At 43.7% G+C, this 52,460-nt stretch carries 36 protein-coding genes; 6 read left to right on the forward strand and 30 right to left on the reverse strand.

Translation table 11 applies throughout. The annotated features are described in order from the left end of the window. Positions 1 to 16: 16 nt before the first annotated feature. Positions 17 to 1,351, reverse strand: a complete 1,335-nt coding sequence (locus ACKI5J_RS06925) for a glycoside hydrolase family 105 protein (RefSeq protein ID WP_407427882.1) — start codon at positions 1,349 to 1,351, stop codon at positions 17 to 19. Positions 1,352 to 1,425: 74 nt separating this feature from the next. Beyond that, positions 1,426 to 5,748: a PAS domain S-box protein gene (locus ACKI5J_RS06930; protein WP_407427884.1), complete on the reverse strand. Its 4,323-nt coding sequence runs from the start codon at positions 5,746 to 5,748 to the stop codon at positions 1,426 to 1,428. 336 nt (positions 5,749 to 6,084) lie between these two features. Between ACKI5J_RS06930 and ACKI5J_RS06935 the strand changes: the two genes are divergently transcribed. Then, entirely contained in the window at positions 6,085 to 7,278 is a 1,194-nt protein-coding gene (locus ACKI5J_RS06935) for an ATP-binding protein (protein ID WP_407427886.1), read from the forward strand. Positions 7,279 to 7,725: 447 nt separating this feature from the next. Here ACKI5J_RS06935 and ACKI5J_RS06940 read toward each other — a convergent pair whose 3' ends face one another. The 7 genes from ACKI5J_RS06940 to ACKI5J_RS06970 are packed head-to-tail and all read right to left on the reverse strand — an operon-like array spanning position 7,726 to position 16,718. Further along, complete coding sequence (locus ACKI5J_RS06940; protein WP_407427888.1) at positions 7,726 to 8,868, reverse strand: bile acid:sodium symporter family protein; 1,143 nt, start codon at positions 8,866 to 8,868, stop codon at positions 7,726 to 7,728. A gap of 60 nt (positions 8,869 to 8,928) precedes the next feature. Beyond that, positions 8,929 to 10,209 carry a mandelate racemase/muconate lactonizing enzyme family protein gene (locus ACKI5J_RS06945; protein ID WP_407427890.1) on the reverse strand — a complete coding sequence of 427 codons (1,281 nt, stop codon included), beginning with the start codon at positions 10,207 to 10,209 and terminating at the stop codon, positions 8,929 to 8,931. 39 nt (positions 10,210 to 10,248) lie between these two features. Then, the gene (locus ACKI5J_RS06950; RefSeq protein ID WP_407427892.1) at positions 10,249 to 11,196 is read right to left on the reverse strand and encodes an RraA family protein; all 948 of its coding nucleotides are present in this window, start codon (positions 11,194 to 11,196) and stop codon (positions 10,249 to 10,251) included. A gap of 17 nt (positions 11,197 to 11,213) precedes the next feature. After that, complete coding sequence (locus ACKI5J_RS06955) at positions 11,214 to 12,536, reverse strand: gluconate:H+ symporter (protein ID WP_407427894.1); 1,323 nt, start codon at positions 12,534 to 12,536, stop codon at positions 11,214 to 11,216. Between the two features lie 15 nt (positions 12,537 to 12,551). Next, entirely contained in the window at positions 12,552 to 14,267 is a 1,716-nt protein-coding gene (locus ACKI5J_RS06960) for an IlvD/Edd family dehydratase (protein WP_407427896.1), read from the reverse strand. 10 nt (positions 14,268 to 14,277) lie between these two features. Beyond that, the gene (locus tag ACKI5J_RS06965; RefSeq protein WP_407427898.1) at positions 14,278 to 15,873 is read right to left on the reverse strand and encodes an aldehyde dehydrogenase (NADP(+)); all 1,596 of its coding nucleotides are present in this window, start codon (positions 15,871 to 15,873) and stop codon (positions 14,278 to 14,280) included. Positions 15,874 to 15,878: 5 nt separating this feature from the next. Beyond that, positions 15,879 to 16,718, reverse strand: coding sequence for a fumarylacetoacetate hydrolase family protein (locus tag ACKI5J_RS06970; RefSeq protein ID WP_407427900.1), 840 nt, complete (start codon positions 16,716 to 16,718; stop codon positions 15,879 to 15,881). A 165-nt stretch (positions 16,719 to 16,883) separates the two neighbouring features. On the opposite strand from ACKI5J_RS06970, the gene ACKI5J_RS06975 reads away from it, so the two are divergent. The 4 genes from ACKI5J_RS06975 to ACKI5J_RS06990 all read left to right on the forward strand — a co-directional run bounded on the left by ACKI5J_RS06975 (position 16,884) and on the right by ACKI5J_RS06990 (position 24,124). Next, positions 16,884 to 17,765: a helix-turn-helix domain-containing protein gene (locus tag ACKI5J_RS06975; protein ID WP_407427902.1), complete on the forward strand. Its 882-nt coding sequence runs from the start codon at positions 16,884 to 16,886 to the stop codon at positions 17,763 to 17,765. Position 17,766: 1 nt separating this feature from the next. Next, complete coding sequence (locus ACKI5J_RS06980) at positions 17,767 to 19,293, forward strand: gluconokinase (protein WP_407427904.1); 1,527 nt, start codon at positions 17,767 to 17,769, stop codon at positions 19,291 to 19,293. 123 nt (positions 19,294 to 19,416) lie between these two features. Beyond that, positions 19,417 to 22,563, forward strand: a complete 3,147-nt coding sequence (locus ACKI5J_RS06985; RefSeq protein WP_407427906.1) for a SusC/RagA family TonB-linked outer membrane protein — start codon at positions 19,417 to 19,419, stop codon at positions 22,561 to 22,563. Positions 22,564 to 22,573: 10 nt separating this feature from the next. Then, a complete protein-coding gene (locus ACKI5J_RS06990; protein WP_407427908.1) occupies positions 22,574 to 24,124 on the forward strand; it encodes a SusD/RagB family nutrient-binding outer membrane lipoprotein in 1,551 nt (516 codons plus the stop codon). Positions 24,125 to 24,209: 85 nt separating this feature from the next. Here ACKI5J_RS06990 and ACKI5J_RS06995 read toward each other — a convergent pair whose 3' ends face one another. The 9 genes from ACKI5J_RS06995 to ACKI5J_RS07035 form a co-directional block, all read right to left on the reverse strand. After that, on the reverse strand, positions 24,210 to 24,761 hold the full coding sequence (locus ACKI5J_RS06995) for a dihydrofolate reductase family protein (protein ID WP_407427910.1): 552 nt from the start codon (positions 24,759 to 24,761) through the stop codon (positions 24,210 to 24,212). A 19-nt stretch (positions 24,762 to 24,780) separates the two neighbouring features. Then, positions 24,781 to 25,233 carry a DUF2059 domain-containing protein gene (locus ACKI5J_RS07000; RefSeq protein WP_407427912.1) on the reverse strand — a complete coding sequence of 151 codons (453 nt, stop codon included), beginning with the start codon at positions 25,231 to 25,233 and terminating at the stop codon, positions 24,781 to 24,783. A 524-nt stretch (positions 25,234 to 25,757) separates the two neighbouring features. After that, a complete protein-coding gene (locus ACKI5J_RS07005) occupies positions 25,758 to 26,870 on the reverse strand; it encodes an SGNH/GDSL hydrolase family protein (protein ID WP_407427914.1) in 1,113 nt (370 codons plus the stop codon). Between the two features lie 195 nt (positions 26,871 to 27,065). Next, positions 27,066 to 28,517: a family 43 glycosylhydrolase gene (locus ACKI5J_RS07010; RefSeq protein WP_407427916.1), complete on the reverse strand. Its 1,452-nt coding sequence runs from the start codon at positions 28,515 to 28,517 to the stop codon at positions 27,066 to 27,068. A gap of 44 nt (positions 28,518 to 28,561) precedes the next feature. After that, complete coding sequence (locus ACKI5J_RS07015; RefSeq protein ID WP_407427918.1) at positions 28,562 to 29,296, reverse strand: hypothetical protein; 735 nt, start codon at positions 29,294 to 29,296, stop codon at positions 28,562 to 28,564. A 517-nt stretch (positions 29,297 to 29,813) separates the two neighbouring features. Next, positions 29,814 to 30,308 (reverse strand): hypothetical protein, encoded by a 495-nt coding sequence (locus ACKI5J_RS07020; protein ID WP_407427920.1) that lies wholly within the window; start codon positions 30,306 to 30,308, stop codon positions 29,814 to 29,816. Positions 30,309 to 30,569: 261 nt separating this feature from the next. Further along, a complete protein-coding gene (locus ACKI5J_RS07025) occupies positions 30,570 to 31,643 on the reverse strand; it encodes a mechanosensitive ion channel family protein (protein WP_407427922.1) in 1,074 nt (357 codons plus the stop codon). Between the two features lie 157 nt (positions 31,644 to 31,800). Continuing rightward, complete coding sequence (locus ACKI5J_RS07030; protein WP_407427924.1) at positions 31,801 to 32,823, reverse strand: LLM class flavin-dependent oxidoreductase; 1,023 nt, start codon at positions 32,821 to 32,823, stop codon at positions 31,801 to 31,803. A gap of 80 nt (positions 32,824 to 32,903) precedes the next feature. Then, positions 32,904 to 33,530: a TlpA family protein disulfide reductase gene (locus ACKI5J_RS07035; RefSeq protein WP_407427926.1), complete on the reverse strand. Its 627-nt coding sequence runs from the start codon at positions 33,528 to 33,530 to the stop codon at positions 32,904 to 32,906. A 426-nt stretch (positions 33,531 to 33,956) separates the two neighbouring features. On the opposite strand from ACKI5J_RS07035, the gene arr reads away from it, so the two are divergent. After that, positions 33,957 to 34,385, forward strand: coding sequence for an NAD(+)--rifampin ADP-ribosyltransferase (arr, locus tag ACKI5J_RS07040; RefSeq protein WP_407427928.1), 429 nt, complete (start codon positions 33,957 to 33,959; stop codon positions 34,383 to 34,385). A gap of 296 nt (positions 34,386 to 34,681) precedes the next feature. Here the strand turns inward: arr and ACKI5J_RS07045 are convergent, their stop codons facing one another. From ACKI5J_RS07045 to rbsK, 12 genes are all read right to left on the reverse strand, one after another. After that, positions 34,682 to 36,193, reverse strand: a complete 1,512-nt coding sequence (locus ACKI5J_RS07045; protein WP_407427930.1) for an ADP-ribosylglycohydrolase family protein — start codon at positions 36,191 to 36,193, stop codon at positions 34,682 to 34,684. A 134-nt stretch (positions 36,194 to 36,327) separates the two neighbouring features. After that, on the reverse strand, positions 36,328 to 37,503 hold the full coding sequence (locus ACKI5J_RS07050) for an AGE family epimerase/isomerase (protein ID WP_407427931.1): 1,176 nt from the start codon (positions 37,501 to 37,503) through the stop codon (positions 36,328 to 36,330). Between the two features lie 103 nt (positions 37,504 to 37,606). Further along, the gene (locus ACKI5J_RS07055; RefSeq protein WP_407427933.1) at positions 37,607 to 38,290 is read right to left on the reverse strand and encodes a GDSL-type esterase/lipase family protein; all 684 of its coding nucleotides are present in this window, start codon (positions 38,288 to 38,290) and stop codon (positions 37,607 to 37,609) included. Position 38,291: 1 nt separating this feature from the next. Continuing rightward, entirely contained in the window at positions 38,292 to 38,993 is a 702-nt protein-coding gene (locus ACKI5J_RS07060) for a GDSL-type esterase/lipase family protein (RefSeq protein ID WP_407427935.1), read from the reverse strand. 100 nt (positions 38,994 to 39,093) lie between these two features. Further along, entirely contained in the window at positions 39,094 to 40,257 is a 1,164-nt protein-coding gene (locus tag ACKI5J_RS07065; RefSeq protein ID WP_407427937.1) for a copper amine oxidase, read from the reverse strand. A gap of 149 nt (positions 40,258 to 40,406) precedes the next feature. Beyond that, positions 40,407 to 41,807, reverse strand: a complete 1,401-nt coding sequence (locus ACKI5J_RS07070; RefSeq protein ID WP_407427939.1) for a family 10 glycosylhydrolase — start codon at positions 41,805 to 41,807, stop codon at positions 40,407 to 40,409. Positions 41,808 to 41,877: 70 nt separating this feature from the next. Continuing rightward, complete coding sequence (locus ACKI5J_RS07075) at positions 41,878 to 43,554, reverse strand: DUF5018 domain-containing protein (RefSeq protein ID WP_407427941.1); 1,677 nt, start codon at positions 43,552 to 43,554, stop codon at positions 41,878 to 41,880. 15 nt (positions 43,555 to 43,569) lie between these two features. Continuing rightward, on the reverse strand, positions 43,570 to 45,276 hold the full coding sequence (locus ACKI5J_RS07080) for a RagB/SusD family nutrient uptake outer membrane protein (RefSeq protein WP_407427943.1): 1,707 nt from the start codon (positions 45,274 to 45,276) through the stop codon (positions 43,570 to 43,572). A 10-nt stretch (positions 45,277 to 45,286) separates the two neighbouring features. Further along, positions 45,287 to 48,508, reverse strand: coding sequence for a SusC/RagA family TonB-linked outer membrane protein (locus ACKI5J_RS07085; RefSeq protein ID WP_407427945.1), 3,222 nt, complete (start codon positions 48,506 to 48,508; stop codon positions 45,287 to 45,289). 44 nt (positions 48,509 to 48,552) lie between these two features. Next, on the reverse strand, positions 48,553 to 50,094 hold the full coding sequence (locus ACKI5J_RS07090; RefSeq protein WP_407427947.1) for an ADP-ribosylglycohydrolase family protein: 1,542 nt from the start codon (positions 50,092 to 50,094) through the stop codon (positions 48,553 to 48,555). Between the two features lie 61 nt (positions 50,095 to 50,155). Further along, positions 50,156 to 51,160, reverse strand: coding sequence for a GRP family sugar transporter (locus tag ACKI5J_RS07095; protein WP_407427949.1), 1,005 nt, complete (start codon positions 51,158 to 51,160; stop codon positions 50,156 to 50,158). A gap of 32 nt (positions 51,161 to 51,192) precedes the next feature. Further along, on the reverse strand, positions 51,193 to 52,119 hold the full coding sequence (gene rbsK, locus ACKI5J_RS07100) for a ribokinase (RefSeq protein WP_407427953.1): 927 nt from the start codon (positions 52,117 to 52,119) through the stop codon (positions 51,193 to 51,195). Positions 52,120 to 52,460 lie beyond the last annotated feature (341 nt).

Raw genomic sequence — 52,460 nt, forward strand, 5'->3', positions numbered from 1 at the left:
AACTAGCGTGTATCTATCACTTCTTTCTCTCGTACTCTAAACTAGCTAAGATAAACGGCCCTATAGCTTTGCCTTCGTTTTGAGTCACGGTAACATCTTTGCCACAGAGGTAATAGTTAGCCGTGCCTGTCCTGGAGATATCCTTCAATGGACCAAGACCAGCCGAAGCGCAGGATTGCAGGATATTAATCTCGCCGTTTTCACCCTCACGTATAAAGTTTTTAACCAGTCCGCTATAAGCCTTCTCCGCTACAGGAAGAAAATCACCTCCATCTAAGACGCCAAGGCGGATTCCTTTCAAATATGCGTATGTAAACATAGCGGAGGCAGATGACTCCAGGTAATTCGCATGATCACACTTGTTATAAATTCCCCCAGCTACTTCATCGCCCTTGCCGTCAGCCTTCTTTGAATCATCGTACTGCAGCAACTGGTACCAGGAGCCACTCTTATCCTGATACCTGGCGAGCCCGGCAGCCACCTGATTAACGATTTGAGCAAGATTTTTATAGTCCGCATGATCATGAGGCATTACCTCAAGCACATCTACGAGCGCTGCGAAATACCAGCCCATTCCTCTTCCCCAAAACTCCGGAGAGCAGCCTTTGTAGGGACCAGTCTTATTTGCCCAGAAAGAGTTTTCATCAGTTGGATCGGCACTCCATGCGTGGTAATTAAGCTGTTTGTCCTTATCATAAGTAAACTGATGGATTGTTTTAAACTGATGTGCGATGTCATCCCATGATTGAAGATTAGCGGCCTCACCTTCCTCTTTGCCATAAGCATCCTGCCATCCAGCGTAGAGAGCAGGACCCATATACAGGCCGTCTAACCACATTTGGTTCGGGTAGATTCCTTTATGGAAAAATCCACCGGCACCCGGCATAGCCGTTCCGATACGGCTGTGTTGAAACTTCAGCTTATTCCTCAAAAAGGTCGCGCAGTCTTTATATCGTTTGGCATCTGCCACATTTCCCTTTTTCTGTTCCTCTTTAGCCAGGGTAAAAAGGATCTTTCCCGCGGCCAGATCATCTATATTACTTTCCTTTACATGAACAGTATCCAGTCCTTTCAGGCAATAATCCGCATATGCCTTAACGATATTATAATATTCCTGTTTCTCAGGGTATTGCTCCCAAGCTTTCAGGATACTATACGCCACTAAACCAGGTACATAATCCCAATGTGCTTTGGCTAGCTGTTGCTCGTTCCGGTTTGTATTAAAAGTTTTCATCGCCCGGTTCTCAACCATTTTTTGAGAATACGCTGACTTGCTTTTAACACCTTTTAAAGCTCCTGAACAAGATGATAAGATACAGGCCAGGAAAAGAATATATAAATACTGTCTCATATCCGGGCAAATTACTGATTTTTTGGTTAATCACTCACCGCAATAAAACCAGCAACAGAAAAGTTATATTCCGTTCACTTCTTCATTATCAGCTTCAGAATGATATCAATTTCTCCCGCGATGGAATCTGTGAGGTCCTTTATTCGTTGGGGGTCAGGTTCAGTTAACTTCTCCAACTCGCTTGCAAATACCGACAGACGGGGCATTCCGGCAGATGCAGCCGTTCCATACAGCTTGTGTCCTGCACTATTCAAATCTGAAAGACTGCTCTGGCCAGCAGCCTGACCGATCACTTTCAAAGACGATAGTAATTCACTTTTGACCAGACCGAGCGCCTCCTCAACCAAAGATTCATCTTCACTAACATAGCCTTTCAATACGTTGATATCAAAATGCTGCGATGCTGTATCATCGGCCACGGCCAGCTTCGGGGAAGAATTAGGACTCCCCAGTTCCAGCCATTTGTGCAGGGCCACAGCGATATCCGTTTCGATGACAGGCTTCACCAAAAAATCATCCATTCCAGCAGCCAGACATTTTTCCCGTTCACCCTTTACATTACCAGCTGTAAGCGCGATAATCGGAATTCTGAAGCTGTGGTTCAGCTTGCGAATCGCCTTAGTAGCTTCGTAGCCATTCATCTTAGGCATTTGCACATCCATAAGAATCAGATCCGGCTGTGTCGACATACAAATATGAACCGCTTCCTTACCATTAGATGCCTCCAATAACCTGAAGTTGGGTGCTAACTTCTTGATTATGGTACGGGCCAGCAGCATGTTAACCGCGTTATCTTCAGCGATCAGAACCGTCAGATTGGTATCAGTAATTTCTATGACCGGCGAATGCGCGGAGACTAAACTGCCACCTTTCTGATGTAGTCTCGAAAGGGCATGATAGATCTCCTGCATCTTAATCGGTTTTACCACCCGTTGACTTACTTGTAGCTCTTCGCATGCCTTAATGATTGTTCCATCATCTGAAGAGCTGTGCAGCAAGATTATCGGCAGCTCATGAGCCGAGGCCGAAAAGCTCCCACGTATCTTTTCTATCGTTTCCAGTCCGTCCATGTATGGCATTTGGTAATCCATCAGCACGGCATCGTAAACCTGACCATCAGCCAGGAGTTGTAATGCCTCAAAGCCATTTTTAGCTTCGGCTGTTCTTATACCTTTCAACCTCAACGTTTGCGCCAGAATAATCCTGTTATTCTCGTTATCATCTACAACCAGAACATTCTTGATATTGTCCAGATTATCCCAAACGATCGCTTCACCTTGTTCTGAATCGAAGCTGATTTCAAAGTAGAAGCAACTTCCCACGCCCGGAGTACTGTCCAACTGAAGCGTACTACCCATCATGCCCAGTAACCTGTTGGTTATCGTGAGACCCAGCCCTGTTCCTCCATACTTCTTTGTAGTCGATCCATCTTCCTGTGAAAAGGCTTCAAAAATTTTATCCTGCTTTTCAGGCTTGATACCAATGCCGGTGTCCCTTACAGAAAACCTGAAGGTGGTATGATTCTCATGCAGCACCAGCGGTTCAATCTTGAGTTCAATTTCTCCACGTTCAGTAAATTTTGATGCGTTACCAAGAAGATTGACGAGCACCTGCTTCAATCGAACCGGGTCGGCATTAATAAACCGGGGAAGATCAGGCGAAATATTCAGCAGCATTTCGAGGCCTTTAGCCTGAACCTGATAACTAATAATATCAGTAGCCTCGCCGCACAATTCATACAGATCGCATTTCTCGATTTCCAGCTCAAGCTTTCCGGCTTCTATCTTGGAAAAGTCGAGAATATCATTGATGATACTGAGTAGAGCATTTGCCGATTGATTAACAATAGTGAGATATTGTAGCTGGGTTTCATTCAACTTTGTCTTCAACACCAGGTCAGTAAATCCGATAACACCATTAAGCGGAGTACGGATCTCATGGCTCATGTTAGCGAGGAATTCTGATTTTGCCACGCTTGCCTGCTCCGCATGGCGTTTTGCAAGTTCCAGCTCATTACGCTGCAATATGATGGATGTAATATTTTGCGTGAACATCATCATACCGCCAACCTGACCATCGTATTGGTACCAGGGACGCATTTCCCAGGTAATATATTGCGATTGCGAATCTCCGGCAAGCTGATAAACGTCTTCTTCCTTCCTTTCGACAGCACCATGGAGAACTCTCTGATGCCTCTGCCGTCGAAGATTATCTATATTCTGAAAAACATCATAATGAGACGTGCCTATTACGTTTTTGCCGTTCATTTGGTAGTCTTCTAACCAGCGATTACTTACAGCGATGTAGCGCATGTCCTTGTCTAGCATGGCAACTGCCGCCGGGGCATGTTCAACAAACGCTGTAAGTCTGGCTTTTTCGGTTATCAGGGCACGTTCGATCAAACGCCGTTCTGTTATGTCCGTTCCGACACATAAGAAACCATCAATTCTTTCATTAATATCCCTGATGGGCGTAACCACCAGCATTACCGTTCTAGCGTGGCCGTCTTTGCAGTAATACGTCCATTCACCCTTCTCAAGACCTTCTGCTTCTGCCCTCCCTACAATCGCCCGAAAACCATCTACAGGATAGCCGAGTTCTTCACTTAGTTCTTCACCGCGCTTCCTTACTTCCCGCTCCGAATGAATAAGCATAGGCTCCTCACCCAGCATCTCCTCTGCAGCATAGCCCAGCATTTTTTCGGCCCCCTTGTTGAAAACTGTAATTCTTCCGTTTACGTCTAAAGCTATTATACTGATTTCAGATGCAGATTGCAAAACATCATTGAGCAGCTTTCGCGATTTGGATAGTTCAAGCTCCGCTCTTTTTGTGTTATCTATATCCTGAAAGGTGCCAAAGATACGTCTACACACCCCTTCTTCCATCTCTGAATATCCCAGGGAGCGAACCCATACTTCAGTCCCTTTTGCATTTACAATCTGTAACTCCAGATCCCAGGGCTCTCCATGAGCTATCGCTTCGTTCACTGCATACAGTATCTTATCTCTGCTTTCACCTTCCTTATAAAAGTCGATGGCTGATTCCAGAACGGGCTCATAGGAGGAATCTACGCTGTGAATTTCTCTTGTTATAGCCGTCCAGGATATCGTTCTATTGGTCACATCCATTTCCCAACCCCCAACGCGGGCCACCCTGTTGGTGCGTTCTAAAATCTCCTTGGTATTCCTCAGATCTTGTTCAAGCAAATGTCTTTCCGTAATATCGACAGCATTGCCGATGACATAGGCCTGGCCCTCCGAATCCCTCTCAAGTATGTTATTATACATCCAGATCCGATAGTCTCCGTTCTTTCGAAACGTGACCATTTGTCCCTGATCCTGCCCCTCAATTACAATCTTTGACAAATATTGCTGCAGGTTACCATGGCGGGAAGCCGGAATAATATCAAATAGGCTCATCGTTAAAATTTCCTCGCGAGTATATCCCAGAATTGTTGCGCCAGCGCCGTTAACAGACAGAAAATAACCGTTCAGATCATGAGTACACATAAAACCTTGTGAATTTTCAAAAAAGACGCGGGCTCGTTCCTCACTGAGAATCAACATACGCTCCTTGTCCCTTTCTTTAGAAACGTCGCGGGCAATAGCAAAAAGGTTGCCAGTCAACGGCTCTGGTGTTGCCACCCATTGCAACATCTTATAGTCTCCTGATTTGTCCCTGAAACGATGAGTAAAATTTATCGTGTTCAGACCTGCTGCTAAACCGTCGATCTGTTCCTTTGTAATACCGAGATCGTCGGGGTGGACAAGATCAAAAAAGGATGTACTGAGAAGCGTTTCCTTGTCCCATCCGAGCACTTTTTCAAAGGCTGGATTTACCTTTTTGAAAAAGCCATCTACCCCTGCGACACATATCAAGTCATTGGATAGCCTAAACAAGCTTTCGAAATTTTCCAGTTCGGCCTTCTGCCTGCGTTCAATAATCAGTGTCATTACCTCTTTTGCAAGCAACTGCAACGCACGCTTTTGCTTCGCGGTCAATGTGCGGGGCTCGCTATCGATGACACATAACGTCCCTAACGCATGCCCCTGGGGATCGATAAGCGGCTGACCTGCATAGAAACGGATATGAGCATCACCTGTTACAAAAGGGTTATTTTTGAACCGGATATCACTGGAGGCATCTCTCACTTCGAGGAGATCGCTGCCGATAATCGCATGATTACAAAAAGCAATATTTCTGTCCGTTTCGCTTATAGAAAGGCCGACTTTTGATTTGAACCATTGGCGATCGTGATCAATCAATGAAATCAAAGAAATGGGCACATCACAAATAATCGACGCCAATTCCGTAACCCTATCAAATTCCTCCTCGCTTATCGAATCAAGTATTTCATAACGACGAAGGGCGTCAACCCGGTCCTTTTCCTCCTTCATGTCTTGTACTTTTTTCAACTGGTAAATCGATGTTTACACGAATATCATAAATTTAGGTTTACCATTCAGCATCTCACGATACACTTCATCAGCAAGTTTATCAACCATTAGGAGTAAATGCAATGAGGTAAACATACGCAATTTACGACGCGTTCATTTCAAACTTCGGTCTATTGAATATGTTCAAGCGCACGGAATAGCTGGCCATTCAAAACGTATCTTGCAAATCAGCAAGACAGATACGCGGCATTTATTATATTTTAGTTTAAAAGACCTTTTTGCTAAATTGCATTGAATTAAACACGTGAATAGTGCGTGTTTATCCTATCCCTACCTATGGATTCATCATTACCCAACACGCCGAATAACCAATTAGTGGATATCGAATTCATTAGTAGGATTAAAGCAGTCCCCCATATCTTAGATGTTATTTGCCGAACCACAGGAATGGGATTTGCAGCAGTAGCCAGCGTAACGGAAGATCGTTGGGTAGCGTGCAGTGTGCACGATGAAATTAACTTTGGATTACAGCCAGGAGACGAATTGCAGGTAGAAACAACCATCTGCCATGAAATACGTCAGCATCAGCAACCGGTTGTAATTGACAATGTGGCGCAAGATAAAGTCTATAGCTGCCATTCAACACCTGCGACATATGGGCTTCAAAGTTATATTTCATATCCGATTTTTCGGCTGGACGGTAGTTTTTTTGGCACCTTATGCGCCATAGATCCCCATCCGGCACCGTTAAACACACCCACCGTCAGGCGAATGTTTGAACTCTACTCAGAACTGATAGGATATCATCTTGACGCCGCCTACGAACTTGAGAAGAATAAAGTCCTCCTACAGGAGGAGCGGCAGATAGCGGAATTACGAGAACAATTTATTGCTATTTTGGGGCACGACTTGCGTAACCCTGTCAATGCCATCGCCAATAGCGCTCAGATCTTAAAAAAAGCGGAACTTGACGAACAGATGCAACAATTCGTTAGCATCATTCAAAATTCCTCTTACCGTATTAAGGAGCTAATTAGCAACATGCTGGATTTTGCCAGGGCACGATTGGGAGAAGGCATCAGCCTCCACATTCACGAAGAGCATAATCTTGTTGAAACGTTGCAGCAAGTTATTGCCGAGCAAAGCGTTATTTTTCCTGGCCGACATATAGAAACGAACTTCGGTCAGCTTGGCGCCGTACACTGCGACGCCACACGTATTGCCCAACTATTTTCCAACCTATTGGGCAACGCTCTGACACATGGCTCTTCAGACTCCGTAATCTGGATCGACGCCTATTGCCGACACGATGTCTTTCACCTCTCCGTTACAAATGCAGGTGAACCCATTCCTGATACCGCGATAGGAAATTTGTTCACACCTTTTTCAAGAGGACAATCAAGAACGGGACAGCAAGGATTGGGTTTAGGACTTTACATTGCACATGAAATAGCGCAAGCCCACCGGGGTACGCTAAAGGCTACCTCCACTCCTGAACAAACTTCCTTCGCCTTGGAGATCCCTCTGTAAAACATTAAACGCTTTCAGATGATCTACGTACCACCGCACCATGCTCTGGCCATAGTTGGATATATCTCGCATCGCAGTCATACCAGATAAGCATCAGATGCGTATTCTCTACGTAATTTATCGAAGCAGGTACGACGTTGGTACGTCTTTGGTACCCGGTTGGTAGGTTGCTAACCCGAACATGGACCGAATATATCTCGTCCGGTGACGCCCGATAGACCCAACCCGCACCGGAAGCGGTGTACCTGGTGCATACCGTTCATTTCCAACAGGTGAATTAAACGCTACCGGCAAACTTCTTATCAGACAATCTGAATGTACCCTGATGCTGTTTAACTCCAGGTCTATGAGCTGGTCGTACTAACCTGGAATACCGCTCCGAACAGGATTAGTAAAAGACGCTGATTCCCGAAAAAACGGGGAAGTCAACCGATTGGTTAACCGATATCAATTCTTTAAAATTTGTTCTCTTTCAGGCTTTTCTGCAGCTGAGCTATCAGCAGCTATTGGCTTCCGGTGCCAATACGATGCAAGCAGTGATCCCGTAATATTCATGAATGATGAAAAGATCACCGGAGCCAAACCTACGGTAGCGATCTTTCCCATCCCCTTTGCCAGCCCAGAAGCCAGACCGCCATTCTGCATGCCGACTTCTATTGCGATGGTTCTGCAATCTCGCTCACTCATTCTAAACAATCTCCCAGACCAGTAACCGAGCAAATATCCACATACGTTATGTATGAGCACGAGTAAAACGAGTATAAGGCCCACATTTAGTAAGCTATCCCGCCCGGCTGCTGTGATGATCACGATGATACCAATAATGCCAAACATAGACAGGAATGGCATACCAGCATCGAACCATTTCATCTTGCCACTGAAAAGATGATTGAATAGCAATCCTGCACCGATGGGCATGATCACCATTTTTAGAATATCCCACATCATGTGCAAAACGTTTATCTCCACAAACTGACCCGCTAATAACTTCATTAACAGAGGAGTTACCACTGGTGCCAGCATGGTTGATATAGCAGTAATAGTGATCGATAAGGCCAGGTTTGCTTTTGCCAGATAAGATATTACATTCGATGCCATCCCGTTCGGCGAACAACCGATCAGGATGATTCCAGCTGCTATCTCGGGGCTGAAATCAAAGAAATTCATCCCCACATTCGCTAAACTGAATCCTAATAAAGGCATAATAATGAAATGGCTGATCACACCCAAAAAAACACCCTTGGGGGCTTTAACTACTCCTACGAAGTCATTAAAACTCATGGACGTACCCATTCCGAACATGATGAGCTGTATAAGCGGAATGATGAGCGCAGCAAATTTGAATCCGTTCCATTCGACAAAGAGATGTGGATAAAACAGAGCTGATACTGCTGCGGCAAAGATCATAACCGTGTATGAGTAACCCTTAAGAGAATCATAGCCCCTGAAACCGATGGCAAGGGCTAAAAAGGCTAGTATGAGGAATATCCCTGATGCAGCAACTTCGCCCGAGACTGCGATGCCTATTGAGGTAAGGAGAGACAGGAACGCCAACACAAGTATTGACTTATAGATAGTTCGTTTTTTCATCACTTAGGTTTATAGCAAAAGCCGGAGACAGAGCCGGCCTTTGCATGAGTTGGTCGTTAACTATTCAAAGTACGGAATGCCGGGAGTGGCGTATTTTTTAAGCCCCTCTTCGTTAATATCCACCCCTATACCCGGCTTTTCGGATATGGTTAGAAATCCCTTTTCCACCCATGGCTTATCGTAAATAACGATTTCTTTCCACTTCGGATCCACATCAAAATAGGTCTGCCACTCCATGATTTGGAAGTTGGGAACGGATACACAACAATGTGCGCATGCCATGGCACCAAGAAAAGAGGCCACCATGTGTGGCGAAAAAGGCACATAATAGAGGTTTGCAAGATTGGCTATTCGCTGACCTTCACCTAGGCCGCCCGTTTTCTGAAGATCGGGCATGACGATATCCACAGCGCCGTCGGATAGGAGTCTTGTGAATCCGTACGCCAGGTAGACATTTTCTCCTGTACAGATCGGGGTACTTGTTTCTTGTGTAATGTGTTTATAAGCATCAACGTTGTCCGCTGGGACGGGCTCTTCCAGCCACATGAGGTTTAGCGGCTCCATCAACTTGGCTACCCGATGGCCCGTTGTAGCATCATAACGACCATGCAGATCCACGCAGATATCTATTTTATTACCAACTGCCTTACGTGCAGCAGCTATGGAATTATACATACGGTCAAGCTCTGCCGGACTGGCTGTCCAATTGAAGCGGTCGTATTTATTAGGATCGTTTCCGGCATCTATATCAAATTTAATAGCCGTGTATCCTTTTGCAACTGAACCTGCGGCTGCTTTTGCGTAATCCTCTGGCGTAGGCAGGTTACGGGTATACAATGCGGTATCGCAGTAAACCCTGCATTTGTCGCGGAACTTGCCACCCATGAGCTGGTAAACGGGCAGTCCAAGCGCTTTACCTGTCAAGTCCCATAGTGCGGTCTCAATGGCAGAGAGGACAGCTATATATACGCCCGACTGAGCTCCGCCAAAGAAAGCGCCCTTTCTTAGCTGCTCGACTAGCCGATTAGGGTTAAGTGGACTTTGGTTGGTAATTTGCATACCAAGCCTTTTTACAAGATGATAAGTCCCTCCCACCGCATCAACACCTTCGCCATAGCCGATTATTCCCTGATTTGAAGTAATCTTCACGAAAAGACTTCCGGCTGAGTATGCGCAAGTGACCGCGGTGATCTTAAGATCTGACGGTGCCGAGGCCTTGGATGTACGGTCGTTCGCGTCAATCAGGCCTTGCCCCCAGCTAAGCGCAGGTGCACTCAACAATCCCGCTCCGGCCAAAGCAGTTTTAGATAGAAAGGAACGCCGGTTCTGTTTTAATGACATATTAGATCGGTTTATAGTATAATGATTCGTGTTATTAGTCTACCAGGTTCTGGACTTAAGTAATTCCTGGATTTGTTCTTTTGGTACGGGAAGTTTGTCGATGTGCGTGTTAAGCCATTGGGAGAAGTCACGCTCGATATCGTCTGACCAACGCGCGTCAATCTGCCCGGCGCTATACTTCCCCTCCCTTAGGCGTTCATGCCCGAAAAGGTCGCGTAGCCGAACCACTTCTGACGTTTTTACGACTTCTTCGACCAGGTGTGCCGGAATAAAAGCGACGGCTCCGTCCCGTCCGAGTACGACATCACCGGCCATTGCCGTTGCGTTTCGAATTCTGGTGGGGCGATTAATGCCGATCAACATCGTATTCAAAGCGTTGGGATTAGGGTTATGGTAAGAGGGGTGATAACTGCTAAAGAACGAGGTAAAACTGCCGAGCTCTCTCAGTCCTGAGATATCACGTAATGCTCCATCGTATACGATTCCGTTCCCTGTTTTTGCGTAAATTGCATTGGCGACATTGTCTCCGATGGTGGGTCCGTCAATGTGGGCACCAAATTGATCGGCAACATATACGTCGCCTTTAACAAGCAAATCAACTGGCCAGCTATTCTGGCCGCGCTTGCCCTCTTTCTTTCCCCGGTCATCAATGGCCTTCCAAATATCCGGACGCCCCGGCATGAAAGTAGCCGTGACGGCCCTTCCTACCAATACACTGTCGCGGTTAATAGTTTCCCATCCTTCTGCATACTGATATGCATACCCTTTGTTCTTCATCACGGCCCAGGCTTCTTCATGAGTAACCAGCTTCAAACGTTTCAGGAGGTCATCTGCCACCTTCGGGCGTCCATCGGCAAACCGCTCGCCCTTCCAAAGGGGGGTGAGGAAAAGCATTTCTTCTTTTGAGATCTGTTGCGAATAACTGCGTAAAGGCACAGCGGCAATTAGAGCCAGCACCAGAAAAAGCGTCGATTTCATTTTATTCATTTAGTTAGTGTTTAGACTTAGGATCCTTTGATGAGATTCTGAAGAATTAGTACTCCTATCAAACCGATAACAGATACCATACTTTCCATGACAGTCCATGATAGAAAGGTTTCCCTCAATGTCAGGTTAAAATATTCTTTGAACATCCAGAATGCTGTGTCATTCACATGAGACCCGAATAAGCTACCAGCACCCACGGTTAACACAAACAGCTCTGGAGGAATGCCCGTTTGCGCTACAAGGGGGAATATTACGCCAGCTGCTGTCAATCCTGCGATGGTAGCCGAGCCAAGGCTTAGCCTCAAACCAGCGGTGATCAGCCATGCCAGCACCAGCGGAGGTAGCGGGCACTTCAACATCCAGTTAGTGATCTCCGCGCTAAGGCTGCTGTCGACGACAATCTGCTTCAACATGCCGGCACTGCCGATGATCAGCAGGATCATGGAGATATCTTTAACAGACTCCGCATAGCTGTTCATCAGTGTCTTCAGATGGATCCCTGCAGACAAACCCAGGCTGATACTGCAAACTATCAATGACAACAGCATAGCAATGGCAGGTTGAGAGAGGAAGTCCGCCGTGTCTTTGAGCCCCGGGCGTCCGCTGCTCAGCAACCCCAATACCGACGCAAAGGCAATAAAAAGAACAGGCGATAGCGAGCAGCAAACGGCGTTTACGATTCCGGGCATGGGACCTTCGCGCGGAGCAGGCACCACGATTACCGAACCCTCCCGATCCTTTCTTTTTCTAAAAGCAGACGCAAAAAGAGGACCCGCAATAACAATAGCGGGTATAGCTACGATAACACCGTAAATAAATGTTCTTACAAGGTCAGCATGAAACTGTATGGCAAGTACCATAGCAGCAGGATGAGGCGGCAAAAAACCATGCATCACCGAAAGTGCTGTAAGCATTGGCAACCCAATATAAACCTTGGACAGTTTATAATGGTAAGCAACGGAAAAAATGATAGGCACCAGTAATACGAACCCGACGTTATAGTACAACGGAATGCCTACGACAAAACCGGTAAATGCCATTGCCCATGTAATGTATTTCTCACCAAACAGGTTGCGTATGGTCCCTGCAATGCGATTGGCGGCTCCGCTCTCACCGATTAAACGGCCGAGCATGGCGCCGAGTACAATGATAACCAGAATAGAGCCAAGCGTGTCGCCTACGCCCTTATTTACTGATGCCACTACATCTTTGACCGGCATGCCCAATAGCAAACCGCAAAGAAGGGAAACGACAAGGAAAGCTAAGAAGGCATTCCACTTGAATCTTGCGATAAGAAGAATAAGAAGTGTAATGCAGGAAACGAGAATAATCATGCTCATAGGCGGGGACGTATATTAATGTGAATCTCGCAACACTTCATCCCCCGATTGACCTGTGAGGAAGTCGAGATCCGCTCCCTTGTCTGCTTGCTGAACATGCCTTACATACATTCCTACATATCCGCGGTCCGTCACGTAAGAAGGTTTGAGCCAACTTTTTCTTCTCAGCGACAAGTCCTCGTCAGAAACATGGACATTTATGGATCGATTTTTAGTATCGAGCGTGATCATGTCTCCGTTCTGTACCAGTGCGAGATTTCCGCCAATGGCGGATTCAGGTGACACATGTAAAATAACCGTTCCAAATGCGGTACCGCTCATCCTTCCATCGGAAATTCTCACCATATCAGTTATCCCCTTCTCCAGAAGTTTTTTAGGGAGTACCATATTACCCACCTCGGGCATGCCCGGGTATCCAACAGGCCCCACATGCTTTAATACCATGACGCAGGTTCCGTCAATGTCTAGGTCAGGATCATCTACACGGTTATGATAATCCTCGATATTCTCAAAGACCACGGCCCTGCCGGTATGCTGCATCAGTGCCGGGGTTGCGGCAGAGGGCTTCATCACGGCACCATTCAATGCGAGATTTCCTTTCAATACCACAATCCCGGCCTCAGGGATCAGCGGATCCTCATAGGTGGTAATGACCTCACGATTATGACAACGGCACTTTCCAACAATGTTTTCGCGGTGCGATTTACCGTTCACGGTAAGGGTATCGAGGTTCATCTTATCGTTTAGCTCATTCATGATCACCGGAATGCCACCCGCATAGAAGAAATCTTCCATCAAGAACTTCCCGGAGGGCATCAGGTTCAGAAGCAGAGGAATACTGCTTCCCAGATTATCATAATCTTCTAAATGAATATCTACACCAATACGGCCGGCAATAGCTGTCAGATGAATGATAAAATTAGACGATCCACCGATTGCTGCATTTACCTTAATGGCATTCTCAAACGCTTGCCGAGTAAGGATCTTCGACATACGAAGATCTTCTTTCACCATTTCGACGATCCGCCTTCCCGACATCCGGGCCAGAACCTTTCTCCTCGAATCAACCGCCGGAATGGCCGCTCCTCCCGGAAGGCACATACCGAGCGACTCGACCATACAGGCCATTGTAGAAGCCGTTCCCATAGTCATGCAATGGCCAGCGCTTCTGGACATGCAGCTTTCGGCAGCCAGGTATTCGTCTTGAGTTATTTTGCCTAATTTTAGGTCATCTGTTAGCTTCCATACTGCTGTACCTGACCCAATTTGTTCGCCATTATAGTGGCCGTTCAACATCGGTCCTCCGGGAACGACGATGGTAGGCAAGTCCACACTCGCAGCGCCCATCATGGTAGAAGGAGTTGTTTTGTCACATCCGGTTAAGAGCACTACCCCATCCATCGGGTTTCCTCTTATAGATTCCTCGGCATCCATGCTCGCGAGGTTGCGGAAGAGCATGGCCGTCGGTTTTAGCAATGTTTCACCTAAAGACATGATCGGAAATTCAACAGGGAAGCCTCCCGCCTCGAGTACACCCTTCTTTACCGCTTCTGCGATGTCGCGCAGGTGAGCGTTACAGGGAGTAAGCTCAGACCAAGTATTGCAAATTCCGATTACAGGCCTACCGTCAAACATATCATCCGGGATACCTTGATTCTTCATCCAGCTTCGGTAAAGAAATCCCATTTTACCTGTTTTGCCGAACCATTCTGAGCTTCTGTAAGCACACATATCTTGTGAGTTAGATTATTTCGTTAGTATGTACTCCGTTGACCAGACGCCAAATCGCGAGCGGATTCTCATCTTTCAATTCATCCGGAAGCAGAAAGTCCGCGAAAGACTGGTAACATACGGGTCGGGTAAACCTGAAAATAGCCGCTGTTCCTACTGATGTTGTGCGGGAGTCGCTGGTAGCAGGATATGGTCCACCATGAACCATCGCGTGGCTTACCTCTACTCCGGTAGGAAAACCGTTGATCAGAATTCTGCCAACTTTCTGCTCCAGGATGTCAAAAAGTTCTTTGTAGTTGGCAAGATCTTCATCTGTAGCATGAACGGTAGCCGTTAGATGCCCTGAAAGCTTGTTAGCGAATTGCAAGAGCTCCGCTTTAGAAGGTGTGTTTACTACAATTCCCGAGGGACCAAATAACTCTTCTTCCAGCGACGGGTCCTGGCTGAATGCCGTATGATCTGCTGAAAATAACGTGGGCACGGGTTGTTTTTCATTTGCTATGCTACTCGCTAACACTGCCAGAGCCGGATGAGCGGAACGCTCAACCACACCTTTCGAGAAAGCTGTGCCTATCGCTTCTGTAAGGAGCGAATGTGTGGTTGCGTTGCTGATGCCATCTTTTAAGGCAGACCGGAAAATATCGCTTTCGGGCGAACCATCTTCCTGGTAGACAAGAAGTCCGGGATTCGTACAGAATTGTCCCGCTCCCATAGTTAGCGATTGCACATAACCAGCAGCAATCTTATCGGTGTGCTGCTTTAATGCTCCAGGTAGTACAAAAACCGGATTGGAGCTGCCCATTTCAGCATATACAGGAATAGGTTTAGGTCTGTTAAAGGCGGCTTCTGCTATAGATTTGCCGGCTTTAAAGGAACCAGTGAATCCCACAGCCTGGATAGCAGGATGAGTGACCAGTGCAGTACCGGTTGATGGTCCGTCGCCATGCAGCATGGAAAACACACCTTCGGGAAGACCACAATCCGCTGCTGCTCTCAGGATAGCCTTACCAACCAGTTCGCTTGTTATGGGATGGGCGGGATGGGCTTTAAAGATTACCGGACAACCCGATGCGAGAGCCGAAACAGTATCTCCTCCTGCTACAGAGAATGCAAAAGGGAAGTTACTGGCGCCGAATACTGCAACAGGGCCTAGCGGTATTAACATGGACCGAAGATCTGGTTTAGGAAGCGGGCTTCTGTCGGGGATCGCGGTATCAATACGCGCATCGACCCATGACCCTTCTGCAATAAGTTCAGCAAAGAGCTTTAACTGATTGACGGTACGTGCCACTTCACCTTCAAGACGTGGCTGAGGCAAGCCCGTTTCTTTTATGCAGACCTCGACAAGTTCTGCCTTACTATTGGCCAGTTCATCAGCAATCTTAAGCAGAAAGGCTGACTTATCCAGACCAGAAGTCTTACGGTAAATAGGAAAAGCGATTTCTGCCAGGTTTGCTGCCTGGCCTACTTCTGCAGCAGTGGCTTTATAAAACCGGATCGATGACACGGCTCCGGAAGCAGGGTCAACAGAATGGAAATATTCGCTTCCTTCTGCCTGTTCCTGATAACCGATTAATTGCTTTCCTTCAATATGGCTGATATTCATATGTTTTATTGTGTAACTGTATTATTCAACGTTCCGATTCCTTCGATGCTGATACTGATGCGGTCGCCTACGGCAAGCGTAAAGTCGTCTGAGGGGACTATTCCCGTTCCTGTCATTAAAAACGCACCATTCGGAAAGGACATCTCTCTAAAAAGATAAGAAGAAAGTTCCTTTAAGGTCCGTTTCATCTTGCTCAGTAAGACGGAATCTGAAAAAAGCTCCAAATCGTCTCTCTTTATGGAGAGACTGATCTTTGTATCCGGAGAAATAGGATTTTCGGGTACATACAGACATGGCCCTATCGCCGCTGCTCCATTATAGCACTTCGCCTGTGGCAGATACAACGGATTTTCACCCTCAATATCCCGGGAAGACATATCATTCCCGATGGTATATCCTTCAATGGAGCCTTCAGAGCACATAAACAAGGTGAGTTCGGGTTCAGGAACATTCCAGGCTGAATCTTTGCGGATACGTACTGTACCACCATCTCCTGTCACCCTGTAGGGTGCAGATTTAAAAAACAATTCCGGACGTTCTGCATCATACACCCTTGAGTAAAAATCACCGCCTGCAGAATCCTTTGCTTCTTCTATCCTGGCTTCCCGGCTACGGAGGTAGGTTACACCCGAAGCCCAAACCTCCTGGCCATTCAGAGGCGCCAGCGTAGCTTCAGGAATTTGCAGGTCGGCTTGCTGCTCAGGAGGACATCCCTTTATTTCTTCTAATAACTGGGAGTATAACGATGGCCTGTTGATAAAACTATCCCAATCCCGCCGGGGGAAAGAATAGGACTTATCCATGAAATTGATAACAATAGCTTCTGGAGTACGGAATATATGCATGGCTAGTTAGAGATTTAGAGTGGTTAGTTGGTATTCGCAAGTTTGGGAAATTAAACAGTCGACAATACCATTAAAATTCGCCGTTGATTTTTATACAAAACAACTGGAGTAATTATGTAAACTTGTAGTTAAACAAACTATCCGGAGCAACCCCTACATACCTAAATGAACCAATTTATACTACAGCAAGGGACCTCAAGGGAGCTTGAACGCTTTCCGCATATGATTGAATTTGCACTAAAGCGGATCAACACCTTGCAATTAGATGAATTTTACCAGGAAGCCCCCGATCTGGTACGGGTTTATTATATCATTGAAGGGAAATTTGAGTGGCAGGTGCAAGAACAGAACCATACGCTTTATCCGGGTGACGTATTGCTTGTCCTTCCAAGGCAGAAACTTACAGGACAGGAACGTATCCTGAATGTAGGCACACTATGCTGGTTAAAAATCAAAGTTACAAACAGTTCTAACAAGCCAACGATAGGTCAATGGAGCGGACTAACGCATCCCGACATTCAGAGTATCTGGCGTATACTCAACATCAAACCAGGTCGTTCCATCATGAAGTTCAGGGATGCGGGAACTCTCTTCAACGCCATTTATGTTGAACTGATGAACCGGGAGATTGGCCATTACACGCGAATCAACGCCATGTTAGCAGAACTCTTTATCCAGTTCACGCGCAACATCATGAAGCAGAGCACGTCTACCCGAGACTTTCCTCAAATTTTTCTTAAGCTTGACCATGCATTGCGCCGAGACCTGAGTCACCAATGGACGGTGGAGGAAATGGCTGCGATAGCCGATATGGGAACGACTACTTTTACGGAGAAAGTCAAAAACTATTCTGGATTTTCACCGCTTAACTATCTGATAAATATTCGAATTTCAGAGGCGATAAAACAGTTGAAGAAATGCGACGCCAATGTAACTGAAATAGCTTTAAGTACGGGATTCTATTCATCTCAGCACTTTGCAACCACCTTTAAGAAGCTGACTGGGTATACCCCTAGTCAATTTCGTAAAAAGAACTTATCTGATTAATATGAATTGCATTATCACTATAGAAATGGGCACGAATGCGGTGAGAATTTTCGCATTTAAGATCGACGGCACCTTGATCGGTTCATCCAAGGGCCATTATCCCACATTTCACGACGAGCAAGACTATAGCGAGCAAGATCCTGAACAGATGTTCATCACGATGCTCTTTGTGTTAAAGAACCTTTTGATAGAGAAAATTCACCCTCAGAAATACCGGGTAGATAGTATCTGTTTTTCCGCTTCAATGCACAGCTTACTGGCAGTTGATAAGAAAGGGATACCCATCGGGAATGCTATCACCTGGGCCGACAACCGCGGAAAAAAAGAGGCTACTGATCTAAAGAACTCTGCCCTGGGCAGAGAGATCTACAGCCTCACCGGCACCCCCATACATCCTATGTCACCGCTGGTAAAGATTGCCTGGATCCGGAACAATTTGCCTGACAGGTTTAAAAAAACATGGAAATTCCTTTCCATTAAAAGTTATATTATACAACAACTGACAGGTGAATATATTATCGATCAGAGTATTGCCTCAGCGACAGGGCTTTTTAATATACACGATCTGCAATGGGAGCAGAAATCCCTTGATTATGCAGGCATTAACAGCGACAGGCTGCCAGCGCTTTGTGAAGTATTCTTTTCAGATCTTAAATTGAGGAGGGAGTATCTGAACACCTTGAAATTAGATATAGGCACGCGGATTATAGTAGGCTCCAGCGACGGGTGTATGGCCACGCTCGGTGCCGGTATCTGGGACGGCAATAAAGCCACTATTACTGTTGAGGACAGTGGAGCCCTTCGGGTGGTCAGTGATAAACCCATTCACGACGAGAAACAGCGGTTATTTAATTACGTACTTACCAGCCAACACATAATCTCTGGCGGACCCACAAACAATGGGGGTTTGATTTTTGACTGGTTCAACAGTCAGTTCGGTGATTCAAAAACCGGCTTTAACATGGATCTTGCTGCGGAGGGTTTGATTGAAGAAGCAACCGAAGTTCCCGCAGGTTCCAACGGTGCTATATTTTTGCCTTATCTGCTGGGGGAGCGGGCTCCGATCTGGGATGCCAACGCCAGGGGCGTATACTTCGGACTCAACATCCGTCATGAGCGGAAGCATCTGGTTAGGGCCACCATAGAAGGAATACTGTACGGCATTTATAATATTGGGCAGTCGATGGAGGCGCATCGCACCATCGACTCCCTCTCGCTGAACGGAAGCTTCGCCACTATCCCTTTTTGCGCGCAAATGATCTCGGATATCTTTAATAAACCGGTCGGGATTATAAGTGAACGTAACAGTGTGGGAAAAGGAGCATTTTTATTAAGTGCCATTAATATGGGAATCTATAAAAACATAGATGAGGCCGCAAAATCTGTCACATTACCCGTAGACTACAAGCCAAATAAACAAAATCATAAAACATATAATCAATATTTTAGGGTGTTTGAGCGGCTCAGCGTAAAATTAGCAGATGAATTTCAAGCAATATCCGCACTTCAGCAAGAGAATGGATCATAAAGAGACAAGTTCTTTGTATAACATTCACCGCTGAAAATATTTGGAAGTATCACATAGGTTAAGGCTATACTTTTACTAATAGGACAACAGACTATAAACTAAAACTAACCTTTCTTCCGAATTATGGCTGCAAAACTTTTGTGCATTTACCGCAACTTGCGGGGTAGACACCTATTGTCTCTATTAATTTTCTTACTGGCATCTTATGCAGCTCAAGGACAAACTGTTACGGGCACAGTAAAAGACCAGAAGGGCGAAACACTGATCGGCGTGTCAGTAATGGTAAAGAATACGAACACCGGGACGAGTACGAGCGCCACGGGTAGGTACAGTATTCAAACCGCTCCTGACGCAATCCTTATTTTTAACATGGTAGGTTTCAAAAGAACCGAAATTCCTGTTAACAGGAGAACGGTAATCGATGTAGTACTAAACGAAGATTCGCAGGATTTAAGCGAAGTAGTAGTGACCGCCCTGGGTATAAAAAAGGACTCAAGAAAGCTGGGTTACGCTGCAGAAACTGTAAAGCTGCAGGAGATTCAACAAAATCGTACGACGAATGTCATGACGTCTCTGGAAGGCAAGATAGCAGGCCTTGAGATTGCGCCACCATCATCGGGTGCAGGCGGAGGAAACAGGATCCGGTTAAGAGGACAAGCTGCTTTTTCAGGCGCAAACAATTCCCCCTTAATTGTAATAAACGGCTTGCCAATGGATCAGGGTGCACGTGGAGCCGATGGAAACAACGGTCTCGATCTGGGAGACAATATGCAACAGATCAACCCGGACGATGTAGAAACCATGACCGTACTGAAGGGTGCTACAGCGGCGGCCCTTTACGGTTCCAGAGCAGCTAATGGTGCGATCATCATCACGACTAAGACGGGCAAGAAAAACGCCCAGTTTGGGGTAGAAGTAACTTCCAACTTTGCGTCTGATGAGGTACTTGACTTTAGCGATTATCAATATGAGTATGGCCAAGGACAGGCAGGTGTGCGTCCAGCAAATCAAGGGGCAGCAATAAGCACCGGACAATTTGGTTGGGGAGAAAAATATGACGGTGTGCCAACTGTACAATTTGACGGAGAACTCAGACCTTATCTTCCTCAGAAGCACAGGATAACCAACTTTTACAGAACAGGTACGTCATTCATCAATACTATCGCCCTATCAGGTGGTAATGCAACAGGAAGCTATAGAACGTCATTTTCCAATCAAGACGTAAAAGGCATTTCGCCAAACAACGACTACCATAAAAAAATATTTAATCTTGGCGTAAATCAAAACGTCACAGAGAAGCTATCTGTTCAGGTTAATATCAACTATACTAACGAGAGAAACGAAAACCCACCAGAAGTAGGTATCCAAGGCATGGGCGCCCCTAACTTCCTCCACAGGATGGCTAATTCCATATCCCTGGATGTACTAAAAGAAAAAGCTCTGGCAGACAACGGCATTACCGAACGGCAGACATCAGGATTTCAAACTACATTGATCAACCCCTATTTTTTAATGCCCAGACAGTTCATTCGTAGCAACCGTGACCGGTTCCTGGGTACAACCACCGTTAGGTATGATTTCTTCAACTGGCTTTATCTCCAGGGAAGGGTGAACATGGACTACGCAACCCCTTTCTTCGAGCGAAATACGCCAACCGGAATGGGCAGTTCGACACCTTTTAATGGCACCGGTGCCGGATACAATGGCGCTTATGCCGTCAACAACAGTACCGAAAAGCAAATGAATATGGATTTCCTGCTGGGCGTTAACCATGAGTTTGGGAACTTTAGCGTCGATGCCAGCATAGGTGGAAACCGATTTACTATCACCAATAAAAACGTAACACAAAATGTAACTGATTTTACTGTATTAGGTCTCTACTCAATTGAAAACGGCATAACAAAGGATCAGACCTTCGGTATCTACAAAGAACAAGTCAATTCGCTTTATGCCTTTGCGGATATCGGCTATAAAAACCTCCTGTATTTGAACGTAACAGCGAGACAAGACTGGTTTTCGGTTTTGGATCCCGATAATAATTCTTACTTGTATCCATCTATTAGCGGTAGTTTCATTTTCTCTGAGTTGTTCAAAGGATCGTCCTGGCTTAACTATGGTAAGTTGAGAGCCACATATGCCGATGTCGGCAGCGCAAACGGAATCGGCGCATACTCAAACCGCCTTGCCTATGGAGTTGAAGCGAATCCCTTCAATGCGATAAGCTTAGGAACCATTCGTAATGTGAACAGTCCGAATCCTTTAATTAAGCCTTTCGGTGTAAGTGAAAAGGAGATTGGACTGGAACTGAAGACGTTTAACAGCAGAGTAAACTTAGATATCGCCGTCTATGATAAACAAACAAGTGACCAAATCATTATAGTGCCTATCTCCAATGCCTCCGGATATACCGGTACTCCACTAAATCTTGGTTCTTTAGAAAATCGCGGTGTGGAAGTGCTGCTTGATTTACTACCCGTAACGACACAAAACTTTAAATGGAATAGCTCCTTTAATACCGCATTAAATAATTCGAAAGTATTGTCACTTGCACCGGGCGTAAACCGACAGATCGTTTCCCAGTTCGGAGGAAACGAATTTATCGGCTCACTCGTGTATGAAGTGGGTAAACCGTTGAACCAGCTTGCCGCCCGAACCTATTTAAGGGATGAGAATGGAAATATTGTTGTCGGATCTAACGGTCGTCTTTTGGCCAATGACAGCGATGTTCTTTTTGGAACAGGAACCCCGAAATATACAGGAGGATGGAATAACTCATTCCGATACAAAAACCTGACCATGTTAGTGCATATCGACTACAAGTTTGGCGGGAAAATCCTTTCGTCTACAGCGCTCAATGGATTAAGACAGGGACATACAAAGGCTTCCCTGGTTGGCCGTGAAGGTGGTGTGATATTTCCTGGTGTAAGGGAAGATGGTACTCCGAACACTGTGGCAGTAGATCCTCAAACATTCTATACTGATTACCGCAACCTGCAGATAGCAGATCCCTTTATTTACAAATCAGACTTCATCAAGCTAAGAAATATTACTCTGGCTTATGACTTTTCTAACATGATTGGAACAAGGTGGAAATTTGTTAAAGGGTTGACATTAGCCGCTTCCTGTAGGAACGTCCTGATTATAAAAAAATACATAGACGATCTTGATCCTGAAGCGTTCGCATCATCAGGTGACAACAGAATCGGTTATGAACAAACGACCCTACCAACTACCCGGACCTACGGACTAAACCTAAATGTGAAATTCTAAGATTGGCATCATGAACAGATTAAAATATTATATACATACCTTGCTAATTGCATTCTGTTTGTCCGGTTGCGACAAAGATTTTGAAGAGGTAAATACCAATCCGTATGCGCTTACGGACATCAATCCGGCACTGCTATTTGCCAACGCTCAGCGACTTACCAGTGGCGGCTTTTATGAATCAGAACAAACAATTGTTCAACAATTTGTTAACGCATACAACCTTGGCGCTACGACAGGTTTCAATTTCAATGAGGATGCCAACATTTTTAATGTACCACGCTGGAATGATAACTATCCGGGCCCTGTTAAGTTCCTGCAACAGGCTATCGAGTTAGTTAAAGACGACCCGGCACGCAGCAATCTGTATAACCAGATGAGAATATGGAGAGCGTACATTTTCATGACCCTGGTGGATACTTACGGCGATGTACCTTACAGTGAAGCAGGTAAAGCCTACATAGGTGGTCTTTACTACCCGAAGTATGACAAAGACGAAGTTATTTATGAAGACCTCTATAATGAAATCAAGTCAGCAACCGTTGCCCTGTCTCCTGATAAAGATCAGGTAAAGGAAGAACTCTTCTTTGGCACCTCCGGATCCGCTGCTATTCAGGTAGACAAATGGAAAAAGGTCGGCAATTCCCTCCTTCTTCGTCTAGGAATGAGATATTCAAAGCTAGATCCAACGAAGGCTGCTTCAATAGTTCAGGAAGCCTTCAGTGGCGGTGTAATGTCATCAAATACTGATAATGTGCTGGTTCAGTACAATGCCACCTACAACAACCCCCTTAACGCGGTGATAAGAACCGGAAACCTGTATTATTTCTATCTGGCGGAACCATTTGTAAACAGGTTAAAATCATCAAACGATCCGCGGCTTAAATATATCTCCGGAAAGTATGCGGCCCCGAACGAGGCTCTGGCGCAAACTCCTGACACGACAATGGCGAATCAATTCGGCTTCCCGATAGGTTATGATCAAACAAGTGTAAAGAATGCGCCAGGATACAGAGGAACCGCAGGTACAGGCCAAAACTATTCGCAGATAAACTTAAGGGTTTTCGGAAGCGCTACCGCTCCAATATTCTTCGTTACAAATGCGCAGACTAAGCTCCTGTTGGCAGAAGCTGCATTTCGCGGTTGGCTTCCAGCGGGAGCTTCGACAGCCGGAGAATATTATAATGCCGGCGTCAAAGCGTCTATGGAAGAATATTCACTATATCCAACAGTGCCCAGCCCGGCAATTCCTGTGAGCACCCAGGATAGTTACCTGAATCAGCCAGCTGTTGCTTACAGTGCTGATAACGCACTGGAACGCATCAACACGCAATATTGGATTGCCTCTTTTGGAAATGGAGCAGAATCATTTGCGAATTTCCGGAGAAGCGGATATCCTGCACTGACACCAAACAATTACAACAACAACTTGCAAGGTGGATTTGCCAGACGTTTCGCTTACCCGAACGAAGAGTCTGCAAGAAACAGTGAAAGTTACCAGGCGGCGGTTGCCAGTTTTGGTACCGATAATCTTATGACACGCCTGTTCTGGGATAAGCCTTAAAATGCTGTTCATGTAGAATGTCAGCCTGCACCAGCGAAACATTCATAGCAAGAGACCCTCTTATGTAGATGGTCTCTTGCTTCTCCTACTTCTCAGGTATGTACCTTAGAATAACACCTCCATTGGTTAAAGGTTGCGAAGAAATGAGAGACAGCTTCTTTGCGCTTTCTAGCTCAGGGAACAGACGTTTTCCACTTCCTAAAAGAGTGGGCGCTATTCCAATTCTATATTCATCAAAGAGGTCTTCTCTCATCAGAGTTTCGGAGAGATTGGCACTGCCAAATACATATATATCTTTATCTCCGACAGACTTTAATCGGGTAAGTTCTGCTACTACATTCTCGTTAATTAAGGTTGAATTATTCCAATTCGGTGATTGGAGTGTCCGCGAGCAGACTATCTTAGGCATTCTGTTCATCAGCTCGGCGATCTCACCTTCAGCTTCCTTCCAATAGGCAGCCATTCCTTCAAAAGTCACGCGTCCAAACACCAGGTAGTCTGCCGAATTTAGCTGCTCGATAGACAGACGCTCTAACTCTGGCCCCCACACCGTTTCATGAAAAGGAAGGTCCCAGCTTTTCGTTCCTTCAAAGTAACCATCTAGTGTGATGATATTCCACATGATTAGCTTTCCCATAGCATTCGATATTTGAAGTTTATTTATTTATGTATCCCTTAGCTCGAAGTTTTTCCATCACTCTTTCGCCTATTTGCTTACCCCACTCCTGGCCTGCAAGCATCGACTCCTGAGTGATCAGGGGAGTTTTTTCAGCGAACTTCCTGCCAGCGGGCGTTTCATAAAAAGAGATCACGCTTTGCAGGTCCGCCTCAGTTAAGTGCTTCTGATATATAGGTGTCAGCATGTCGACAAGCTGCCCTACCGCATCTTTGTTCATTTCGGCAGCAAACTCATCCCAGAATTCTACAGGCACATTTGACTGCTGTTGTTTAAACATCGATATCATTTGATTTACAATCCCACTATAGGCTAATTCTGATCCGGAAACCTGGATCATCTTCTTCAATGATGATTTGTAAGTACTACTTTCCTGGCTAAATGAAAGGGCCGTAATTAACGCGAGAATTAGTGATAAGACGATTTTTTTCATGTTGATTTTTTATAAATTTAGGTTAATAATTTCAACAATCAGACTCATTAACAAGACAATATACCAGCGGAACCAAGACTATTAAACCATAAAAACAGACCCATGAAGGTCCAGACTTGGGCGAATTTGGGCGTTAAAGGTTTTGAATGAACTAAAGCGTTTTATACCAGACTGGGCTTGAAGAAAAATGCATGGGCAGGAGAGCAGCGAGCTTGCAGCTTTTTGTTCGGTAATGATGCGTTTGTAATACACTTTTTTGCAGGACGGCACATTGAAAAAAGTGATGAAAGGAGAACTGGCTGACTTGAGCAAGGGGAACGAAATCATTTTCACCATCTCAGCTTAAACGGAGTTTGAAGTTAATAATAGGGCATTAAAGGTAAGGGATGCCGGAAGGGTGGTATTCAGTTTCCCTGAAAGCTTTTAGGACATGTATGCTTGTGCCTTCAAGGACCAAGACGGACTTCAGATTAATATTTGAAATGGGATTAATTTCTAACAAGCTAAGAGGATACAGTGTCAGGTTATTTTAATATTGATTTGATGAGCTTCTCATAAGCTTTTGCATAGCGAGTCATTCCAAGATCTGACGGATGAGCACCATCAACAGTTCCATCTACCCCCATCGTCACTTTATCATAAGTAAGCATATGTATATTTCTGACTCCCTCGGCACGCAATTTTCGAAAAGCCGCTACAGAAACACTATTAATCCTCTTCAAAGACTGACGCGTAGAAGAGTCAAGCCGGTTTTCTATAAAGCCTGAGTGCTGGGTAAGTACAATCGGCACCAGCTGATCTTTTTTTCTTATTGCTCTTACCGTTGCCAGGATGCGGTCTTCGACTTCTAAAGACTGAAAACCCTCTAAGTTGGGCAGGCAATCTAATATAAATATCCGGGCATCAATTTCGACAAGCAGATCGGCAACTTCTTTTTCCAACCGCCCATTACCCGAAAATCCCAGGTTGACGAGAGGCATGTGGAGGTTTCTTTCCAAAATTGCTGTCCATGCCATACCGGGGCGAGACGCGCATCCTCCCTGAGCAATGGAGGTTCCATACACTACGATCGGCTTTTCTTTTCGAGCCTGAAGCATCTCCAACGAGTTGTTTTTAGGAACTCCAATTTCCATCCAGCTCACATTATTGTACAAGGGTAGATACAGATGAAATTCTCTGCCCTGAGGGTAGTTTTCACTGTCCAGATCCAGATTTTGGTATCGATACGAAATGGTATCTTCGAACTTGTATTTACCGGTTGCCCAAGCCCAGCTTCCATCTCTATTCAGTGCGTATAAATCTATCCCACTTACACCAGTTGCCGGAAAGTGATTCATAGCATAAGTCTTGTTCTCTACCTTGTAACGTACTGTAATACTTCTTGCATCAGTTCTAAACCTGAGCTTCATCCCTGCTGCATTGCGCGATAATTGCCAGACCGCCTTCCTAACCGACTTCTCTGCCTTCGCCGGAAAACGATCATAGAAGTTTTTCACTTCAGCTGGCCAGGCCTGACCTTCCAGTACCTGAGAATTTTGCTGTGCCGGATTGAACCATTTCATTTTTTCCTCACCGGCGTTCTGGCCGTGCAAAAGACCGACATTAAAGAAGACCGACAGGACCAAGATATATTTCATACACATTTTCGGAATATACGACATTATTAACCCGAGACAAGATACAGGTCTTATCTGAAAATGTCTTTTTTCCCGTCATCTAAATAAGGCTGAGTCAATTAATATGACTTCGAATACTGTATCTAAAGATAGGATAATATCAATAATAAAGAAAAGCGCAAGTAAGATCGAACCTGTGCCTTTCTTTAAAAAAGCTTAATGAGCTTTAAAGTTCCATTTTGAATTATCACTCTTCATATCAAACTCGCCGAGTGTAGGAGTGCTATCTCCGGCAGACACTAAAGCCAGGTTCTTATTTAAACCAGGAACCACTTTCGGCATTATCCTGTAAGTTCCATCAGTTAGTTGATCAATCCGCCACAGTTGTTCTTGTGCGCCGGTAAATTTCGGAACTGCTATAACCTCTGCATCTGCCGTTGCTGCTAATGCCCGGTCGGTTCCTTCTATCACAATTTTAAAATATGAACCGCCCAAATAGCCGCCCGCTGCAGGAACTGCTGTAATTGTCCATTTTTGATGGGGTCGGAACATGTAATCACCTATTCTGACATCGATATTTCCTGTAGGCCACAATTTGATAACGTCTGCCAATTGTTGAGAGGGAACAGGCTTTATAGGCTCGTTGTTATCGCGGTTAAATCCGCGCATTGCGCCTGGCATTCTTGTAAAATCCACTGCCAGCTCCAATGCATAGCCCCTTCTCTCTGATTCAATCTCATAAGTTCCTTCCTTGAACAAGTCGCCGGCAATCGGCCATCCGTTTTTCCAGAGCAGTGGACGAATCCCCAATACGCTGCGACCACTTTGATCCAGGTCTGCTTCAAAATGGCAGGACATCTTTTCAACCCCATCACCGAGAACCATGCGCCCGAAGTGTCCCGGTCCATTTACTCTTCCCCCAGCCGAAATAACCATTTTACCGCCACCTTTCAGCATGTCTCTTCCCATATTATCCAGATAAGGACCTGTTACTTTACGCGAGCGCCCCACGACAATATTATAAGTCGAATTCGGTCCATCGCAGCACGTTCCGTGCGTTCCAAGAAGATAATACCAGCCATCCTCGAACATCAACGTTGTGGCCTCACAATCAATGGCTATATTGATGGCTTCATTCCCCTCAACCCGTTTGCCGGTCTTGGGGTCGAGTTCTACGAGACGGATAAACCCAAAGTATGTACCGTATGATAACCATAAACGGCCGTCTGTGGGATCGAGAAGAAGTCCGGGGTCAATAGCGTCGCAATCTTCCGTTCCATCAGAAGATGCCACAACAACAGCTTCCGTGTATTTGAAGTCAGGAGACTCCGGATCGAGAGTTTGGTTCCACATAGTCAGTATCCTGCCATTGTGTCCACCACCTAAACCTCCTCCTGTTGCACCATAGGCGACCAGGTAGCGGTCACCTATTTTCAAAACATCAGGAGCGGCTCCGCCGCCTGGTCGTACACCGCCTTTGTCCCATGTCCAGCCATCTTTCGATATTAATCCGCCAGACCCGGTACCGAAGGTATAGTACTTACCATCACACTCTGCAATCGTCGACGGATCATGAATAAATGGTTTTCCTACTTGTGCTACTGCTGTGCTGGTTAAAAAGCATGTTAATATGGCTATTGCGCCAGTTCTGTTAGTTCCTTTGATCATGGTGATTCCGGTTCGCTATATTGAGAAGTAATTAGGATGATTGTCTATTTTTGAGTAATAGTGATATCTTTTACCGGCGTTCCATTTTCATTGAGGATACGAACGCAGAAATCACTCATTCCGGGGCCATTAATTATGGCTCCGCGAATAATATTTCTTCCTTTATTAAGCGTCAACCGTTTCGAAACACCATCATCCATTACCATACGTCTGTCTCCTGATAGAAGCAGGGCTTCCTCCCCGTTTAGCCACCACATAGATGCTGAATTCGATCCGACGGCCAATCTCACATCCTTCATTTCCATGGGGCTGTCTACAATGGTCACCGCCCAGAAAAGCACTCCATATATCTCTTTTTCCAGCCCGTACGCAAAGCGAAACAGCTTTACGTTGAAATTTTTGCTATCCAGAGCATGCCATTTGAGCTCCTGATCCCCAACCTTAACCTTATCGCCATTTTTTGGCAGGACAGTCAATTGATTTGGGAAGTACTTCTCAGCAAAAGCTGCCCTTAAGTAGCTATCGGTAAATACCGTGTTACTCCGGTTAGGTTTATTTATCGGCTCCAGCAGTAACCAGCGCTGGATGAAACCTTCTGCGTCAGGAGCTTTCTTTGATGTGGTCGCCGGGCTGAAGTATGATGCTATACTTCTTGCGGTGTCCCTTTGCACAGCACTGTCCATTTTGTACTTTAACTTGCCAGACACCTTTTGTAATCCCATTCCGGCAGAAATTACAAAGACCACCCCCAGCAATATTGATTTGCGTTTTGTGTCCATAGTTGAACCTTAGGTATTATGATTGATTAATTAATTTAGGTTAGTTATTCAGATCAGTCTTCGTCAAAACTTGTTTAAATCTTTTGAACCATTGCGATATCTGTCACAATATTAATTGATTAGAGTAAGCTGAAATAGTATAATTGTCTAAAACGATAGGACTTTTGTCGGGAAAAGCCCGCTACGCACCGGGAAAGAAGATTTAACGGAGTTTTAGAACCTAGTATCTGAAATGATAATTTCGACGTTAGCAAGACTGTCATTTACGCGAATGTCGCAAGACAGCACAATATTACTTTGTTTGTTATAGGGATCAGTGATTTGCACCAAACAGGTGGCGCAGCTACCCATTCCGCAGCATAAGCCAAAGCCAGGAATGGCCAACTGATCTGCAATCAGGGTCATTAAGCTGTAGTATTGATTAGGCATGACCTGTATGGGATAAACCCTGCCGGCATATCGGAGAGAAAATAGTATTGTTTTTTGAACAGGGTTCATGCTGCTAACCTCCCTAAAACTATTCAGCCGTCGCCATGTACATATAACAGTTCGCACAGTGCAATGAACTCATCAATAGAATTTCTTTAGACGGTAAGGCTTCAAAGGCATCAGATGTGCTTATTTGATATTCATAATTCATTTTCTTCCATTTTAGTTGTGGCTTCATAACTAAGAGTTCTGTCCTCTCCTGGTTAGTAAGTTCAAATGACTCCTTGAAAAAGCCCCTGTGCCTAAAAAAACATCTTTGCTCGAGGTCTTCAACAAAAGCCTGAATAATTATTTCGCCCTTCCAATTCATCTGAAAATTGAGAAGTACATTCTCTCCATCTCGCAGTTCAACTTTTGTTTCCCAAAAACCTTTCGGTTCTATCTGATAAACAGATCGATTTACGAATACTATTTCAGCATTAAACTTAAACCAGTTTTTGTAGTTTAAATAGGCAACTAGTTCATCACTTTTCATCAGTTGAAAAGATTTAGCATTGGTTGATTTTGCCTGGTACTCCATCATGTTGATATGACTATAATCTGAGAGTAGCGATGTTTTCCTGATAATTGATATGCAGAAATAACGGTTCTTATTTCTAATAGAATGTTCGTATGAATTTAAGTATAAATATTGATTGTCATGAAAACTGTTTCTCCAGGAGCTACTATATTTTTGACTTCGACTAAAGTAACGGAAACTGGCATCTTGCAGGGCAGTATGATAGCAGGCCACCTGTAACCTCTTTAACAAACAGTAAATCTAAATAGTTAGAAATCATTTGTACTATGTTACTACAACGGCCTGGTCGATCTCCGCTCTCGTACGCGGCAAGCTCTCCGGATAGTTATTCTCAATGAATTTGATTAAATTCTCCCTAATGTAACACCGAAGATCGAATGCCTCTCCGGAATTCCTGGCGCTCATTAGCGCCCGTATCTCAATGCTCCTTTCCTTGGTGTCAGTTACCTGCAAAACATTCACCTTTTTATCCCATAGCGGAGACAAGTGTAGTAAACGGGTGAGTTCTTCGCGAACCTTTTCTACAGGGACCCTGTAATCGAGATAAAAAAACGCTGTACCGAGAATATCTGAAGAATTGCGTGTCCAGTTCTGAAAAGGCTTCTGAATAAAGTAACTGATCGGAAGAATCAGTCTCCTTTGATCCCAGATCCTCAGCACCACATAAGTCAGCGTGATTTCCTCGACTCTCCCCCATTCGCCCTCCACAACAAGGACGTCATCGATGCGTATAGGTTGTGTAAAGGCAATCTGAAAGCCAGCAAGTAAGTTGCCGAGAGACTGCTGTGCGGCGAATCCCAAAATAGTGGCGCCTATAGCCACCCCGCCCAATAATCCGGCCCCCAGCTTGCGCATATTTTCAAAACTCATGAGTATTGCAGCAATCGTTAAAACCACAATGATAGATACGAGTAGTTGCCGAATGAACTGCATCTGTGTCCGGATCCTTCTTGCTTTCAGATTATTTGACTGATTGATGTCGTATATATGGAATACCACCGATTCAAGAATCTTGATCGAATAGATAATCACCGCTGCAAATGCGAGAACAAGGCCAATCTCGACAATCTTATCAACCACTGCCAAAGAATCCTTGCTCATTCTCATTATCGGAAGGGTGGCATTGACCATGATCAGCGGAAGAAGGAAACCGACAGGAGTATGCAGGTGCTTAATGATTTGCTGAAAAGTGAAGCTTTTGCTACGCCTGTAATACAGCCAGACACTCTTATTCAGAATAAATCTGATAACCAGACCGGCAATGATTGCTAGGAACAGAACCAAGAAGTTGGAAATAAAATCAGGAAGACGTTCGAAGTAGGAAATCAAATTATTCATTCAGTACAGCTAAAATTGAAGTATTGATTTTCTAACAAGAGAAAGCATGTTTTGATTTCCTTAAGATCTTTTAGCTCCTTTTTTTAAATAATTGCAGAACTACACATTCTCGGATCAAGCGGAGATCAATTGCATTGCCAACACAGCTTCAAAACCCCTACCGCCACCCTAAGCCGGGAGCCACATGCTCAAGAATCGCAGATAACACATGCACATTATATTCAACGCCCAATGTGTTCGGTATAGTCAATAACAGTGTATCCGCTTCCTGAATAGCTTCATCTTTGGCTAATTCGTCAATAAGCTGATCCGGCTCTGCTGCGTAACCCTTGCCGAAGATCGCCCGCTTATCACTATCGATATAACCAAACTTGTCGTTGCGACTCGCTTCATGTCCGAAGTAGTACCGGTCCTGATCACTCACCAATGCAAAAATAGAGCGGCTCACAGAAACCCGCGGTTCGTGTTGATGTCCGGCTTTTTTCCAGGCATCTCTAAACAATCTGATTTGTTCTGCCTGTTGCACATGAAACGGCTTGCCGCTCTCATCGTACTTCAGCGTAGAGCTCTGCAAGTGCATTCCGTTTTCGGCGGCCCATACAGCTGTCGCATTAGATGCAGCTCCCCACCAAATACGGTTACGTAGTCCTTCCGAATATGGCTCCAGTCGCAACAATCCTGGTGGGTTTGGAAACATTGGATATGGGTTAGGCTTAGCAAATCCCACACCCTTTAGTTTATCCAAAAAGTCCAAAGCCTTTCTTCTTCCCATATCAGCATCACTTTCCCCTTCTTGCGGTTCGTAGCCGAAGTAGCGCCAGCCATCAATAACTTGCTCTGGCGAGCCTCTGCTAATACCCAATTGCAATCGCCCACCCGAGATCAGGTCGGCAGCGCCGGCATCTTCTACCATATACATTGGGTTTTCATACCGCATATCGATTACACCAGTTCCGATCTCTATTTTGCTCGTTTTCGCGCCAACGGCCGAAAGCAATGGAAATGGTGACGCCAATTGAGCAGCAAAATGATGCACGCGAAAATAAGCACCATCTAAACCAAGTTCCTCAGCTGCAACAGCCAGGTCTATGGACTGAAGTAAGGTATCGCCCGCTGTGCGCGTCTTATAAGAAGGATGATTGGACCAATGTCCAAACGATAAAAACCCAATTTTCTTCATTTAAGATTAAATATAATGAATAAGTAGAGCAGTTCCCATCAAACGAGGTAACTATTGCTTTAAGTTCACTACCCATTTAGTTACTCTTTGATCAATTCACCGATTTGTCTCAGAAAGCCATCTCCAGAGTAATTGGCAAAACCGGTATGATGAAACCTGATTTTACCGTCTTTGTCTAGTACAATTGTTGTAGGTAAAGCTCCTGAAAAAATTTCCTTCGGTACCCCACCATGGGATGTATATAAAGGAATTGAATATTGTTCCTTGTTCAGATACGCCTTTGCGGTGGAAAGTTTGCTATCCATATTAATGACTAAAAAGAAAACCTCAGGGTTATCTTTGAATGTTAGATACAGCGTTTCTATAGAGGGAAACTCTGCCCGGCAAGGAGGACACCAAGATGCCCAGAAATTAATAAACACTACTTTATTTCTCAAGGAAGTAGTATTTTGAACAGTTCCGTTTTCGTCTTCAAAGTTAAAATCAATCTTAGTTCCAACCGATTTCTCAGAGGCATCTTTTTCATCGATGTTCGCATTGAAGAGTCCCGTTAACATCATTTGTCGTAGTACAAACGATTTCGCATCTGAGTTAACCAGCATAACAATTAAGGCTGTACCCATTATAAGAGAAAAAGCATTGTTGCGAATGGATCGCAATAATTTCTCCATCCGCGGTCGTTCTTTTGAGTTTTCTTTATTTACCATATTTGCGACAGTCTTAGTCGTGCTAACTAGTTTTGGCTAATTTATATGAAAGATTGGTCATTTCGAGCTTTTATAGCAGCAGCTGAATGTACAAACTCCATAAAAGAATGTTCTGGGCTCAGCGAGTCAGGGTGTAGCCGATCATAAGAACCACGTAACGTTGCTTAAACGAAGATCATAAAGGAAGAATTACTAGTTCAGTGAAGGGAGGAGCAGATAACAACCAGAACCTTCTCGTGTAATAACGAAATGAATACAAAGGACTAACTCAGCGGAAGGAATGCCAAGAGCAGGAAATCAAAGATGCAGTTTGTTGCAAGGATAACGTATTGATTTGCTGCTTATTTCGCTGAAAAAAATATAATTAAAAACCTGACCGTAAAAGCTTTTTTCAGAATATTTTAGCTCTTTAAAGCAGTGTAAACGATGAAAACTAACTCAAAAGAACAAAGAGCATTCCAAGCAACTCCATTCTCACAAACCTACTTTCACGGAACCAAAGCAAACCTAAAAATGGGAGACTATATCGAGACTGGCCGCGACTCGAATTATGGCCAGAGGGAAACCGCAACATATATATATCTGTCGGCAACATTAGATGCTGCTATCTGGGGAGCAGAACTCGCTTTCGGAGATGGGACCGAAAAGATTTACGTAGTTGAGCCGACAGGGCCTATTGAGGACGATCCAGATTTAACAGACAGAAAATTTCCGGGCAACCCGAGTAAATCTTTTCGGTCTTCTCATCCGTTTAAGGTTCTGGGCGAAGTAACGGGTTGGCAAGGACATGATGTTGATCAGATTAAAACGATGAAAGATGGACTCGCCAAAATGATGAAGCGTGGACAGCCTTAAGCAAGGAATACCTGGCTATGGGTGAGCATGCTGCGGAAAATAGAGATCAAAAATAAGACCGGAGGAGTGCGTTCAAAAATCACTCCTCCGATGCAGTAGGGGCTATAGTTGGAAACCGGTCAAGGCATTTCCCTAAAGAGCTGATATCACATCGCGACATACTTTCCACCCGTTTTCAAGTCAAGGTGTGGTTGCAGGTTAACTGCATACAAGTGTATCAAGAAAGAAAGTTAAGTAAATTAGCTACGATTAAGTCCTTCTTCAAATCAATATCTCTTGAAAGAGCAGTGATAACGTTACCTATTTTGATGTTGCTTTTCTGTATACACCATGGCTCTTTCGATGTAAATCTTATGACCCTTAGAAAGCGGATTTTTATTTTCTGCTACCGTTAATGTAAGTTTATGCTTTCCCGGTTTCAAGTTTGTTTCGTGAAATATATACGCGCGATTAACATCATACTTACCAGCCTCTTCTCGGTAATATGTGTCAATTTGCCTGATGAATTTGTCGTCGATATACACGTCAGCCATACCTGCGTCTACATTCCAGCTTCCAAGTAAGGAGATTCCCGATCCTTCAAATTCGATCGTCAGTCTATCTTTAGGCGAATGCGCCACTTTATATAAATCAGGGTCGCCATCGCCGTATGTAAAGTCTTTCCAGGTTCCTAGAAGTGTCCAGTGTTGAGGATCCTTCATTCTTACTTCATAACTCATCACCGTATTTGGAAATGACTGTTCAAGTTTGCCCCGGAAGATTGGCTTTTGGGTCTTGATATAATAGCTGTCTTCTGTAATTTTTCCCCCATGTCGAATGATATTATCCTCAATAAATCCTATAGTTTGTATTTTTGCGGTATTATAGGAAGATTGAGTATGTAAAAAATGGCGGTCAGCGATCTGAGGGATGTGGGATTTAAAAACATCAGGTAACTTCTCATATCCATGTACTAAACCTATTACCGCAGCTGCATTCGCTGAATTACAATCAGTATCTTGTCCACATCTGATCGCTATTTCCATCGTCTTCTGTAAATCGTTATTGCCATATAAGAGGCCAATAACAATGTATGCACCATTCAACTTTGCATCAATGTTGAAGCTATGATATGGTGCACAAATATCATGTTTCGCCCATTTGTTTTCGATGAACTCCCAAGTTTTATACCAATCGTTCGGGTATTTCTTGTGGCAATCAATTACATCTTTAATACATTGTGCGTAAGTACTTTGTGCCGGAATTGCGTCCAATGCATCTGAGACAATTTTAGGAATATCCTTTTCATAAAAGGCTAGGGTATGCATTGCCGCGACAAACATTCCTCCATACAAACCATCTCCATATGCCATTATTCGTCCGATACTATCCGCCATAGCATTCGAGGATTGGGGCATCCCGGGATGTATGAAACCGATGAAATCGGATTCAATCTGAAAATCGATATCATCGGCATGCATATTATGAATTGGAGCTCCTGTGTGAGGAGGCACCAGGCCGTCGAAAATATTTTTACGTGCTTGTAAATTAGCATGACATAGAGGGAAACTGGCATTTGCAAAATCTTGCGCTATTAACTGAGTTGTTGCACCTTTACCATGTTTTACAAGACTGCTCATAAAACTAAGTTGCCCATAAATATCATCCTCTAGTAATGCCTTTTCCACCATGGTCGGCGTCCATGGAATGGAATCTTCATAGGTCTTACCTAAAGCTTTAAATTCCATCTCTCTTCCATACATTACGCCAATCATTTTCGCAGCCCAAGCCCCAGCAACTTTATCTTGCATTTCTTCTTTGCTTATCATTCGGAGCTGATTTTTAGAAATACTACACGACGATATTAGCGTAGCGAATGATAGAAAAATTAAGATTCTTTTCATGTTCAATTTTTTGATTATAAATACCATAAGATTTGCCCGACAGGCTGATTAGAAGATAATTAAGTTGCTACATGAAGCTTGTAAACACTTTGCAGCGATTCATATACTTTGAACAAAGCACGGGGCACGTGAAAACATCCCTTCCATTTTCCACCTTTCAACGTTAATAGCGGCTGCCCCAAGCGATTTAAATAGCCAAACCACTCGCCATACTCCGGATCAGCAAATTTTTCAAACGCATATGCGTCCAACTTTTCAAACCACAGTTTGCACGATTCGTTACCGGTATATTGATATCCTTTGGCCATACAAACCAGAGCCTCTAAGTGCACCCACCACAGCTTTTGGTCCCATTCTAATTGTTGAGGTGGTCTATTCAGGATGTCTTTAAAATAAAAAATTCCACCGTATTGCTCATCCCATCCAAATTCTAATGCACGCAGGGCTATCGTGATACACTTGTTCATTAAATTGACATCACCACGCCGATCCGCAAGATCCATCATAAACCACATGGCCTCAATGATATGTCCTGGATTTACTAATCTTCCATCAAAAGAATCAGAAAACGAACCATCCAAATGCACGCTCTCCATTATCAATCCACTCTCAGGTTGATAGAAAACTTCCATCACTTCATAGATAACTTGATCAATCAAACCGTCAACTGTTGGAGTACCCACAATATGTTCTAACTCTAAGGAAAGATTGCTCAAAATCATAGGTAATGAAAACCCTTTCAAATCGCGTGTGCCGGGAATGAGTTTACTGTATACACCTTTAGGATGTTGTTGCCGTTCCAGAATACGATTAAATGTATGAAGGGCAACTTGTCCGTATTCATCCGTCCCGGTGATTTTGTACAAAGCACCCAACCCCATAGTGGCGAAGCAATCTGAAAATATATTATACGGCTGAACTAAAGGTCTTCCCGAACGATCCAATGAAAAGTACCAGTCTCCATTTACATCGCGACCATTGTCTAATATAAATCTTGCTCCATGCTCAGCAATCTTCTTCCATTGATCTTTCGCTTCTAGTTTATCATACATCGTTGCCATCGTCCAAATCTGACGACCCTGCAACCACATGAACTTGTCTGTATCAAAAACAGACCCATCGCGCTCCAAACAAGTGAAGAATCCGCCTTGCTCTTGATCTATTGAATGTCGCTCCCAAAATGGGAGGACATTATTTACTAATTCTGATTTATATTTATTTACAAAATCTTTCATTACGAATTCTACTGTATCCTTTGTATTCCCTGTCTCTGCGTGTTAGCCTTATTGCAAACATTCTTTAGTAGCTGAATCTGCTCCCACGTTCGCATCTTCTTCATTATAGGAATCGTTTGTGTTTTAAATATGTCACCCACACTTTATATGCATCTATATTGATATGTATACCATCTGTTGTAAATTCCTTCTTCAACACATCGTCTTCCGCCAACACCTCGTTTAAGTCTACATAGGTCAACTTATACCGTTCAGCGATTTCTCTGGCTCCCGCAATCAGGGCCTTCACTGATACTTCCTTGCCTTTTAAATAATCATAAAGGAGGACAGACTCATTCAGTGGCAACGGGCTCTGTATATAGATTCTAGTCTTTGGACTTACCCGCTGAATCGTTTCGACAACTTTTTTATAATTATCAATAATCATCGAGGTCGGTATACTACTACCTACATCATTGATGCCCATCATCAGGAAGATTTTCTTCGGCTGATGCTTCGCCACGTTCTCTATACGAGCGTTCATTCCAAACGTATTATCTCCGCCAATGCCGCGATTTCCGATTTTATACCTTCTACCAATAAGTTCTTGCCAGGGACCGTGTTCAGTAATAGAGTTGCCGAAGAATATAACATCATAATGGCGATCTAAAAGACTTTGGTATAATTTCTCACGGGAAGCGTAATACCAGTTTTCGTAAGATGTATTTACCGGTAGAGGTGTACTTTCCTGCGCAAGAACTTGTCCAAGGAACAACATACATATCCCTAAGAAGCGAATTTTCCACATGTTATAAAGCTTTAATATTTTTTAAATAATCGACAAGTTGCACATACGCACTTACTTCTAAATGGATCCCGTCCGGGGTGATATCTTCCCTTAATTGACCTTTTTGATCAGTTAACGCAGGATACAAATCAATGAACTGGACATTCTTTTTCCCTATTGAAAGCTCCTTGAGGCCATTGTTGAGAACGGCTACATCTTGATTTTTTACAGATTTAAAAGCATCAATAAGCTTGCTTTCATTAATGGGTAAAATGCTGTTCAGATAGATCTTTGTCTTTGGCGAATGCTTCTGAATACGGTCTACAATCCGTGCGTAATTCCGAACAATGTAAGCAGTAGGAACGTTTCTCTTCAGATCATTTACACCGATCATTAAGAATATCTTCTTCGGTTGATGACGTAAGATTTCCTCAAGACGAGCAAGTACACCATATGAAATATCGCCACTGATACCCCGATTCAATACCGGAAGATCTGGAATGATATCATTCCAACGCCCTGCTTCAGTAAGGCTATCTCCGATAAATAAAATAGCTCCTCTTAACACCGGTAACTGGTTGAACATCATCAATCGTTCTGTATATCCGGAAAACACGTAATTGCTATCCACAGCAGCATGCTGTTGAGCGTTAACCGTTGTACCCCAGGTGAGCACAGTCGAAGCAATTAAAGCTCCTAATTTTCTTCTACAATTTGATATCATAGGTGGTTCTTACTAATGATAATTCCAGCAAACATCTTCTCTATTAATCTTGAATTTATTCATCCCCATAATCCGAGTCGTTGCTAATTAACTTTCTATATTATAAATCTATTGGTATCAGGATAAGTGGCGTGGGCAGACATGATGCTCCCGGAGGAGAATAGGTGAGTCTTATTTCCTGAATTTCCCTATTGGGATCTGGCTTGTAAATACCAATTAAAATAGCTTCCGGAGCAGACTTCGTAACCAGCCTTTCTGATGGCATTTGGCGTACTGCCTTGTTGCCTTTCGCATCGAACAACTCCATGGTTAATCCCATGCCTCCACACCATTGATTATCAGAACGACTATTCCAGGTAACCAAAGCCATCGCCTTACCATCCGTGCTTTTCCATTTGATATTTGTATCGTATAAGACCCCGTAGTTCCCGGCGTTCTTAGCAGGCTGCTGATCAGCACCAATAGTTCCTGTGATCCAAGGATCATCCTTTCCGTCGGCCATAATAATCTGCGAAACGCCGTTTTTAGTATCGACAGTATCGGTCACCACCTTGTAGTTAGAAAACGGAAAGATCCCCCGGCCTGCGTTGACATGACTAAACGGTATGATGGTATCTATATCTGCAAAAGCTTGAACGGTTGATTTTTCAGGACTTGTTTGTACAACCGACAGTTGTGCTGGTTGATCAATTACGAACTCATAAAATCCATGTACAAGCTCATCATATAGAACAACTTGATTCTCTAATCGTGGATCCAGCGGTACAACCTCTCCAGGTTTTACAATTCGAACCTCACCAACCACATCAGAACGGAAGAAATCTTCAAGACCTTGCTTGCCAATCTGGAAGTAATTGGTAGAAGGTTTTTGAGATGAATATTTCATCATCCGTAGATGCAGGTCTTCCTTGCCCAGGTTTTTCAATACAGTATTGATCTTGCGAGGCATCTTTTGTGGCTCCAGCACGCCATTCACATTGTAAACATACAATCTTACTGCGCCTGCAAGCACATTTTCCTGCATGACAATAGCCTCTGGAATGCGGATATATTCCGGGTCATCAGATATAATAAATTGCGGTCCCGGAGCTACATTCTTAGCATAATTGACCTTTTTCAGATCTTCAGTTAAAAAGTTTTTCAAAAGCACAATTTGTCCTGGCTTCCCTTTTTTCAGGGCCTGCACGATGTGTTTTGGTGTTTGTGCTGACGATGATGAAACCAGTACCGTTAAGGCAAGTATTGATATTAGTATTTTTTTCATAATATTTATTTCACTTGTTAAAATCATGGGAGTTCCCGCGACGTTTTTAGACGTGTTCACACTGGTCGGATGCCCTCGTAGACATCACAACGAGTGATCATATATCTAAATTGGATTGAGTTCTTACTTCGGGAACACTGGTGACATAGTTAGTTTTGAACCCCCGTCTTTACCGCGTCAAATAGCTCCTCCTTTAGATAATTATATTGTGGGCCATACATATGTACCACATCAAATAGCATTATACCACCGGACGTGCGTGACAATATGTATTGAATAGCTCTCGAAATTTCAGCTTTACTTGCATATGGGACGTTCCCCAAATCGATACTACCGTAAATTGGTCTTCTGTTTTTGGTTATATAGTCTATCCCATTTAAAGAGCCTTCCATGCTCCACCAATGATACTTCATGCCGGCGGTTAGTGGATTTTCATTCAGCATTATCTGTGTAAAGTAATTTCCAGTCATTAGCAAATCTACTTCTTCCAAATAGCCTGTTTCACCATATCCCGGATATGCCCAGTCCATCCTTAAATTGTAATCTTGAAAGGGATCGTAATCTTTACTAGCCCAGTTTACCCCAACGTAATGGTAGGATCCATACCATGCACCCACATAAGATCCAAAAGCTACATCTGGCTTAACAGACTTAACAGCAACACGTGCCTTTTTTACAAAGTCCTGAATCACTGAAGCTCTATAATAAAGCCATTGCTTGAAATACTTTCCTGTAACACTTGGCACAACCTGGCCGGATGACACTGTCCAGGTATTGACGATATCCCGGGGAAAGTTCATGTTTGCAGCAGATGCATCGTTGAACTTGTCCTTCATGAACTTTATAAACTGATTTTTGGAGAAATCGGAAAAGTCTGAATTGATATCGCTATAGCGACAGAAATCCAGTATGAGTCCATCGATCTCAAACTTCTCGGTGATTTCCTTGATGAGATTTAAGACCCTTTGTTGTACTTCAGGCTGAGCCGGATTCATAAAGACCGAATGTCCCATGGAAGAAATTCTTCCTAAAGTTCCACTTGCGTCCTTTACAACGATGCTTTCATTTTTTTCCTTGTATTCAGGATTATCGAATGCATACCCGGTAGCAATTGAAGCTTCCCCATCAACGAATGTCATCAGTGAAACATAGGCTTTCATCTGTCTTTTCTTTGCTTCCGCAATCAAAAACTCTACATAATCGTCGGGCTTATTTTTACCTCCCATCGATTTCTGCTCCGTGGTATAGGCGCTATTATACATGGTATAACCTGTTCCCAGCTTGACATCGATAACCAGACCAGTTACCCCACAATCCTTCAATCTATCGAGGATGGAACTAATCTCTGTCTTACTGCTAAATTTCCCATATGTACCAAACACATTCGACTGGGCATCTACCCAGGTTAATACCTCCCGACCCGGCTGGGTTGGTTCAATCGGTTCTTCTTCAATAGGTGGTGTGCCAACAGTGGGAGGTTCCCTACGATCTTTCTTACAGGAAAATAGAACCATCAAGACTAACGCTGCGCAACAAAATACTTTCTTCATAAATCTTCTAATTTAAGTTCAAAGGGTCTGAATCAGCCCTTTGAACATCATGGTCAATACACTACACAATCTACAGGTCGACGCAATCAAATTGCACACCTACTACATATCCGTTGGTGAACATAAAATACAAATACATATAGTATCCATTTTCTGACACCCCCATAATCACATCGCCTTTTCCACTGCTATTATATGAGCCACCTGCTGCAGCTGCACCATAAAGCCCCGCTGCCGGCGACCATATTAATCCCAAAGAAGATCCGGTGGAAGGGTTTCCAACCAAAGGTGACTCAGCATTCAATAGAAATACCTGATCTGCAGAACCCCAAGGCTGCGAATTGACATAGTTATAAGTCACAAACTTGGCATTATTGAATTCCATATAGTCAACACTATTGGAAATAAAGTTGAGATCCAATGCAGTATTCTGTTCGAGCAGCCCGTTCGTTGATCCATTGATCTTTGCAAGTCTATTAGTAGAATATCCCGTTACGTAATAAGATGCTGCAATATCTGTCGATGAAGTGTGAATAACATCTGCATTACTCCAATTCCACTTGTACGACGGACTCAGATTAACAACCTCCGGATCCTGCGAAACCACAACGCCATTTTTCACTTGCCAACGCGCAAACCAGTTCGATTCGCCGATACCGACCAGTGGAGAAGTAATGATTGCATCTTTGGTAATATCGCCGGCTACTGATATTTTCTCACCAAACGAGTTAAATAATGGGGCAGATATAAATGGCTCCAAAGCGCCAGAAACAGAAGATTTCTTATAAACTTTGAACACATCGCCACCACCCCAAGAGTAATTACATACCAGGATATTGCCGGCATCATCGGAAGTGACATTATTGTTATGGAGAACTCCACTGATACTTAAATCTACATCTCCAACTTTTTGCCCTGTCAAAGCATCCAGATAAATACTCCTTTGACCAGCAATATTAACAACCAGATACTTCCCGGACAGTGCCAAACCTGAAGCCAGATTTTCCGTGGTAATACCTAAATCGCCTTTCATACGCTTAGCAAACATCACCTTTGCACTTCCCTCTCGTATTCCCCTAGGCAATTTCTTAGCCTCTACAACTTTCATCGTATAATCCTTTTTTGCGTTTCCTACAGAGGTGACTGTGAAAGTAAGAGGTTGATCCAAATTGACAGTTGAACCGTTCACAAAAGATCCTTGAGCATGTCTATTCAAGCTATATGTCACACGAGGATTACGCATTATTGTTCCTGGAACGACTGAAAAATTAAGATCATTCCCTATAATGATTGCCGTAGATTCGACGACATCTCCATTGATATCATCAAATTCCAATTTTGCACTCAGTACATCTGTATTGCCTCGCTTATTTGCTTTGATAATGTATTCCTTATCAGACCCACCTCCACCTGTTATCTTTACCTTTATTGGACTGCTCAAATCTGTAAATCCCCGCAGCGCAGGAGTTATTTTGGCATTTTGTGGAATCTGAGCATACAGAAGTAATTTACTCAGATCAACTTCATTGTCGGAATTGATAGGATAGTAGTAATCTACATCCAGAAAAATTGTATCTCCTACAATTCTCGAGCTAAATGTTTCTTTTGCAGGCTCATCCTCCACCGAAGCATAAACCTTTAATATATCCGTCTGATCATTTGGGGTAATGTAATCAGGCTTTTCACATCCCAATAATACAGCGATTATACTCACTGTAAACAGAATTTTCATATATAATGTCTTCATATCTAATAGCTTAAATTACCATCCCTGAATTTGAGTTAACTCTGTATTGTTCGTCAGTTCCGGGGCAGGAATAGGGAAATAATACATTTTGGTTGTAAATTCTCTGTCAGCATCGTCGACAGGTACGACTTCGTAATTAAGTGAGTTACCCGCTGCGGCAATGCGATGACCAGTCATTTTGCGGTCGTTAAGAGTAATATGCGCTTTGCGCCAACGTCTTAAATCCCAATAACGGTGACCTTCAAAAGCCAGTTCAACTGCTCGCTCGTGCTCGATAGCAATCATGCCCTGGGTGAGACTACCAAACGCTACAGCCGGAAGGCCACGCTTGCTTCTAAGGGTCGAAAGTAGAGATGCAGCCCCATTAAAATCCTCCAGATGTAGCTTTGCTTCTGCTACATTCAGCAATACTTCCGCATACCGCAATACATGCCAGCTTTGGGTACTACCGTTCACATAGAAGCTTGAATTAGTAGGATCTAAGAATTTACGTAAATAATAGCCTGTAACGGTGCGACGCGGATTACCAACTTCGCCATAGGGAATAAAGCCTTCAACATTATCATTGGGTGTAGTATTAAGGGTTCTTCCTCTCCATTGTGCACCATTATGGAGAATTGTTGCGGCAAATCTCTTCTCTCTATTTGCATAAGGGTTAGTAGCATGAGCTGCATTATTCCATGAGAATTTAGTCCCGTCTTCCATTTCAAATTCATCAACGATTTCAGCAGTGGGGACGCCTAACACTTGCGCATTATTTGTTGCATCATCTTTTGGTGGAGCAAACCACAAATCATATTGATGCGTCATGTTCGGCGCAGCAAAGTCAATTCGAAAGATTGATTCCTTTGTGTCCTTCTTAGAAAATATTGTAGTAAAATCCGTTTCAAAATCATACAATCCTTCGTTGGCCAGATTGATAACCTGTTGCCCTGCATCCGAAGCCTTAGTGAAGTATTCCCTCGCCAGATTAGCAGGTATACCCGTTAACGGATCTTGATTGTAAATTTTCTTGTCATATTGCGCGATAGATCCTGCATGTAACGCTACCCTGGAAAGAAGGGCATATGCCGATCCCTTCGTTGCGCGTCCTGAAAGGTTTGTCTTCGCGAGATTCTCTCCTGCAAAGGTTAAATCCTCAATAATAAAGTCGTACACATCTTTCTCACTTGACCTAGGATTATTCTTATTGGCGTATTCGTTAATATCTTTCAGTATAATAACACTCCCGTGAATCTTCGCTAGCCAGAAATAAGAATAGGCTCTGATAAATTTGGCCTCTGCTTCATATTTAAGCTTTTCGCTATCACTTACAACAGATTTATGATGTAATCCATTAAGAAATTCATTGACACGTCTGATACGAGAATAACCGGTGGCCCAATAATTTAATCCTACCGCCCCAGGATTAATGCCGGAGGCATTGGTTGCCATTAAGTTAACTGTACCAATTCCTGGGACGTTAGAAGTATATTTTAACGCGTCGGCTAATGCATCAACGCTATTGTTAGTCCCTAAACCAGGGAATAATCCGAACTGGAAATTTTTAAACTCAGCGTATAATCCATTGATATACATCTCCATCGTCTTGGGGTCAGACCATATAACATCTTCTGCATATCTATCCTGAGGGATTACATCTATATCGCAGCTATTTAGCGTAACCATGGAAGCAGCTAAAATGGCGAGAGTCTTAGATTTTACCTTATATAAGTATTTCATAATAAGCATATTAAAAAGTTACGTTAACACCAAATGAGTAAATACGTTGTTGCGGATAAAATCCATTGTTGACATTTGGCATTTCTGGATCCAAATACTTTACATGATCCAGCGTGAATAAATTAGACCCGGTAACAAAAAGTCTTAAATTGTCTACATGTGCTTTACTCATTACTGATTTAGGCAATGTGTATCCTAACTGAACTGCTTTCAATCTCAAGTAATCGCCTTTTCGAATCCAACCCGAATTACGGAATGCATTGTCCGTAGCGGCCACACTTCCGTCCTTACCCGCAGATAAACGAGGGAACTCAGCATTTGGATTATCAGGCGTCCATGCATTTTCGATAATAAAATATGGCGAGTTTCCTCCGGCATAAAATGCACGGGTGTATAGGTTGTCTGCATCAAATCCCGATGTACCAAGCGACCCTTCCCATAGCCCACCTAAACTGACATCAGCTAATGCAGCTCCTTGCAAGAGCGCTGAAAAATCAAACCCTTTATAGGCCATGTCAATATTAAGTCCGAACATGAGTTCAGGGACATTTGATCTTCCTATATAAGTCATATCATCTAAAAGTCCGGCGTCAATACGTCCATCCCCATTTAGATCCCTTATTCTAAAATATCCAGGAGCTACATTTTTACCATAAATACCTTCTAAGGTTTTAGCTTCCTCCCAGCTGTCAATAAACCCATCTGACACAAATCCTATCTTTGTTCCTATTGACTTACCTATCACGCTGTTATAAGAACGAGTACCCGACGGCTCGTCCATTCTCAGGATTCTGTTTCTCGCCCAGTTTACATTACCTGTTAAACCTAAGCGGAAATCACCAAACTGATTGTCATACTTAATTTGAGCATCAAATCCGCGATTATCAACTTCTCCAATATTTGCCAATGCAGGATAATACCCTCCGATGGAGAGCGGGTATAAATTACTCACGCTTCCCAGAATACCGGTCGTCAAACGATAAAACCATTCGAAGTCCAATCCGAGCTTGTTATTGAAAAATTTGGATTCAAAACCGATGTTATAGCTGGTGGATTCTTCCCATTTAAGATCGGGGTTAGGGATATTTGAAGTATAAACTGCAGCAACAGGTTTGCCGTCAATAACGACAACAGGAGATGTATTTTGCAAAAATGTGGCTAAATAGGGAAATGTTCCAACCTGCGCTCTATCATTTCCAGACTTACCAAGTGATCCTTTGACTTTGAAGTAGTCAATTTTTGGAAAAGTATCATCGAAGAATTCTTCCTTAGAAACAACCCATCCCAATCCTAAAGCAGGGAAGGATTTCCAGCGATTATTTTTCGCAAAATTAGCCGAAGCATCCCACCTATTCACCACCTCCAATAAGTATGTACCTTTAAAAGCGTAGTTAAATCTTGACACCACTCCTGCCCTAGCAGTCTCGGCATTCGAAGCTCCAGTTGGCGAAACGAAGAATTTTGGATCTTTAGAACCGTAGTTTATTTCTTGAATCAGATCAATATCAAAGTTACTGGCACCGGCAGAGAAATTATTTCCGTTCGTATTCGAATATTCGTACAATACTAAACCACCCACTGAATGATCATTGTTAAATACCCGGCTATAGGATAAACTCCCTTGCAAGGTCTTGCGTACACTTGCTGAATATCCCTGCCTCAACGTATTCACTGTAATACCTAAGGGAGTATTGTCATGCACATAATCGCCTGATACCTGGTCCAAACTCTTACGCATGGACTCGTATGGCTTCAAAAACGTCTTACTTTGTTGATCCGAAAAATCATAAGCTGCTTGCACCTTCGCAACCAGGCCCTCTATTTTGGGAACGTAAAAATTAACAAATGCCTGCCCTTCGAATGAATTTTGCTTATAGTTCTGGTACCCGGTATTATTCATTGTCTCAATTGGATTCAGGGTTCCATTAGACAATAAAGAAGTAGGCAAACCATTGGGAGCATACATGGGTGTATTAGGCAGCATACGAGTTGCCTGCCAAATTGGATTTCCAAAGGCTCCGTCATCCGGAGCAATACCAGGCGTATTCGTAATCTGGTGTCTTAATCCCAAATTAAAACCTACTGACAAATAATCATTTAAGCGGCTATCAACATTAGACCGCACGTTATAGCGTTTGAAATTGGTATTATTCACAATACCGTCCTGATTCATGTGATTGACACCTGTGAAATACTTCGTTTTATTCGACCCTCCGGACAAGGTGATGGAATGGTGTTGCGATTTACTATTTTTACCAGTAGTTAGTCCCACCCAATCCGTATTTCCTAGCAAGGGATTCGTGTTCGTACCATTACGAACCGCATCTATCATTTCCTGGGAATACACGTAAGGAACGACTGGTCTTCCATAAGCAGCCAGAAATTCGTTATCCAGTTCTGTCCCCTTGTTATACCATGCCATGTAATCAGGCCCATTCAAGAACTCGGGCATTCTGGTATTTTGACCGATACTATACGAGAAGTCGTAAGAGACTTTTGTTTTATCGCTTATATTCCCGGATTTGGTCTTGACCAAGATAATACCATTTGCTGCCTGAACACCATATGCAGCTGTCGCTACAGCATCTTTAAGGACAGTTATAGAGGCAATTTCATTCGGATCTAAGTAAGATAGAGTTGATGCAGAGCGCTCAATGTCATCCACAATGACTAAAGGACCTCTGTTGCCGCCGTAGGTGCCAATACCACGCACGTACAGGGCTGCGCCATCAGCACCGGGACGTCCTGATTGTTGCAACGATGTCAAGCCGGGTAATCTACCAGCCAAAGCATTTGTAACGTTCATCGCGGGTGCTCTTTTTATCTCATCTCCGTTTATTTGAGCAACCGAACCTACCATTGTACTCTTTTTCTGGGTTCCATATGCAACAACCATTACTTCCTGAAGAGCAGACACATCGTTATCTAGCCGAATAACCACATTGTCTGTTGAAGATACCCTCAGTTCTTTTGTAACATAACCGACATAACGAACCCTCACTGTTGCGGGCAATTTTGTTGCGCTCAAGGTAAACCTTCCTTGAGCATCTGTCATTGTTGATGCACCTCCCTCTACGAGACTTACCGTGGCGCCAATAAGAGGTTCGTCTTGTCGATCTCTGACCACACCCTTTATGAGTGACTGCGCATAGGAAAATCCGACTTGCAAAAGCAAGAAGCAAAAACAGCAAATCTTAATCAAAGAAGACCTTTTGTAGTTTTCATGTTCCATTTGTTAATTGATTAGCGTGAGTAATATTTGTTTTGATTGATTGATTAATATTTCATGCCATGGGTTGGCTTATTATCATAAACCAGATAATCTACGACGTATAGGTTCTGGCTTGACGTAGCACGCTTGATCTTCACTTTTACCGCGTGCTTGCCCTTCGGAAGTTGGTATTTCCAGAAAAGATCTGCCCTAGTTTTACTCTCTTCAGTTGGAAATTCGGCAGTTTCCATTAGAACTCCATCTATATAAAGATCAGCGGACAAAATATCTGATAGATTTTTATTTGGATCTCGCGAAACGCCTCTTAACACAAAACCCACTCCCTCGAACTGGAATTCAAGTTCATCACTTACAGTTCTGTTAATCTTAACGGTTTCTTTAGGATAATGACCTTCGAAGTTTTTCACATAAGGAACATCGATAACGTCATACTTAGGAAAGGTGATTGTCTCACCTGTTATAACTGCCCCGTTAAGCTGAAGATTCTCTATCGCGTGTTTATATCCAATTTCATACACATCCTTTAGAGAATAGTTAGTATGACTAAACTTGTTGTTTTCAGCCTTTACAAGAGGAGCCTTCCAGTAATCCGGAATATTGGAGTATCCGATTATAGTGCCCAGAACTCCCAGAGCTGTCGCTGGATTACAATCAGAATCCTGGCCTGCGCGAGTCGCGATTTCAGCAGTTTTAGTGTAATCACCTTCACCATAGAGCAATCCCATGACGACATAAGCGGCATTCATTTTGGCATCAATATTAAGAGGATGATACACCATAGAAGGACAACCAACCTCTTCTGACCACTTCTGCTGCAATAAGAACCAGGTTTGCTTCCAGTCTTTCGGATGTTTTTTATGCCACGTGATTACATCACGAATTATCTTGTAAAAGTCACTTTGTTTGGGAATTGCGGAAAGTGAATTTTCCAGAACGAATTGGATATCACTACTTAGAAAGGCGTTGCTATACATGTTAGCCACGAATACTCCACCATATAGCCCATCGCCGGAATTCACAAGTTGTCCAACCTTCTGCGAAATCTGAGTGGCTGCTTTAGGCATACCGGGGCTCATTAATCCTGCAAAATCCGCCTCAATTTGAAAGTCAATATCATCCGCATGAGGATTATTCACCCAATTGCCAGCCATCTCAGGCGCAACACCATTCTGGACATTATATCTACCAACCTGGTTAGCGTGCCAAAGTTGAAACTTGGTTTGTGCGAATGCCTCGCCAAAGTCCTTCAATTCTGCCTGTAGTCCTTTTTTTTCGAGTACGCCGACAAACATGAGATCCATGTATACGTCATCATAAAGGCCCGGAAATGCACTCATTGCCTCGTTGATGTAATCATCATGCCAGGGCAAGGTCTGATAATCTTGAACATATGTACCCGGGTACATAAATTCTGTAGTCCAGCCATAGGTCGTTCCGATGGTCTGTCCTGCCCAGCCACCTTTGATTTTATCGACTAACTGTTGTTTCGAAATAGTCTTTAAGGGTTTTGGAACAGAGGCATAGATGTCGTGACAACCGAGGTTACCCAACAACATAAGCAATGAAGTAAATACAAAATGTCTCATGAAAATAGTTTGTGTGGATATTAAATGGAAATAAGAAGTCAAAAATGGAGAGCAGCTCCTGTTATTTACCGGCTATTATTATAAAGCCGATACCAACCACGAAAAGAACAAACATCAACGTAAGTTTACTATTCACCGCTGGTTGCACCTCTTTAAACTCCTTCCAGATAAATACACCCCAAAAAGCTGCCACCAACGTCGCACCCTGCCCAAGACCGTATGAAATTGCCGCTCCTGCTTTTCCTGCTGCAATCAAATTAAAAGCATTGCCTACGCCCCAGATCGTGCCCCCCAATAGTCCGGTGATATGATTGCTGAATGTTCCTGAAAAGTAATCTTTGTAACTCGCAGGTTTCCCGACAAACGGTCTGTAAATGAGTAAAGAGTTAAATAATACGTTGGAAATCAACACACCAACAGAAAAAATAAAGAAAGCCGTATAAGGAGTCATTTTACCAATCTCCGGAGAAGACAAATTATTCAGATCCATAGACGCTGCTATGAACCGATAGAAAAATGCCATCAGCACACCAGCTGCAATAGCCAGAAAAAGCCCCTTCTTCCCGCCGGATTGAACGACAGTATCGGTTTTACTGCGATAGGCCCATGCATTAATCACAATGGCCAGGACAACAAATAATACTCCTAAGCCCAACAACAAGGGGTCTCCTTGTTGAACGGCCATATAATTAACGATAACCCCCAGAACCAAGGCTATCCCCACCCCAACAGGAAATGCAACAGAAATTCCGGCGATAGATATTGAAGCCGACAAGAGAATATTTCCTGCATTAAAAACTACCCCTCCAACGAGTGCGGAGAACATGTTTTTTGAATCAGCTTGGTTGAGATCCGTCCAAAAGGAGCGCCCCTCATCTCCGATAGATCCCAGAGTTAAGGCAGAGATCAACGATAAGAGTACCATGCCGATGACATAGTCCCAATAAAACAACTCAAATCTCCAGTTTTTTGATGCCATCTTCTGGGTGTTGCCCCATGAACCCCAGCACAACATGGTAATCGCACACAGCAACACGGCAAGGCCATAATTGTATACTATAAACATAATTCAAAGCTTAGTTTCAATGATCTATTAGGTTAACTTTTTATGTTAAAGTCGAATAATTCGGCTGCTGTCGGCGCTGAATCCTGCGCTCCGAAACGTGTCACAGAGATAGCAGCTGCTTTAGAAGCGAAAGAAACCGCTTCTTTCAAAGAGTAATCGCGAGACAGGCCAACAGCCAGAGCTCCATTGAATACATCTCCTGCAGCAGTAGTATCTAAAGCGTCCACTGTTAATGCAGGCACCATAAAGGACTCTTTATCTGAACAGACATAAGCCCCCTGAGATCCCATAGTAATGATAACAACCCCAGGCCCGTAAGACCGGATTTTGTTCGCCGCGAGATTCGCGGATATCTCGTCAGTTACAAATATTCCGGAAAGCAAGTGTGCTTCCGTCTGATTGGGCGTTATAATATCTACAGCGGCCAATATCTCAGGTGTAAGAGATTGTGCAGGTGCAGGATTTAATATCATAGTGGCGTTTTTCGATCGGGCAAAAAGACATGTCTTTTCAATAGTCTGCATCGGTATCTCCAGCTGAATAACCACAATACTGTTTTCAGTAATTTTATCTGCAAAGGCTCCTGTACTCTCAAAAGTCAGGCAAGCATTAGCTCCAGAAGCAGCCACGATACAATTTTCTGCTTGCTTATCCACAGTAATGAGGGCAACACCGGAACTTAGTTCCGGATCAATCTGAATACAGGACACATCGATGCTCTCGCTTTTTAACTGCTTAATAGCTTGGCTGCCAAATGCGTCATTACCAACACGGCTAAGAAAAGCGACCGGAGTACCTAGTCTAGCTGCAGCAACAGCTTGATTCGCCCCTTTTCCTCCGAGACTCATAAAAAACTTTTCTGCTGAGATAGTTTCTCCCGGGTTCGGGAACCGTTCAGTCATCACCACCATATCAGTGTTGATGCTACCTACTACAATAATATTTTTTGATTGCGACATAAAAAGGCTCATAAGAGTACGATAACGTTATCGCAATTTAAATATTTATTCCGAACATTTTAAATTATTTTAATAAATAATTTAAGTTAATAAATCTTATTAATTTGATCTCGGTTAAACACTTGTGGAAGAGCGAACGAAAATCAGCATTAGCGACCTCCGGTGTCAATAGAGCCGCGACAACGTTAATGCTACGCCCTAGTTTTTAAGCAAAACAGTGCCGTCGGCTACTCACAGCATAGCCAGCTCCAAAATGTATTGCGATGTTAAATATTAGGAAAGATGTGGTTCTAGTACGGTCAGCGGATATTACGCACAGATGAGCGCAAGATCAATATCGA

Source organism: Arcticibacter sp. (assembly GCF_045629565.1).
In the GTDB taxonomy this organism is placed as follows: Bacteria; Bacteroidota; Bacteroidia; order Sphingobacteriales; family Sphingobacteriaceae; genus Arcticibacter.

What these genes read in the sequence shown, in the direction of transcription:
- ACKI5J_RS06935 (WP_407427886.1), top strand. Translation starts at nt 6,085, where the DNA reads ATGGATTCATCATTACCCAACACGCCGAATAACCAATTAGTGGATATC.
- ACKI5J_RS07080 (WP_407427943.1), bottom strand. Translation starts at nt 45,276, where the DNA reads ATGAAATACTTATATAAGGTAAAATCTAAGACTCTCGCCATTTTAGCT.
- ACKI5J_RS06990 (WP_407427908.1), top strand. Translation starts at nt 22,574, where the DNA reads ATGAACAGATTAAAATATTATATACATACCTTGCTAATTGCATTCTGT.
- ACKI5J_RS06930 (WP_407427884.1), bottom strand. Translation starts at nt 5,748, where the DNA reads ATGAAGGAGGAAAAGGACCGGGTTGACGCCCTTCGTCGTTATGAAATA.
- ACKI5J_RS07085 (WP_407427945.1), bottom strand. Translation starts at nt 48,508, where the DNA reads ATGGAACATGAAAACTACAAAAGGTCTTCTTTGATTAAGATTTGCTGT.
- ACKI5J_RS06985 (WP_407427906.1), top strand. Translation starts at nt 19,417, where the DNA reads ATGGCTGCAAAACTTTTGTGCATTTACCGCAACTTGCGGGGTAGACAC.
- ACKI5J_RS07070 (WP_407427939.1), bottom strand. Translation starts at nt 41,807, where the DNA reads ATGAAGAAAGTATTTTGTTGCGCAGCGTTAGTCTTGATGGTTCTATTT.
- rbsK (WP_407427953.1), bottom strand. Translation starts at nt 52,119, where the DNA reads ATGTCGCAATCAAAAAATATTATTGTAGTAGGTAGCATCAACACTGAT.
- ACKI5J_RS07030 (WP_407427924.1), bottom strand. Translation starts at nt 32,823, where the DNA reads ATGAAGAAAATTGGGTTTTTATCGTTTGGACATTGGTCCAATCATCCT.
- arr (WP_407427928.1), top strand. Translation starts at nt 33,957, where the DNA reads ATGAAAACTAACTCAAAAGAACAAAGAGCATTCCAAGCAACTCCATTC.
- ACKI5J_RS07055 (WP_407427933.1), bottom strand. Translation starts at nt 38,290, where the DNA reads ATGTGGAAAATTCGCTTCTTAGGGATATGTATGTTGTTCCTTGGACAA.
- ACKI5J_RS06960 (WP_407427896.1), bottom strand. Translation starts at nt 14,267, where the DNA reads ATGTGTGCTTACAGAAGCTCAGAATGGTTCGGCAAAACAGGTAAAATG.
- ACKI5J_RS07065 (WP_407427937.1), bottom strand. Translation starts at nt 40,257, where the DNA reads ATGAAAAAAATACTAATATCAATACTTGCCTTAACGGTACTGGTTTCA.
- ACKI5J_RS07075 (WP_407427941.1), bottom strand. Translation starts at nt 43,554, where the DNA reads ATGAAGACATTATATATGAAAATTCTGTTTACAGTGAGTATAATCGCT.
- ACKI5J_RS07095 (WP_407427949.1), bottom strand. Translation starts at nt 51,160, where the DNA reads ATGTTTATAGTATACAATTATGGCCTTGCCGTGTTGCTGTGTGCGATT.
- ACKI5J_RS07050 (WP_407427931.1), bottom strand. Translation starts at nt 37,503, where the DNA reads ATGAAAGATTTTGTAAATAAATATAAATCAGAATTAGTAAATAATGTC.
- ACKI5J_RS07035 (WP_407427926.1), bottom strand. Translation starts at nt 33,530, where the DNA reads ATGGTAAATAAAGAAAACTCAAAAGAACGACCGCGGATGGAGAAATTA.
- ACKI5J_RS06970 (WP_407427900.1), bottom strand. Translation starts at nt 16,718, where the DNA reads ATGCATATATTCCGTACTCCAGAAGCTATTGTTATCAATTTCATGGAT.
- ACKI5J_RS07060 (WP_407427935.1), bottom strand. Translation starts at nt 38,993, where the DNA reads ATGATATCAAATTGTAGAAGAAAATTAGGAGCTTTAATTGCTTCGACT.
- ACKI5J_RS06955 (WP_407427894.1), bottom strand. Translation starts at nt 12,536, where the DNA reads ATGAGCATGATTATTCTCGTTTCCTGCATTACACTTCTTATTCTTCTT.
- ACKI5J_RS07015 (WP_407427918.1), bottom strand. Translation starts at nt 29,296, where the DNA reads ATGGACACAAAACGCAAATCAATATTGCTGGGGGTGGTCTTTGTAATT.
- ACKI5J_RS06950 (WP_407427892.1), bottom strand. Translation starts at nt 11,196, where the DNA reads ATGAATAAAATGAAATCGACGCTTTTTCTGGTGCTGGCTCTAATTGCC.
- ACKI5J_RS07000 (WP_407427912.1), bottom strand. Translation starts at nt 25,233, where the DNA reads ATGAAAAAAATCGTCTTATCACTAATTCTCGCGTTAATTACGGCCCTT.
- ACKI5J_RS06980 (WP_407427904.1), top strand. Translation starts at nt 17,767, where the DNA reads ATGAATTGCATTATCACTATAGAAATGGGCACGAATGCGGTGAGAATT.
- ACKI5J_RS07045 (WP_407427930.1), bottom strand. Translation starts at nt 36,193, where the DNA reads ATGATAAGCAAAGAAGAAATGCAAGATAAAGTTGCTGGGGCTTGGGCT.
- ACKI5J_RS06925 (WP_407427882.1), bottom strand. Translation starts at nt 1,351, where the DNA reads ATGAGACAGTATTTATATATTCTTTTCCTGGCCTGTATCTTATCATCT.
- ACKI5J_RS07090 (WP_407427947.1), bottom strand. Translation starts at nt 50,094, where the DNA reads ATGAGACATTTTGTATTTACTTCATTGCTTATGTTGTTGGGTAACCTC.
- ACKI5J_RS06940 (WP_407427888.1), bottom strand. Translation starts at nt 8,868, where the DNA reads ATGAAAAAACGAACTATCTATAAGTCAATACTTGTGTTGGCGTTCCTG.
- ACKI5J_RS07010 (WP_407427916.1), bottom strand. Translation starts at nt 28,517, where the DNA reads ATGATCAAAGGAACTAACAGAACTGGCGCAATAGCCATATTAACATGC.
- ACKI5J_RS07025 (WP_407427922.1), bottom strand. Translation starts at nt 31,643, where the DNA reads ATGAATAATTTGATTTCCTACTTCGAACGTCTTCCTGATTTTATTTCC.
- ACKI5J_RS07005 (WP_407427914.1), bottom strand. Translation starts at nt 26,870, where the DNA reads ATGAAATATATCTTGGTCCTGTCGGTCTTCTTTAATGTCGGTCTTTTG.
- ACKI5J_RS06945 (WP_407427890.1), bottom strand. Translation starts at nt 10,209, where the DNA reads ATGTCATTAAAACAGAACCGGCGTTCCTTTCTATCTAAAACTGCTTTG.
- ACKI5J_RS07020 (WP_407427920.1), bottom strand. Translation starts at nt 30,308, where the DNA reads ATGATGGAGTACCAGGCAAAATCAACCAATGCTAAATCTTTTCAACTG.
- ACKI5J_RS06965 (WP_407427898.1), bottom strand. Translation starts at nt 15,873, where the DNA reads ATGAATATCAGCCATATTGAAGGAAAGCAATTAATCGGTTATCAGGAA.
- ACKI5J_RS06995 (WP_407427910.1), bottom strand. Translation starts at nt 24,761, where the DNA reads ATGGGAAAGCTAATCATGTGGAATATCATCACACTAGATGGTTACTTT.
- ACKI5J_RS06975 (WP_407427902.1), top strand. Translation starts at nt 16,884, where the DNA reads ATGAACCAATTTATACTACAGCAAGGGACCTCAAGGGAGCTTGAACGC.